A 55,114-nucleotide genomic window follows, 5' to 3' on the forward strand; every position below is an offset into this window, starting at 1 on the left:
CGGAGTCGATGAGGACTTCGATCGCGGTCGGACCGCGTACGACAACTACTACGGCGACCCCACGGTCCGCCCCAACCCCAACCTCGGAACCCTCGAGAAGGGTCCGTTCCAGGCGGTGCAGGTCGTCCCCGGCGACCTCGGCACCAAAGGCGGGCTGCTCACCGACGAGCACGCCCGCGTCATCTCCACCCAGGGCGCGCCGATCCCCGGCCTGTACGCGTCCGGCAACGCCACCGCGTCGGTCATGGGCCGCACCTACCCGGGTGCCGGCTCCACGATCGCTCCGGCGACCGTTTTCGGATACCTCGCCGCCAAGCACGCGGCGGCGCGCGCCTGATCTCACGAAAGGACGAGTCCCCCATGTCAACCACGCACACCCACCTCAACGGTGACACCAAGATCGCCGACTGGTTCAAGGACCCCTACGGAGGTCCCGTGATCCGGCAGATGCTCGCGGAGTCAGGTCAGAGCGAGAAGGCGATGGCTCCCGTCAAGCGCTTCTCCATGAACAAGCTCATCAAGATCAGCGGTGGGCGCTTCACTCAGGAGACGCTCGACATGCTGATCGCCAAGGCGGACGAGGCGGCCGCGGCGGGAGGTGCCCCCGCGGGGCAGGACGAGGAGCGCATCCCCGTGACCCCCGACGATGTCTCGGCACTCACGCACGCTGCCGAGGAGCAGCCGGAATGGAAGGAGCGGATCACCGAGGGTCGCTTCACCGGCCAGACGGTGATCGTCACCGGTGCAGGCTCCGGCATCGGCCGGGCCACCGCCTCCCGCGTCGCCCGCGAGGGAGGTCGGGTCATCGCGCTCGACATCTCCGCCGAGCGCCTCGAGAGCCTGTCCCAGGAGCTCGACGGGAGCGACGTCACCGTCGTCACCGCCGACGTCACCAAGGACGAGGACCTGGCGCGTGTGATCGAGGCGTCCGGAGGGAAGGTCGACGCGCTCGCGAACGTCGCGGGGATCATGGACAACATGACCCCGCTGCACGAGGTCTCGGACGAGGTCTGGGAGCGGGTCTTCGCGGTCAACGTCACGGGTCTCATGAAGCTCACCCGTGCGGTCCTGCCGATGATGCTCGCCGCGGGCAAGGGCTCGATCGTGAACGTCGCCTCGGAGGCGGGGCTGCGCGGCTCGGCCGCGGGCGTCGCGTACACGTCGTCGAAGCACGCCGTCGTGGGTATGACGAAGAGCTCGGCGTTCATGTACGGACCGAGCGGGATCCGCGTCAACGCGGTCGCTCCTGGCGGCGTGATCACGAACATCGAGGCGCGTTTCGACTCGGAGCTCGGCCAGGACAGGGTCATGGGGGCGCTGTCCGTCGCTCCGCCACCCACCACCGCCGACCAGCTCGCGGCGTCGATCACGTTCCTGCTGTCCGACGACGGCGTGAACCTCAACGGCGTCATCATGCCGTCGGACGGCGGCTGGTCCGCGGTCTGACGCTTGCCTTGCGTCGATGGCCCCAGGTCCTCTCCCTGGGGCCATCGACGTTCCCGGACGTACGCTGGGCACGACAGGCCGCGCGGCCTGGCGGCGAGTGCCCGACTGAGGAGGCGCGCGATGATCGTGGAGCACGGCGAGGTGAGCCCGCGGATCGATCCGACGGCATCGGTGGCCGCGTCGGCCGTGGTGAGCGGCGACGTCGTCCTCGGACCCGGGGCACGAGTGCTCCATGGCGCCGTGGTGAGCGGGGAGCAGGGGCCGGTCTCGATCGGTGCCGACAGCATCGTCATGGAGAACGCGGTCGTGAAGTCGCGCAGCGGGCACGCGTGCGTGATCGGCGACGCCGTGATGATCGGGCCGCATGCGCATGTGTCGGGCGCGACCGTCGGCGGCGGATCGTTCGTCGCCACGGGTGCCGCGATCTTCCCCGGTGCTCGCGTGGGCGAGGGATGTGAGATCAGGATCGGCGGCGTCGTCCAGGTGAACACCCTGCTCGAGGCCGGGACGACCGTTCCGATCCACTGGATCGCGGTCGGCCATCCCGCGCATCTGTACTCGCCCGACCATCACGAGGAGATCTGGCGGATCCAGCGCGAGCTCGACTTCCCAGGAACGGTCTACGGCGTGGAGCGTGCGACGCCGATGTGGCAGGTCATGCGCGAGCAGAGCGATCTCCATGCCTCGCCTGGCGAATGACGCGCAGCCACGCGCGAACGCATCGGGCCGATGCGCGCGAAGCGTGAAGGCCAGCGGAGGTGCCAGGGCATGCGAAGACCCCCGGGAGCCGAGGCTCCCGGGGGTCTTCTCGCCCGTCTCGACGCGCCGCCAGGGGGGTAGGCGGCGCGGATCGGGGCGAAGGCGCTCGGCGGATGCCGGGGGGGGTGGCTCCGACGGGCGCGGTGGTCGCGGTGGTCGCTTACGAGGCCTTCGCGACGGTGATCTTGCGGGGCTTCGCGTCCTCGGCCTTCGGGACGGTCACCGTGAGGATGCCGTCCGCGTAGGTGGCCTCGACCTTGTCGGGGCTGACGCGGTCGGGCAGGCGAACGGCGCGGTGGAACCGGCCGAAGCGACGCTCGATGCGCCGGTAGCCCTCGCCTTCGCTCTCGTCGTAGAAGCTGCGCTCGCCCGCGACGGTGAGCACGTTGTCCTCGAGCGAGAGCTCGACGTCCTCGGCCTTGACGCCGGGGAGTTCGATGTGGAGCGTGAACGCGTCGTCGGTCTCCTTGACGTCCAGGGCGGGGGAGAAGGCACCGGCGAGCGAGGCGTCCGCGTCACCGAAGAACTGTCGCAGCATGCGGTCCATGTCGTCCTGCCACATGGTCGTGGCGGTCGCCGGAGCCGCCTTGTGCATCACTTCTCGTGCCATGGTCCTCAACCTCCTGTGAGTGGTCCGGGTCCGCCGGGACCTTCCCGGCGGTGGCGGCGGACCCGGTCGGCCGGCCCCTGCTGGTGGCCCCCGCGGGTCCGTCGCTCACCTTCACTGTAAGACTTGAGCGCGTTTGACTCAAGTCAAAGTTGAGCGATATTCGCTCAAGGCGAGCAGGGGAGAAAAGTGCCTGGTAGATGAGGTGAGTGGAGCATCGTCCCTCTGCTTGCCGCGGTCCGCGCGGACAGTTTGAACCAATCTGGACAGCGACGCGCGAGCGTGTCGGGGCCCGTCACGGCGTGTCGCCGGGGTGTCGCCGCCGAGATTGGTTCGTACTGTCGGGCGCGCCGCGGGTGTGCGGCCCGGGCGACGGGGCTACTGGCTGATCGCGCCGTCGTACGGCATGCGGTGGCCCATCGGGCGGGTGATGTGGCCCAGCACCAGGACCACCACCGTGATGACGGCAGACAGGATGAGCCCGGCGGAGAAGTCCACCTTGAGCAGCATCGCGCCCGTCAACGCGCCCGCGCCGATGAGGACGATCGCTCCCGCCCTGCGCGCCCACGGCTGGCCGCCGCCCTTGCCGAGCACCGAGTCCGAGGCGAGGCCCGTGATCGTCGAGGTCACGACGACCGTCGTAACGTCCTTGACTGCGATGTGGCGCGCGGTCGCCGCCTGGCAGCCCATCGCGAGGCCGAGCGACGCGGTCGCCGCGTAGGCGGAGAGCGAGCCCTGCTCGATCGTCACCGTCGACGCCACGATCACGCCGGCCGTCAGCACCGCGGCGACGCCCCCGAACAGCGCCGTGTGCTTGCCGGTCCAGCCCTGGCGCGCCCCTCGCAGCACGCGGCCGCCGATCGCGGCACCCGCCATGAAGGCGGCGAGCGCGACCAGCGGGCCCTCGACCGGGAGGTCGTTGCCTCCCGCGAGACCCATGCCGAGGATGACCACGTTGCCGGTCATGTTGCCCGTGAACACGCGGTCCAGGCCGAGGTAGCCGACCGCGTCGATGATCCCCGTGGAGAACGTCAGGGCCAGCATCAGGCCGAGGTAGCTGTTGTCGGGGTTGGCGCGCATCCGGGTCAGCACGGTTCCTCCTGGTGGGGATCGGCGCGGGCCGTGTCGCCCGTCGGGGCTCGGGCCGCGCGTCGGCGGTAGTCTCAGTAGCGCCAGGGTAGGACATGACGTGCGGCCGGCGCTTTCGGCCCGCATGGACGATGCGGGACACGGCGGAGGGGGCCAGGTGGGCGAGTACGCAGGGATTCTGCGCTCGGGCGAAGGCGTGCCCGCCGGAGCTCGCTACCTGCCATCCGATCCCGAGGCCGTGCTCTGGGGCCGACTGCCGTGCCGGGACGATGCGCCGGTGCTCACGGTCGAGGCGGGGGCCGAGGTCGTCGTCGACACCCTCAGCCACGAGGGGCTGCTGCCGGATCAGGGTTCGGACGCGCTTGCGTTCTTCGCCTCTCACGGCGTGCCCGCGGACGAGGTGCTCGCCGAGGCGGCGGCGCTGTCCTCGTCGTCCCTGCGTGACGCCGCCGCGGACGGCCCGCACGTGGTGACGGGGCCCATCGCCGTCGAGGGCGCGCGTCCCGGCGATGTGCTCGGGATCACGCTGCTCGATGCGACGCCCCGCGTCCCCTACGGCGTGATCTCCAATCGCCACGGTCGTGGCGCGCTGCCAGGCGAGATGCCGGCGGGCGGGGTCGATGCGGTGTCCGTCTTCGCTCCGATCGCGCCCGATGCCTCGGGGGAGTGGAAGGGGTGGCTGCCCCGTCGCGAGGGAGGGCCGCGCGACGTGTCGTTCCCGCTCGCGCCGTTCCTCGGGATCATGGGCGTCGCGACCGACACCGCCGAGCGCGCCCACTCGGTCCCGCCAGGTGCGCATGGCGGCAACATCGACGTCAAGGAGCTCGTGGTCGGCTCGACCCTGTTCCTCCCGGTCCAGGTGCCGGGTGCGCTCGCGTACGTGGGAGATCCGCACTTCGCGCAGGGCGACGGCGAGGTCGCGCTCACGGCCCTCGAGGCGTCGCTCAGGGTGCGGATCCGGCTCGACCTGATCCCCGCGGCCGAGGCCGCGCGCGCGTTCGGCGACCTCGTCGGCCCGCTCGGCGAGACCGCGACGCACCTCATGCCGACCGGGATCGACGCCGACCTTGACGAGGCGGTCCGCAAGGCGACCCGCGCGGCCATCGCGATCCTCGCGGCCCGGTACGGCATGGAGGCGCACCTGGCCTACGCCTACCTGTCCGCCGCGACGGACCTGCGCATCTCCCAGGTGGTGGACCTCGTGTGCGGGGCGCACGCGATGATCCGGAAGTCCGACTTCGAGGCGCCCGGTGCGCCGGTGAGGAGCGAGTCATGACGCACATCCAGGTGGCCGCGGGGGCGATGGCCCCCGACGGCCTGATCGATGCGATCTTCGCCTACGAGGCGGTGCTCGCCGCCGACGACCTCGACGCGCTCGCGGCCTTCTTCGAGCCCGGAGACGAGACGCTGCGCGGCGACGCGGCGGGCCTGCTCGTGGGTCACGACGCGATCGCCTCGTTCCGCGCGAAGCGGGGAGGCGCCGGCGTGCGGCGCCTGGTCGATCTGCGGCTGACCCCGGCCGGAGACGACTGGCTCGCGGTCTCGGTGAATGCCCCGGTCTCCGGCGGCCGCGGCCTCGTGACGCAGCTGTGGCGCTTCGCGCCCGATGCCGTCGACGGTCCCGGTCGCGGGTGGCGCATCGCCGTCGCTCACGTGTCCTCGACTCCCGCGGCGATCGATACGAGGATCTGGCGCGTCGTCGGTGCTCCTCTGCTCGAAGGCCGGGCCGAGGGCCCGCTCGCGGGCCAGACGGTCGCGGTGAAGGACCTGTACTCGGTGCTCGGCCAGCGGGTGGGCGCGGGCGTGCGCGCCTACCTCGAGGAGTCCGAGCCCAAGGACGTCAACGCGCCGGCGGTGCAGGCGCTGCTCGACGCGGGCGCCGACGTGGTCGGCATCGCGCAGACCGACCAGTTCGCGTACTCGATCGCTGGTCTCAACCCCGACTACGGCACCCCGCCCAACGGGGCCGTGTCGGGCGCGGTGCCAGGTGGCTCCTCGTCGGGACCGGCCTCCGCGGTCGCCCTGGGGCAGGCGAGCATCGGCCTCGGCACCGACACGGCGGGATCGATCCGCATCCCGGCCTCGTATCAGGGGCTCTGGGGGCTCAGGACGACGCACGGTGCGATCAGCCTCGAGGAGGTCGTGCCGCTCGCGCCGCGCTACGACACCGCGGGCTGGCTCACGCGCGACGGCGAGACGATGCTCGCGGCAGCGCGTGCGTCCTTCTCGGGCGACCCTGGCGTCCAGGTGGACGACGTGGTGCTCGCCTCGCCGAGCGCGACGGTGCTGGCTCAGCCCGAGGTGCGGCAGATCTTCATCCAGCTCCTGCAGTGGCTCGAGGTGCATGTGGACCTCAAGCCCGTCGACCTGCCGGACGTGAGCCGCCTGTACGCGGCGTTCCGGGTCACGCAGTCGGCCGAGGCGTGGCGCTCGGACGGCGCGTGGGTCGAGAAGCACCCGGACGCGCTGGGCCAGGACATCTACGAGCGCTTCGAGTACGCCGCCTCGGTGGGCAAGGAGCAGGAGGCCGAGGCGCTGATCGACGTCGCCGAGATCGCCAAGGAGATCGACGAGGCGCTCGGGGACGCGATCCTGGTGCTGCCGACCTCGCCGTCCGCGGCGCCGAGCCTCGACGCCTCGATCGAGTACCTGCAGGGCGTGCGGGAGGCGACGCTGTCGATGACCGCGATCGCGGGGCTCACCGGGCGCCCGGCGCTGTCCGTGCCGTGGATGCGCACCTCGGAGGGGCCCGTGGGGCTGTGCCTCGTCGGGCCGAAGGGCTCCGACCTGTCGCTCATCGAGACGGCGCTGAAGTGGGAGCGCGAGCTGCTGAAGGACCAGCAGGGGTGAGGCTCGTGGCTTCGAAACCCCTGCGAAACGCGTGATGCGCCACACTGTGTAGGTCTCATCAACATTTCTGGAGGCGTCATGACCCTGCCGGGACCGCTCAATCCGCCGTCGCGCCTGCTCATGGGCCCGGGCCCGATCAACGCCGACCCGCGCGTGCTGCGCGCGATGTCCACGCCGCTGGTCGGCCAGTACGACCCCTTCATGACCCGGTCGATGAACGAGGTCATGGAGCTGTACCGCCGCGTGTTCGTCACCGGGAACCGGCAGACGCTGCTGATCGACTCGACCGCGCGCGGCGGCATCGAGGCCGCGCTCGTCTCCGTGCTCGAGCCTGGGGACAAGGTGCTCGTGCCCGTGATGGGGCGCTTCGGGCACCTCCTCGTCGAGATCGCGCAGCGCTGCGGCGCCGAGGTTCACACGGTCGAGGCACCGTGGGGTCAGGTCGCGCCCTATGAGCTCATCGCCGACGCGATGGCGAAGGTCCAGCCCAAGGTCCTCGCCGTCGTCCATGGCGACACCTCCACCACGGTCGTGCAGCCCTTCGACGGCCTCGGCGAGCTGTGCGACCGCTACGGGACGCTGCTGTACGCGGACGTCACCGCGTCGATCGGCGGGAACGAGTTCCTCACCGACGCGTGGGGGGTCGACATCGCGACGGGCGGCCTCCAGAAGTGCCTGGGCGGGCCGTCCGGCTCCGCGCCAGCGACCTTCTCCGCGCGCGCCGAGGGCATCATCAACGCCCGTAAGAGCATCGAGGCGGGGATCCGCGACGAGGGCGACGCCGTCGCCGCGCACCCGATCCGCTCCAACTACTTCGACATGTCGATGGTCTTCGACTACTGGTCCGAGCGCCGCCTCAACCACCACACCGAGGCCACGACGATGCTGTACGCCGCGCGCGAGTCGGCCCGCATCGTCCTGGAGGAGGGGCTGGGCGCCTTCCAGGCGAGGCATGCGCTGCACGGCCGCGCGATGATGGAGGGTGTCAGAGGGCTGGGGCTCGAGGTCTTCGGCGACGTCGAGCACAAGATGACCAACGTGGTCGGCGTCGTGATCCCCGAGGGCGTGCACGGCGAGGCCGTGCGCACACGGATGCTTGAGGACTTCGGGATCGAGATCGGCACGTCGTTCGGGCCGCTCGCGGGGAAGGTGTGGAGGATCGGCACGATGGGCTACAACGCCAGGCAGGACGCGGTGCTCACCACGCTCGCCGCGCTCGAGGCGGTGCTGCGGCGCGAGGGCTTCGGGCTCCCGGCCGGCGGCGGGGTCGACGAGGCGTATCGCGTCTACGCGGAGGCGGCGTGACCTCGCCGGCCGACATCGTCCCCGGTCCCGTGTCGCCCGAGGACGCTGACGGACCCGTCCCCTTCTCGGCGGCCGAGATCCTCGAGCGCTGCGACATCCTCGCGACTCACAGCTCGCGCATCGGCGCGATCGAGCGCTCGTACCTGACGGCCGAGCACGCCCGCACGAACTGGACGGTGGGCGAGTGGATGGCCGAGGCGGGGCTCGAGCCATGGCAGGACGCCGCGGGCAACCAGCGCGGCACGCTCGCAGGGCCCGAGGACGATGCGCCGGTCCTCATGCTCGCCTCGCACCTCGACACCGTGCCTGGCGCGGGCAGGTACGACGGCATCCTCGGCACGCTGATGGCGATCGCGGTCGTCGGTCGGCTGTCGGCGAAGGGCGTCGAGCTGCCGTTCGGCATCGAGGTGCTGGGCTTCGCGGACGAGGAGGGGACCCGCTTCGGGCGCACCCTGCTTGGCTCATGCGCCGTCGCCGGCGCGTGGCAGGACTCGTGGTGGGATCTGAAGGACGCCCAGGGCATCTCCCTGCGCACGGCCTTCGAGGCCTTCGGTCTGGACCCGTCGCGGATCGAGGAGGCGGCGCTGCCGCGCGAGCAGGTGCTCGGCTACCTCGAGGCGCACATCGAGCAGGGGCCCCTGCTCGAGGACGCGGGCCGCGCGCTCGGCGTCGTCACCGGCATCATGGGCGCTCGCCGCTTCGACCTCACGATGATCGGTGAGGCGGGACACGCGGGCGGGATGCCGTACGGCAGGCGCCGCGACGGGCTGCTCGGGGCCTCGGAGCTGGTCACGGCGATCGAGGAGCTGTCGCGCGACAACGGCGCCATCGGGACCGTCGGCCGCATGCAGGCCTTCCCTGGCGCTGCGAACGTCATCCCCGGGCGAGCGGAGTTCTCGCTCGACCTGCGCGCCGAGACCGACGCTCTCAGGGACCACGTCTGGGACCTCATCCAGGAGCGCGCCGAGAAGATCTGCGCCGCGCGGAACCTGTCCTTCGAGGCGGTCGAGAGGCATGACGCCACGGCCACCGTCGTGGGAACGCGCCTGGCCGACGCCATCCGCGCCGGGATCGCGGCGACGGGCGACGCGGAGCCGCTCGAGCTGCTGTCCAAGGCCGGCCACGACGCGATGGCCGTCGCGTCGCTCACGGACTACGCGATGCTGTTCGTGCGCTGCGGGGGCGGGATCTCGCATCACAGGGACGAGTCGGTGATCGAGGCGGACGTCGCGCTCGCGCTCGACGCGTTCGAGGCGGCCGTCCTGGACCTGGCCCGCGACTTCTGCTGACGGAGGGCATGAGAACGGCGCCTGGAGCCCCATCGCACCCGACGCCTGCGCGAAACCCTACGTGGGCGATTTGCCCCGGTCAACCGGTTCGGCGCCAATTCACCTGTCACCGGCCCTGATAGGCAGACGTACCGTAGCCGCCATGACTGAGCACCCCTTCCGCCAGGTCGATGTCTTCGGCAACGGACCCTACTCGGGCAACCCCGTCGCCGTGATCCTCGACGCCGACGACCTCACCACCGAGCAGATGGCGCGCATCGCGAACTGGACGAACCTGTCCGAGACGACCTTCGTGCTCTCGCCCACGGACCCGGCCGCCGACTATCGCGTCCGCATCTTCACCGTGGCGGAGGAGCTCCCGTTCGCGGGCCACCCGACGCTCGGCACGGCCCGCGCGTGGCTCGACGCTGGCGGCGTGCCTCAGGTTCCCGGCCGCGTCACCCAGGAGTGCGGAGTCGGCCTGGTGCCGCTCACGCACGAGGGGACGATGCTCGCCTTCGCGGCCCCGGACCGGCTCCGTTCGGGCCCGGTGGACGAGGACGATGTGGCGGTCGCGTGCGAGCGGCTGCGCCTGGACCGCGCCGACGTGGTCGCGGCCGAGTGGGTCGACAACGGGCCCGGCTGGCTCGGGCTGCTCCTCAAGGACGCGCAGAGCGTGCTCGACGTGCGACCCGACACCGCCGCGCGCGAGGACAAGGGCTTCTTCGGCATCGTCGGGCTGTACGGCGACACCGGGCAGGGTGGCGACGGGCCGGAGGGCGTCGCGGCCGAGGTCCGCGCCTTCGTCGGCGACCCCGGCGCGGGCCTGTTCGAGGACCCGGTGACGGGCAGCCTCAACGCCTCGGTGGCGCAATGGCTGACATCGGCGGGCATCCTCGCCGCGCCGTACGAGGCGCGTCAGGGCACCGTGCTCGGCCGCGACGGACGCATCACGGTGACCGCATCCGACGGCGAGCTGTGGATCGGCGGCGCGACGCAGGTGGCGGTGTCGGGGACGATCGAGGCGTAGCCCTCAGTCGTCGACGTCGGTCCCGCCGCCGAGGTCGGTGCAGTCGATCTCCTGCGCCCCGTGCGCGGCGAGATAGGGCCCCGCGCCGCGGTCGCCGTCGAGCGCCGCGAGCAGCGGTCCCCAGTGCCGCCTGCCGATGAGGACCGGATGCCCGGGCTCGCCGCCGAACGTCGCGCGCGCGAGCACCGCATCGTCCGTCGCTGCCTCCAGCACTCGGAGAGCGGCCGCGACCGTCTGCTCGGGGAGGTCGACGAGGGTCACGAGGATCGCCTCGGCCCCTCGCTCGGTCGCGTCCTCGACGACCTTGCGCAGCGACACGGACTGGCCCTCGGCCCAGTTCCACGCCACCACGGTCTCTGCCCAGTCGGGCACGAGCACCTCGGCCTCGTACGCCTGGGCGCCGACGACGACGATCACAGGGGCGCACCCGGCGTCGCGCAGGGTGCTCGCCGCGATCTCGACCCACGGCGTGCCGTCCTCAGCGCGGCGCAGCGCCTTGGGGCCGCCCGCGCGCGCACCCGCGCCCGCTGCCAGCACCGCTCCCGCGACCCGCATTGCCATACTGGTCACACTACGCGCGCGCGATTCGGAGCGCGTCGTGAGACCAGGGGAGATGCTGTGACGGTGAAGGCGACCCGCGAGGACCTTCTCGCGTGCCTGCGCGTGGAGCGCTGGGCCGACGAGATGGCCGCCCAGGAGTTCGACTCGATGCTCGAGATGGAGCGTGCGGCGGTGTCGATCGCGACGCCGCTGAGCGACGCCGAGATCGACGAGGCGCTCGCCGCGCACCCCCGCATCGGCGAGAGGAAGGCCGGGGACGATGCTGAGGCGAGGTTCTCCGCATCAGAGCAGGCCGCATCGTCCACGGACGATGCGGCGCTCGCCGCGCGCCTGACGGCGCTGAACGTCGCGTACGAGGAGGCGTTCGGGCGGGTCTTCCTCATCCGCGCCGCGGGCCGGTCGCGCGAGGAGATCGTCGCCGAGATCGAGCGAAGGATCGGCAACGACGACGCCGCGGAGCTCGCGGAGGTCGCCGACCAGCTGCGCGGCATCGCCCTCCTGAGGCTGCGCTCGACCTACGAGGAGGCACTCGCATGAGCCACGTGACGACGCATGTGCTGGACGCGGTGGCGGGAGTGCCCGCCGCCGGTATCGCGGTCACGCTCTCGCGACGGGGCGCCGAGGGGTGGGAGCCCGTCGCGCAGGGCCTCACCGATGCGGACGGACGCGTGCGCGACCTCGGGCCGGAAGCGCTCGAGCCCGGCGTGTACCAGGTGCGCTTCGAGACGGGCGTGTACTTCGCGCGACGCAACGTGGAGACCTTCTACCCGCAAGTCGAGATCGCGTTCTCGGTCGCGGGAGGCGAGCACCATCACGTGCCGCTGCTGCTCAGCCCGTTCGCGTACTCGACGTATCGGGGGAGCTGACGGGGCGAGGTTCCGTCGGCTGGTGAGCCGTGTCGGGGACGAAGGTCCCGGTCGCGGGAATGGAATCCCTCGACGAGTCGTTGTGACGCTCAGAGGGTTCGCCAGTCCCCGGGCGAACCCTCTTGCACGTCCCGGCCAGGGCATCGTCCCTGGACAGATCGCTGGAAGGAGCGCCCATGGTCAACGTCGAGGTCTGGTCCGATGTCGCGTGCCCGTGGTGCTACCTGGGCAAGCGCCGCATGGAGAAGGCGATCGAGGCCTTCGACGGCGATGTCACCGTCACCTGGAGGAGCTTCCAGCTCGATCCGACGATCCCGCACGGCGAGCACACCCCCCACGCCGAGGCGCTCTCCAAGAAGTTCAACGCGCCCGTCGAGCGGATCAAGGAGATGAACCAGCGGCTCATCGACCTGGGCGCCGACGAGGGTCTCGAGTACAACTTCGACCGCTACATCCAGGCGAACACCCGCGACGCGCACCGCGTGCTGCACATGGCGCAGGAGCGTGGGCTCGGGGGTGCGATGAAGGATCGGCTGCTCAAGGCGCAGTTCACCGACGGCGCGATCGTCGACGACCCCGACGTGCTCGCGGGGCTTTCTGAGGAGGTCGGGCTCGACGGCGCCGAGGCGCGGGCGATGCTCGCGACCGACCGGTACGACGCCGACGTGCAGGCCGACATCGACGAGGCCGCGGCGCTCGGGTCCAACGGGGTGCCGTTCTTCGTGTTCGACCGCGCGTTCGCGGTCTCGGGTGCGCAGTCCGTCGAGGTGTTCGCGACCGCGCTCGAGCGCGCTCGGGAGAAGGCCACCGCGGAGGCCTGACACGGCTCCCGCATCGTCCCTGCTCGGCGCGTAGGCTCGGCCTCATGCCTACTCCGCACATCTCCGCGCCCGACGGCGCCTTCGCCCCCGACGTCCTCCTGCCCGGCGACCCGCGCCGCGCCACGCGCATCGCCGAGACCTTCCTCGACGATGCCGAGCTGGTGACCGAGGTGCGCGGCATCCTCGGCTACACGGGCACCTACCAGGGGCGTCCCATGTCCGTGATGGCGACGGGGATGGGCATGCCGTCCGCGACGATCTACACGACCGAGCTGATCCGGAACTATGGCGTGAAGCGGCTCGTGCGCGTCGGCACGGTCGGCGGCATCCACATGGACCTGCAGCTCGGCGACGTGGTCGCGGCCTCCGCCGCCCACACCGACTCGGCCATGACGACCAAGCGGCTGCCTGGAGTCCACTACTCGCACGCGCCGTCGTTCTCGCTGCTGCGCGCGGCCGCGGACTATGCCGATGAGGCCGGGGCTCCGCTGCGCGTCGGACCCGTGCTGACCTCGGATGCGTTCTACCAGCCCGACGAGACGCTTGTCCCGCGCCTCGCGGCCTACGGCACGCTGGCTGTGGAGATGGAGGCCGCGGGGCTCTACGCCGTGGCCGCGGCCGAGGGCGTCGAGGCGCTCATGGTCGGCACCGTGTCAGATCACGTGGTCAAGGGCGAGTTCCTCGAGGCCGACGAGCGCGAGAAGACCTTCGCGGCGATGGTGTCCGTCGCGCTGGGAGCGCTGATGCGAGCCTAGAGCTCGAGGTCCGCGTAGCGGCTGAGCTGGTCGCGCACCGCGCCGACCAGGTCGACCGACTCCGGATCGAGCAGCCACTGTGGATCCAAGCCGTCGCGCATGCCCGCGATCTGGCCCGCGGCGACCGGGATGTCCGCGGCGGGCACGCGCAGCAGCCCGCGCTCCGCGAGGTCCTCGAGAGCCACCGTCGCGTGGTGGCGCACCTCGGCGTACCAGCGACGCATGTAGCCGTGGGCCGGATGCGTGGGGGAGAGCGACTCTGCTGCGATCATCCGGAACATGCGGGTCTCGGGGGCCTCGACGCTGCGCTCGACATCGCGCTCGGCCAGCGCGACAAGGCCGCGCAGGAACTGCTCGCCGTCGCCCGAGTCGAGGTCGAACTGCGCGCCCGCGCGCTGAACCGAGCGGTCGAGCACGGCCTCGAGAAGCGCGGCCTTGTCGGGGAAGTGGTGGAGGACGCCGGTGTGGGACAGTCCCGCGAGCTTCGCGACGTCGCGGATCGAGGTGCCGTTGAAGCCCCTGTCGGCGAAGGCCTGCACCGCCGCGTCGAGGATCTGGTCACGGCGCTCGGCTGACGCGACCGCCTGGCGGCTCTCGCGGCGGCGGACGTCGACGTCATCTGTCAGCGGCATGGTCTCCTCCGGTCGTGTTCACCCTAGTCCGTAGACGGCGATGCGCGGCCCTCCCGTGAGTGGAAGGGCCGCGCATCGTGTCGAGCGGATCAGGGGTCAGCGGACTCCGCGGATCGGGGCGATCAGCACCGCGCCGACCGCGCCCGCAACGGATGCCGCGAGGAAGAACACCGTGAAGTTCTGCGGGTTGTCGGCGGTCGCGCCGATGGCGAGCAGCGCCGGTGCGACGGCGGGAACCAGGATGTTCGGCAGCGAGGCCGCGAGGTTCATGATGCCGAGGTCCTTCGCGGCGTCCTCCTTCGAGGGCAGCACCTGGGTGATGAGCGCGAAGTCGACCGCGAGGTAGATGCCCTGGCCGATGCCCATCACGATCAGCGCGAGCAGGAAGTCGTTGAAGCTGGTCGCCCGGGCGATGAGCACGAGGCCCACGGTGAACAGCAGTGCGGACGCCCACACGAACGGCTTGCGACGGTTCACCTTGTCCGAGACCTTGCCGGCGATGTTGGCGAGCAGGAAGGACAGGCCGCCGGAGAGCAGGTTGGCGAGGAACACCTTGCCGCCCACCTCGAGCGGATCGATGTGCAGCCCCATGATCAGGTAGACCGCCATGTAGGCGTTGACGGCCGCGATCGCGCAGAAGACCGCGAAGCGGCTCGCGAAGGCCAGCGCGTAGTTGGTGTGCTTGACCGGGTTCACCCAGAAGGTCGAGGGCAGCGACGTGACGTCGAAGTCGGGGCGGCCCTCCTTCTTCAGGCGATCGTCCTTGAGGACGAAGGCGAACACGACCAGCGCGATGGCTCCGAGCACTGCCGGGACCATGATCATGAGCGTCGTCTGCGGCTCGAACAGCGAGGCGATCCAGAGGCCGACGACCGCGCCGGCGACGCCCGCGACGCCGAACAGCGCCGAGGCCGGGCCGCGCTTCTCGGGCGAGAACTGGTCGGGCACGCTCGAGCCGAGGGCCGTGTAGGAGGCGATCTGGCCGATCGTCATGAGGGTCCAGCCGGCACTTAGTATCGCGGTGCTGGTGGCGATCAGCACGAGCAGAGCGCCGAGGAGGAGGAAGGCAGCGCCCGCGAGGAGGTAGGGGCGGCGACGCCCGAGGGGGCCGGTGGTGCGGTCACTCAGGCGTCCCACGATCGGGAAGCAGAGGAGTGCCGCGACGCCGGCGGACATGCTTGCCACGGAGATGATCGTGGTGGAGTTGTCCGCGTCGATCGCGGTGGCTTGCAGGGGCATCGTCAGGATGCCGACCGACAGCAGCGATCCCATCAGGAGGACCGAAGCGAATCCGAGGGAGATCAGGAACCCGGTTCCGGGATTGCGGTATTCGGGCGTGGGGGGCGCCTCTTCGTTGCCAGGCGTCGTATCGACGTGCGACGTGGTCATCGTCAAGCACCTTTGCTCTTGGTGGGGTTCCTCGTCGAACCCCGGTGAGGCAGAACGTAGCAGCGCCACCGACCACTTGTAAAGTCAAGACATTCCATGTGGTAGAAATGACCTATCGCCGACGTCAAGGAGGACCCGCGATGACCGTCATCGAGTCGCTCACGCACGCTACGGGTGCTGATGCCCTTCGCCACGCGCAGTGGATCGCCCCCGCCGAGCCTGTCGCGCTCGAACCTGGCCGACGCCCCGCCTACCTGCTGCGCTCCACGTTCCCGTGGTCAGGCGGCGGCGCGGTCCGACTCGTCGCGACCGCGCACGGCATCTACGAGGCCTTCGTCAACGGCGTCCGCGTAGGCGACGAGGAGCTCGCTCCCGGGTTCTCCGAGTATCGAGCCCGGCTCGAGGTCCAAACCCATGACGTCACCTCGCTGCTGCACCCTGGCGACAACAGCATCGTCCTGCTGCTCTCCGACGGCTGGTTCCGTGGGCGCCACGGCTTCGAGCGCCGCGGCGACGGATGGGGCGAGCGCACCGCCGTGCTCGCCGCAGTCGTCTCGGACGGCGCCGAAGCGCCGCTCGTCGCCACCGGGCCCGACTGGGAGCAGCGCGTCAGCCACGTCACGCGCGCCGACCTCATGGACGGCCAGGCCGTCGACATGCGCACCTACGACCCCGCGTGGTTCACCGGTGGTGGGGAGGGATTCAGCCCGGTCACGCTCGCCGACGGCGACCTCGTCCTCGACCGTGCACGGCTCGCCGAGCCCGTCGCTGAGCCGGTACGTCGGATCGAGGAGCTCACGCCTGTCGCGGTCACGCGACCGCAGGCGGGGACCGTCGTCCTCGACCTCGGTCAGAACATCAACGGCTGGATGAGGCTCACGGATCTCGGCCCTGCCGGCACGCACCTGACCCTCACTCACGGCGAGACCCTCGAGGCCGACGGCCTCGTCACCGTCGAGCACCTCCGCGCCTTCAACTTCGCCACGAAGCAGCTGCTCGAGGCCGGTCAGATCGACGAGGTGATCAGCGCAGGCTGCGACGGCGACGTCTTCGAGCCGCGCCACACGACGCACGGATTCCGCTACGTCCAGATCGACGGCGTCCCCGAGGGCCTGGGCCTGTCGGGGGCCCGCGGCGTCGTCGTGCACAGCGACCTCGCGCGCACGGGCGATTTCTCCTGCTCGGACCCGCGCCTGGAGCAGCTCCACGAGGTGGTCAGGTGGAGCATGCGCGGCAACGTCTGCGCGGTCCCGACCGACTGCCCGCAGCGCGAACGCTCCGGGTTCACGGGCGACTGGCAGGTCTTCGTCGCGACGGGCGCGCTGCTCTCCGACGTCGAGGCGTTCTCGCGACGTTGGCTCCGGGACCTAGCCGCCGACCAGTGGGAGGACGGGCGCGTTCCGACCGTCGTCCCCAACCCCGCGGGCAACAAGCCGTCCGGCGTCTTCTTCGAGGACATGTCGGCAGGCTCCGCCGGTTGGGGCGACGCCGCTGTGCTCGTGCCGTGGGAGCTGTGGCGCTCCTACGGCGATCGGGCGGCGCTCGAGGAGCAACTTCCCGCGGCGCTCGCGTGGGTCCGATATGCGGCGGGCTGCGCCGCCGGCGGCCGCCACCCCGAGCGCGCCGCCTCGCGCCCCGAGCCGGCCGACCACGAGCGCTACCTGTGGGACGCCGGCTTCCACTTCGGCGAGTGGCTCGAGCCCGGCGTGCCGCCGAATCCCGACCCCAGCGTCGACCACGGCATTGTCGCGACCGCCTTCCTGCACCGTTCGGCGCACCTCGCGTCGCTCATGGCGACGCTCGTCGGCCAGGACGATGCGGCGGCCGAGTGCCGCGCGATCGCCGACGGTGCGCTTGCGGCATGGCGCGCCGAGTACCTGCGCCCCGACGGCACGCTCGCGGAGGAGACGCAGGCGCATTACGTGCGGGCGCTCGCGTTCGGGCTCGCGCCCGAGGAGCTGCGGCCCGCGACGGCCGCCCGACTCGCCGAGCTTGTTCGCGAGGCGGACGGCCACCTCGGGACGGGCTTTCTCGCCACCGGGCTGCTGCTCCAGGCGCTCGCGGACAACGGCCAGTCCGAGACCGCGTTCCGGCTCCTCACCAGCACGGGCCACCCGTCGTGGCTCGGGATGCTCGACGCTGGTGCGACGACCATGTGGGAGTGGTGGGACGGCGTCGACGCCCAGGGCGCCGCGCGCGGCTCCCTCAACCACTACTCCAAGGGCGCGGTCGCATCGTTCCTGCACACCCACGTCGCCGGGATCCGGCTTCCCGACGAGCCGAGCGAGAGCGAGGCGGCCTACCGTCGCATCCGCATCCAGCCGACCCCGGGGCCCGAGCTGACGCGCGCCTCGAGCACGCTCAAGACGCGGCAGGGGACCGTGGCGGTCTCCTGGACGCTCGACGACGGTGCGTTGCTGCTCAGCATCGATCTCCCCGAGGGCGTCGAGGCCGACGTGACGCTTCCCGACGGGTCAAGCCAGGTCATCGGAGGCGGCTCGCGCACGCTGAGCTGCGCGTACAGCCGCCGCTGACCCCTCTCCGCCCTGCACTCCGCACGGATTCGCGGGCGACACGCCAGCGTGTCGCCGAGATACGCCGGCGTGTCGCCGGGGTGTCGGACTCAGATCCGTGCGCAGTGCATGGGGGATGACGCAGAACGGGCCCGGCAACCGTGTGGTCGCCGGGCCCCTTCTGCGTGCTGACTACTTGCGGTTCGCCCGGTAGTAGGCGATGAGCGCCTGGGTCGAGGCGTCCTGCGCGGCGAGCGCCGCATCGTCCGTCTCGATCGCCGGGGCGATCTCCATCGCGAGCTTCTTGCCGAGCTCGACGCCCCACTGGTCGAAGGCGTTGATGCCCCACACGGCGGCCTGCGTGAACGTGATGTGCTCGTACAGCGCGATGAGCTGGCCGAGGACCTGCGGGGTGAGCGACGGCGCGAAGATCGACGTGGTCGGCTTGTTGCCGGCGAACGTGCGGGCCGCGACGAGCGCACCGGTGGTGCCCTCCGCCTCGACCTCCTCGGCGGTCTTGCCGAAGGCGAGCGCCTTGGTCTGCGCGAGGAAGTTCGCGAGGAACAGCGCGTGCACGTCCTGGCCGCCGTCGGTGAGCGGGTAGGCGGGGTTCACGACCGCGATGAAGTCCGCCGGGATGAGCTTCGTGCCCTGGTGGATCAGCTGGTAGAAGGCGTGCTGGCCGTTCGTGCCGGGCTCGCCCCAGAAGATCTCGCCGGTCTCGGTGGTGACGGGGGTGCCGTCCCAGCGCACGGACTTTCCGTTGGACTCCATCGTGAGCTGCTGCAGGTAGGCAGGGAAGCGGTGCAGCTGCTGCGCGTAGGGGAGCACGGCGTGCGACTGCGCGCCCAGGAAGTTCACGTACCAGACGTTGAGGAGGCCCATGAGGACGGGAACGTTCTGCGCGAGCGGGGTCTCCGCGACGTGCTTGTCGACGGCGTGGAAGCCCTCGAGCAGGTCTCCGAAGACGTCGGGGCCGAGCGAGATCGCGAGCGACAGGCCGATCGCGGAATCCACGGAGTAGCGGCCGCCGACCCAGTCCCAGAAGCCGAAGGCGTTCGCGGGGTCGATGCCGAAGGCCTCGACCTTGTCGAGCGCGGTGGAGACGGCGACGAAGTGGTGCGCGACGGCGTCCGACTTCTCCTCGTCGGTGCCGACCGCGACGCCGGCCTCGGCGAGAGCGGTCCACAGCCAGTCGCGGGCGAGGCGCGCGTTGGTGAGCGTCTCGAGCGTGGTGAAGGTCTTCGATGCGACGATGAACAGCGTGGTCTCGGGGTCGAGGCCCTTGACCTTCTGGCCCATGTCCGTGGGGTCGATGTTGGACACGAAGCGGGCGTCGATGCCGGCCGTCGCGTACGGCTCGAGGGTCTCGTAGACCATCACGGGGCCCAGGTCGGAGCCGCCGATGCCGATGTTGACGACGGTCTCGACCTTCTTGCCGGTGATGCCGAGCCACTCGCCCGAGCGGACGCGGTCCGCGAAGGCGGCCACGTTCGCGAGGACCTCGTGGACGTCGGCGTCCACGTCCTGGCCGTCGACCGTCAGGCCCGGCTCCATGCCGGCCGGGCGACGCAGCGCAGTGTGCAGCACGGCGCGGTCCTCGGTCGTGTTGATGTGCTCGCCCGCGAGCATCGCGGCATAGCGGTCGGCGACACCGGTCTCCTCGGCGAGCTTCACGAGGGAGCTCAGGATCTCGTCGGTCACGAGGTTCTTCGACAGGTCGACGTGCAGATCGGCCAGCGGGAGGCTCATGCGCTCCACGCGGCCGGCGTCCGCGGCGAACCAGCCGCGCAGGTCGGGGGTGAAGGCGGACTTGTGGGCCTCGAGCTCGGCCCACGCGGACGTGGAGGTGCAATCGATGGGTGCGTTCACGCCTTACAGGCTAGTGCCGCCTGGACGATGCGTCACCGGGACCGTGGGCTCGGTCCCGTCAGCGATCGAGGGCTTCCTCGGTATCGTCCGCTTCCTCTTCCCTGGACGATGCGGTGGCGGGCTTGGGCGCGACGGTCTGGATGACGATCGCCGCACCGACGAGCGTTGCTGCCAGCGGCATCGCGAAGCTCGTGATCACCTGGGCGAGGAAGGCGAACGGGTAGACCGCGAGCTGCGCGTTCACGCCAGCGAACTCGCTGAATCCGTAGACGATATTCGCGCCGAACGCGATGAACAGCGCTCCGACGGCGACCAGACCCGCGGCCCACCACAGGCAGCGCTTTGCGACCGGATGCATGAGTTCCCCCTCGTGTGTGTCCGTATTGTCACACTATCGCGGTGCCGGTGCTTCGGTCTATCGCGGTGCCGGTGCTTCGGTCAGGGTGTGCTGGAGAGCTCCGTGGCCCACTGCCGGGCCGTGACTGAGGCCAAGGCCTCGTGGATGACGGGCGCAAGTGCGGCGTCGATCTCGGTGAGCGCACGGCGCCCTTCCTCGGTGAGCCGTGCGAACACCACCCGCCGGTCGTCGCCGCAGGCCTCGCGGGCCACATGCCCCCTGACCTCGAGGCGATCGACGAGCCGCGTGGCGCGACTGTTCGTGGTGCGGGCTGCGTCCGCGAGCTCACTCATCCTCATTCGGCCATCGTGTGCCTCGCGCAGCAGTTGCAGGAGCGCGAGCTCCTCCGCGCACACGGAGTCGTGGACTGCGAGCGCGTCGGAGACGGCAGATGCGACGAGGCAGTGCAGGCGGTCGAGTGCGAGCCATGCGTTCACTGCGGATTCGTCGGAGGCGCCGGTCATCTCATCAACCTCAAGTATTTCTGATTTGAAATAGTTGCACGATGAAAATACTATCAGGGGGTGCCTGAACCGGCGCACTGCGGACGCAGAGCCTTACCTCTACCCCGGATGGACCTCCCTCATGACTGATGCACGCACCCCTCTTCACCTCGAGCGCACGGGCTCGCGCTCGTACGTCGCTCGCAACGAGCGCGGTGCCGAGGTGCGGCTCGGGGTTCCCGGCGAGGAAGGCACGTTCTCCCCGGGCGAGATGCTCCAGATGGCGCTCGCCGCGTGCGCAAGCATGTCGATGGACCACACGCTCTCCCGCCGGCTCGGCGAGGACTTCGACGCGTTCGTCGACATCGCGGGTGACTACGACGGCGACGAGAACCGCTTCACCTCGCTCAGCGCCACGCTGCGTACGGATCTGAGCGCGCTCGAGCCGGAGAAGGTCGAGTCGCTCATTCAGGTTGCCGAGCGCGCGGTTGACCGTCTGTGCACCATCGGTCGGACGGTCGACAACGGGGCCGCGCGAGTCACCACCGTCCGCCCGAGCTGACGCCGCCGGCGCTCTACCGCGTCGAACCGACGGCTGTGCGCTCCTCGCCGCCAACCGTGGGGGACCCCAGCTCCGGCACGACCTCGGCGATCCAGTCCGCGATGTAGGCGGCGACGTAGGCGAAGTGGTCGATCGAGATGTGCTCGGTGCCGCCTTCGGGGTCGTCGAAGATCTTCAGCTCCCGCTTGGGGCTGCCCACCGCCTGCTCATAGGAACGATGCGCCATCTCCACGGGGATCTGGCGGTCGTTGGCGCCGTGCGTGATGAGGAACGGCACCGAGATCTTCTCGACGACACCGTCGAGGTGCATGTGCCGGGTCTTGTCCATGAAGTCGTCGAGATCGGTCGCGTTCCAGACCCAGAACACGTGCTTCCAGTAGTGCGGCACGGGGTTCTCGCCCTCACGGTCGATGCGCCTGCGTTGGACGGCGGCCCAGTCATGGTTCGCGCCCCACGCGACGACGAACGTGAGGCGCTTCTCGAAAGCGGCCGCACGTGGCGCGTAATACCCGCCGAGCGACCACCCGACGATGCCCGCCCGGCCAGCGTCGACATCGTCCCTGGTCTCCAGATAGTCGACACACGCGGACGCCCACACCTCGGTGTCGTAGCGCGCCGTGAGGCCGCGCATCCTGAGCGCCTCGCCAGAGCCGGGGGTGTCGACCATGAGGGTCGAGATGCCACGACGCGCGAGCATCTGCGGGAACTGCGAGTAGTACATCATCTCCTTGGTCGAATCCAGGCCGTTCCACTGGATGACCACGGGTGGCTTCTCGCCGGGCGCCACGGCGGACGGATCCGCGTGCATGAGGTAGCCAGGCAGGCTCGCGTCGCCGTACGGGATCTCGACCGTCTCGAAGCGGGCGCCGGACAGTGCGACGTGCTTGAGCAGCAGGTCGATCGAACGCTGATAGGCCGCCTTGCGCCCCGCCCACTGAGGCGACTGGAGGCGCTCGGCCTGGGAGAGGTACAGGCTCGCGCGGTAGAGCTTCTCGCCGGCGTTGATGATCCGGCCCTTCGCCTCATCCTGCTCGGCGGAGGCGACCAGGCGGTCCGCGACCGCTGCCCACGAGGAGTACAGCAGTTCGGTGCCCACGTCGTCGCCGTTGCGGGATGCCTCAAGCACGGGCTTGCAGGCCCGGTCCACCTCGTCGATCAGGCCGCCGTTGTTGAGCGCGGCTACCGCGGCCATGCTCCACACGTAGTTGGTCGGGAAGTACATGAACATGGGGGACTCCAGCCGGATCGCGCCGTTGCGTACGCCTTCACCCTAGGAACGCCGCCGCCGTCGGCACAGAGGAATGTTCCGATGGCGGTCATCGACACGCGCGATACCGCGGCGGCCCGCGCGGGCCCCGAGGCGGAGACGCTGGCCTCCATCGGAGACATGAATAGCCGCTATCGCACACTCGGCCTTTGCTGACGACTCGACGTGGGCTTGACTGGGACCGGACGCAACGAAGCGTCGCGAGGGAGAGACATGACCGTCACATCCGCACGGCTCGATCCGAGCGCCCCCGAGGCCGCCATCGCCGCGATGGCAAGCGCCGTGTCCAACTGGGGGCGCTGGGGCCAGGACGATGCCGTCGGCACGCTGAATCTCGTCGACGAGGCGGCACGCCTGCGTGCGGCCTCGCTCGTCCACACCGGGCGCAGCATCTCCCTGTCCCTGCCCTTCGACATGAACGGCCCCCAGCGGGGCTGGCGTCGGCGCACGAACCCGGTCCACACGATGCTCGACACCGGCACCGACGCGGAGCGCGGCAGCCAGGGCTTCCCCCATGGCATCGGCGGCGCCGACGATGTGATCGCTATGCCGCTGCAGTGCTCGACCCAGTGGGACGGGCTGGGCCACATCTTCGACCACGGCGTCGCGTGGAACGGACGACGGGCGGGCGACGTCGTCACCTCCGACGGCGACCTCGTCACGGGCATCGAGCACGCCGCATCTCTCGTCGCCGGTCGCGCGGTCCTGCTCGACCTGGGGCGACACCTCAACCCCGCTGCCGGCGAGCTCGATGACGGCTACGCCATCACCGTCGACGACCTCGACTCCTGCATCGACGCCCAAGGTGAGACGAGCGCCGTCGGCGCGGGGGACATCGTCCTGGTCCGCACCGGCCAGCTCGCGCGCGCCAAGCGCGAGGGCTGGGGCGAGTACGCCGGCGGCCCTGCTCCTGGCATGTCGTTCACCACCGCCCCGTGGCTGCGCGAGCACGACATCGCCGCGATCGCGACCGACACCTGGGGATTCGAGGTCCGCCCCAACGAGTTCCACGACGCCTTCCAGCCCCTGCACCAGGTCGTGATCCCCCACATGGGGCTCACGATCGGCGAGATGTGGGACCTCGACGCCCTCGCCGAGGCCTGCGCAGCAGAGGCGCGCTACGAGTTCCTCCTCACCGCCGCGCCGCTGCGCATCACCGGCGCGGTCGGCTCTCCCGTGAACCCGATCGCACTGCTGTGAGCACTCCCTATCGTGGCCGCGCATGGCCGGTATCTCGCGCCACTGTTTCCGCCACCCGGTCCCGCCTTCGTAGAGTGAACCCGATCCGCAACGTCGCCGATCGACCTTCAGGGGTCCCCGGCGCGCTCGAGAACTCCTCAGGAGGTCAGGAACGATGAACGCCGTCAACTCCGTCACGATCGTCGGGGGCGGGATCACCGGGCTCGCCGCAGCGTCGCTGCTCGCGGAGGCCGGGATTCACGTCGAGGTGCTCGAGGCGTACCGCACCTCCGAACCCGTCGGCTCGGGGATCAGCCTGCAGGGCAACGCGCTGCGGATGCTGGACCGCGTGGGCGTCTGGGCGGAGGTGCAGCACGCGGCCTCGGTCTTCGATGGGCTCGTGTTGCGCGCGCCCGACGCGCACGGCACCGAGCTGTTCAGGGTCGACGCGCATCGCGCCGGCGGCGACGAGTACCCGGCCGCCGCTGGCATGTACCGGCCGGACCTCGCCCGCATCCTTCGCGAGCGCGCCGACAGTCTCGGCGTGGTCGTGCACGAGCTCGAGCGCGTCGTGGAGGTGCGTCAGGACGCCGAAGGCGTGACGGCGGTGACGCGGTCGGGGCTCACCCTCACGTCCGACCTCCTGATCGGCGCCGACGGTCTGCACTCGTCCGTGCGCTCTCTCATGGGGATCGAGGCCGTGCCCGAGATGCTCGACTTCGGCGTCTGGCGCACCTTCGTCCCGCTCGCCCCGGGCGTCACCTGCACGGAGCTCTTCTACGGAGGCGCCGCGTACTACGCGGGCTACTCGCCGACGGGCCCCGACACGATGTACGCCTACATCGTCGACGACTACCAGGACCGCTCCGGTCTCACACCCGAGCAGATGCTCGCCCAGATGCGCGAGCTGGCCGCGCAGTACCACGGCCCGTGGGACTCGATCGTGAACAACCTCACCGACGCCTCGCGCGTCAACTACACGCGGATGAGCTTCTTCTCCGTGCCGGGGGACTGGCACCGCGGCCGCATCGTCCTCATCGGCGACGCCGCCCACAGCTGCCCGCCCACCCTGGCACAGGGCGCGGCCCAGGGTCTCGAGGACGCCGTCGTGCTGTCGGGGCTGCTCGCGAGCAGGCCGGCGATCGACGCGTCGCTCTGGGACGAGTTCTACGCCCGCCGCCGGCACCGCGCTCAGGTCGTGATCGAGAGCTCGCTTCAGATCGCCGAGTGGCGCCGCGAGGCCGACCGCAACCGAGAGACCGCAGAGCTCATGACGGAGGTCAGCGAGCTGCTCGCCCAGCCGCTGTAAGACGTCTGGCGCCCGCAGCCCTGACGGGGCTGCGGGCGCCACACGCCGGGGGAGGAGCGGGGGCTAGGCGGAGCGGACGATGCGGCGGCGAGCCGCGGGGATCGCCACCTGGGAGTCGCGCGGCGGGGCGACGGTGTTCACGATCTCGCCGATCCCGTCGACGACGATGCGTACCGTGTCGCCCGCCTTCAGCGCGGGCGGGTCCACCCTGCCGGAGCGTCCCCACGTCTCGGCGAGGCAGCCGCGCGCCGTGGTGCCGGAGGCCAGCACGTCGCCCGGCGCGACGCGCGAGTCGCGCGACGCGTAGGCGATCATCTCGGGGAACGTCCACGCCATGTGCGTCAGGTTGTCGCCACCGAAGCGCTCGCCGTTGATGTCCACGGAGACCTCCACGTCGAGGAAGCCGCGTTCGTCGCGCCGCGCCGCCATCTCGTCCGCAGTCACGATCCACGGACCGAGCGTCGACGCGAAGTCCTTGCCCTTGCACGGGCCGAGCGAGACTTGCATCTCCCTGGCCTGGAGGTCGCGCGCGCTCCAGTCGTTGAAGATCGCGTAACCGAAGATCTGCTCCTCGGCTCGCTCCACGGTGAGGTTGCGCCCGTCGCACTCGCGTCGCGCGCCGATCACGACCGCGACCTCGAGCTCGAAGTCGAGCTCCGCGCACCGTGGCGGCACCACGGACTGGTTCGTCCCGATCATCGTGTGGGGGTTGGTGAAGTAGAACGTCGGGGCGTCGTACCAGGCGTCGGAGACCCGCGCGTCCGGATTCGAGAGCTTGACCATGCCCTCCACGTGCTCCTCGAACGTCACGAAGTCGCGGACGCTGCTCGGCACCACGGGAGGCAGCAGCCGCACCGTGTCGAGCGGGCGCCATCCGCCGCGTTCGTCGGCCTCGATCAGTTCGCGGCCCAACGCGAGCGCGGTGGGAAGACCCGCCACGATCAGTGCGTCGACGGGCCTGCCGTCGGGAAGCGGGATGACGTGCCCATCGTGGACGAAGCCTGCCTCGATCGTGCCGTCGAGGCGCTGCCAGCGTGCGACCTTCATCGTCGTCCCTCCATCGTCGTGACCACCGGCGCCGGTGCGCGCAGCAGAGTTCCGGCATTGCGCACCACGTCGTCCGCGAGCGCCGTCACCTCGTCCACGCCGCCCGAGTCCCAGCCGCGGTAGTTGGTGCCGAACACAAGGCGGCCCGGGTTCGCCACCGAGCGCAGCAGCGCGAGCGAATCGTGCGAGTTGACGTGGGTGTCGAACCACAGCCTCGAGAACTGGGCGTCGAACTCCTCCACCGTGATCGGAGAGCGGGGAAGGCTCGCGAACTTCCGGAGCCGACCGTGCTGGAAGGCGATGCTTCCGCCGCCGTGGCTGACGTACACGTCGAGGTCCGGGTGGCGCAGCAGCACCTTGCCGAACAGCAGCGAGGCGACGGCCAGCGTCTCCTCGTGCGGGTAGCCGAGCGTCACATGCCAGTCGAAGCGGTCCAGCCGCGGGTCGCCCGGAGGCCCGTCGACGCCGGGCACGGTCGAGTGGACGAAGAGCGGCACGTCGAGGTCCACGCACGCCTGATACAGGTCGTCCATGTCCGGGTGGTCGAGCGAGGCGCGCGCATCCGTGCCGACGTAGCCGCCGACCAGCCCGAGCTCACGCACGCCGTGCTCGAGCTCGCGGATCGCGGCACCCATGTCGGTGGTCGGGAGCGCCGCGAACCCCTTGAGCCGCGCGGGCTGCTGGGCGCACCACTCGGACATGAGGGTGTTCGCGGAGCGCAGGAACGGCACCTGCGCCCCGGCCGGGGTGTGGGTCAGCAGCCACAACGGCGACAGCGACAGCACCTGCAGGCCGATGCCGTCCTCATCGAGCGAGTCGACTCGCTGGAGCGAGGTCTCGGCGAGGCTCGACTTGGGCCCGATCGGCCAGCGGTACCCGCCCATGACGATCTCGTGGCGACCCTCGCCGACCTTGCGGATCTCCGGCCCGAGGTCTCCGGCGGTTCCGAGCAGCTCGTCGAAGAACAGGTGCGCGTGGACGTCGATCACCGCACGGCCTCCGCCGCGTACGGATGCACGGAGCTCTGCGGTGGCAGCGGCCGGAACTGGTGACCCCAGATCTCGGTCCGGTTGCCCCAGCGCTTGTCCAGCCTGCGCATCGTCCAGGCATCGTCGTCGTCGATCACGAGCGAGTCGGCGCCGAACTCCAGGTCGAAGCCGCTGGGGGTGCGCGTGTAGAACGACAGCTGCTCGTCGCCCGCGTGGCGCCCGAGGCTCGCGCTGATCTCGTATTCGCTCCGCTGCGCCAGATCGTAGGCGCGACCCACATCGTCGATGTCGGTGCTCTCGACCATGACGTGGTTGAGGCCGAGCGCGCCTGGGATGCCCCAGATCGCGAGGCTGTGGTGGCGCGGGTTGCAGCGCAAGAACGCCATCGGCCCGAGCCCGACGTCGACGACGTCGCTGCACTTGAACCCCAAGGTGTCCTCGTAGAAGCGGCTCGCCTCCTCCATGTCGGGGACGATGAGCACGGCGTGTCCGAGCCCCTGGTCGCCCGTGATGAACGACGAGGTGGCGCGCTGCCCCCGGAAGGTGCGGTCCATATGCCCCTGGCCGTAGAAGACCTCGTGACGCACGCCGAACGGGTCGGAGAACGACGCGAGCGCCGACACCCTCCGCTCGTCCGCGAGCTCGGGGGACTCGTCGACCACCTCGACGCCCTTGACCCGCAGGTCCTCGATGACGGCCGCGAAGTCGAGCCGGTTCCCCGTCTCCCATCCCAGGTAGAGCAGGCGGTCGTCCTCGCCGGGGACGATGCGCATGCGGTACATGCGGTCGTCCCACCGGATCTGCGCGGCCCCCGACTCGTCGAGGTCGCACTCGAGGCCGAAGACGTCGTTCGCGAAGGGGAGCCACTCGGCGACCTGCGGGGACTGGAAGCCTACGTAGCCCAGGCTGTGGATGCGCGTCACGGGGACCTCCTGACGTCGAGCGCCCGACGGCTCCGGTCGCCATCGAGATCGGCTCTGGCCGCGCGACGCTGCGCGGCGATAGACCCACCGTAGAAACTCGCGGCGCGGCGCGGAAACAGTTGTCCGCGATGGCCGCTATCACCGACTGCTAGGCTCCCCGCAACTGAAGGGGGACAGTGTGGTTGCCCGGCTCGAATCGATCGACCTGAATCTGCTCGTTGCGCTCAACGCGCTGCTCGAGGAACGCCACGTGACCAACGCGGGCGCGCGGCTGCACATCGGCCAGTCCGCGATGAGCGGCGTCCTCAGGCGCCTGCGCGGCTACTTCGGCGACGAGCTGCTCGTGCGGGTGGGCAACGAGCTTCAACTCACCCCGTTCGCCGAGAGCCTGCGACCCGCGGCTCGTGCCGCCTACGACTCGGCGAGCGTGCTGTTCTCCGCGGGTGTCGAGTTCGACCCGAGGACCTCCGAACGCGTGTTCTCCATCGCGCTGTCCGACTACTCGCTCACCCGTATCGGCCCGGTGCTGATGGGCCTGCTGCGGGAGGAGGCGCCTCACGTCGGGGTCTCCTTCGAGCCGACGCCGACCACCTTCGTGAAGGATCCCGATGGCGCCCTTCTGCAGAGCGACATCCTGGTGCTGCCCGTCGTCTACCTGCCGGCCTACACGAGCGCGTCCCTGCCTGTGTTCGAGGACGACTTCGTCGTCGTGATGGCGAGCGAGCACCCGCTCGCGCGACGCCCCCAGCTCACTGTCAAGGACCTGAGGAGCGCCCCTCAGGTCCACGCCCAACTCGGTCCGCGCAACCAGCTGCGACCGCTTGCTGGGGTAGACGCCCACCTCGCGCTCGCCGCGGCGCCGCCCCACGCGTCGGTGCACTCCTACCTCGCGATGCCCGACATGCTCCGACAGGGCTCGCATTGGGCGCTCGTGCCCCGATCACTTGCCGAGAGTGCATGCTCTTCCGACGAGTTCACGGTGGTCGAGACGCCGTTCGAGGGCGAAGGGTTCACCGAGCACGCCTTCTGGCACCCCTCTCGCCAGCGCGACAGCGGGCTCACGTGGCTCAGGGGGATCCTCGGGCGGGTCCGCGAGGAGTTGGCGACGGTCGAAGGCTACTGACCGCCGGCTGTCCCGTCGCTCGCACGCCCGGGGGCCCGGCGTGCAGGAATTGACGACGACCTCGACCAAGAGCCGCCCCATGTGTTACCAATATTGGCGACAACCGGTGCGCCGTGTCGACCACGACCACCGAAGTCAACAGGCTGGCACACAAGTCTCAACGGGGAGGTGGCCGTGACGACATTCATCCTCGTCCACGGGGCATGGCACGGTGGATGGTGCTGGGATCGCGTCTCGTCACGACTGCGCGAAGCCGGCCACGAGGTCCATGCCCCGACGCTCACAGGCCTGTCCGAGAGAAGCCACCTGCTCTCGCCGCTGGTAGGGCTGGAGACGCACATCGAGGACATCGTGCGGCTCATCGACGTCGTCGGGCCGTCGGACATCGTGCTGGTCGGCCACAGCTACGCCGGCCAGATCATCAGCGCCGTCGCGGATCGACGCCCCGACCGGATCTCGACCCGCGTCTATCTCGACGCATTCGTCGGACAGGACGGGACCTCGGCACGAGCGCTGCTCCCGGAGACGATCGCGCACCACTGGGCGGAGTCGGTGGAGGAGCGCGGCTTCGGGTGGCTCGTTCCCGTACGGGATCTGACCGTGCTCGGAGTCAAGGACCCGACCGATCGCGACTGGCTGTCGCCTCGCCTCACGCCCCATCCGTGGAAGACCTACACCGATCCGCTCCTGCTCGGCAGCGACCTGGATCGGGTGCCCGCGCAGTACATCGAGTGCGTGTCCTGGATGCGCGCCTTCCGCGGTCATGCCGATAGAGCGCGAGCGCTCGGTTGGCCCGTGCACGAGCTCGAGACGGGGCATGAGGCGATGGTGACCGCGCCGCAGGAGCTCGCTGAGCTCCTGGTCGCGATCGCGTCGCCCCGAGCGCCCGCTCAAGGTCATGTTCCCGCCACTCAGCCGAGCACGGTGGGCTGACATGGAGTTCCTGGTGCGGTCGGAGAACCGCCTCCCCGCCGACACTCCATCCGAGAGGCGCGAGGAGCTGAGGAGCGCCGAGCGCGCTCGCGCCGTCGAGCTGCGCGCGGAGGGCATGCTCAAGAGGCTGTGGCGGGTTCCGGGCCGCAACGCCACGATCGGGCTCTACGAGGCGGCCGACGCCACCGCTCTGCACGCGGCGCTCATGTCGCTGCCGATGGCGCCGTGGCTCGACGTGACCGTGGAGCCACTCGCGACCCACCCGCAGGAGCAGACGCTCTGAGCACGCGCACTTGTCGGAACGTCCGAGCACGTGCCGTGTGCACCGACTGACTTCTGTGACCGGCACTCCTGAGACGATGCCTAGCCGACAGGCAGCGCCGAGCCTCCGCTAGGGCTCCCTTGCACCTATCGCTCGATCGACTACGGCGCGCATCTCGCGACGGATGTCGTCTTCAGCCATGTCGAAGAGAGTCGAATCCGCGCCGACCGCCATGATTCCCGCTCCCATGACTGCCATCGTGACGCGATCCTCCAAGGAAGGATCAGGCCCCAGGAGGACGGACCGAAGCCGCGCGACGAGCGATGACATCTCTGGATGGCGATCGACGATCGCCTGTGTGCCTGGGTCCGCGCGGAGCAGCCCGACTCGCAGCCGGAACTCGAGCACCAGATCGATGATCCCGTCGAACATGTCGCTCACCTGGACCCGGCGGTCACCCTCGGCCTCGGCGGCCTCAACGCCCTCCGCCAGCCTTTCCATCGCAGGCTCCATGAGGGCGAGCAGCATCTCCTCCTTGGTGCGGAACTGCTGGTAGACAGTCGCCTTCGAGACTCCGACGTGGTCGGCGATCATCTGCAGGCTGGTGCCGCTGAATCCATGCTCAGCGAACAGCGCGAGCGCGGAGTCGAGAACCCGACCGCGCGTCTCGCCCCGTGGGGTGTACTTCCTCGCCACCGGCCGCCCTTCCCGCATCGTCGTGTGAATTATAGCCAATCGGCTTGCAAATCTTTTAGCCGTTCGGCTACATTGCATCGACATAGCCGTTTGGCTATATTCATGCACCCCTGCGACTGCGACAGCCGCAATCCATGGTCAAGGCCTCGGCACCACGGCGGCAGGGGCACGACCACAAGGATTGGAGTCGCGAATGCTCTTCGGATCGCCCATCAGCTGGGTCCTCACAGAACTCTTCGCAGTCATCGTCTTCTTCGCGTGCATGTACCACGCGACCAAACAGTCCAAGCCATTCATCAGGATCCTCGAGCTCTTCGGCTTCGTGGTGGGGGCTGCCCTGTTCGAGAACGTCGGCGTCTTCCAGGCCCACACCTACTACTACGACGTGCGCCGCGTTCTCATGGTGGGTGGCGTCCCGCTCGAGATCCTGTTCCTCGAGGCCGCGATCTGGTACGCGGCCTTCAACCTGGCACTGCGACTCGTGAAGCGACTCTGGGCCGTTCCTCTCGTGGTGGGACTCTTCGGCTCGATCCAGGACATGACGGTCGACCCGTCCGCCGTGTTCGACCGGTACGCGCTCTCAGCTGACGTCGCGGCGAAGGTGGAGGGCCTCTATCCCGGGGCCTTTGGCGACGGCGGACTGTCCGGCCAGTGGAACTGGAGCAACCCCGGGTACGACGGCGGGTTCTTCGACATCCCCTGGTACAACTTCAGCGGATGGATGTACCTCATGGTGTGGTTCACGGCGTGGGTCCTTGTCGGCCGCTGGCTCCACTCGAAGTTCGATAACAACGTCGTCGGGTTCACCTATCCGATCCTCGCGGGCGTGCTCAACGTCGTGCTGATCGCGACGCCTCTGACGCGGTTCCTGCTCTTCGGGTGGGGCAGCATCGAGACGGGCGAGGGATCGGCTGCGCCCCAGCTTGTCATGCTCTGCTTCAACTACGCTCTGGCGATCATCCTGCTGGCGGTGTTCTGGCGAAGCCGCACGAAGATCGACCTTCGGGGCAATGGCTGGGTGATCTTCGGAGTGCCGATTGCTCTGCACCTCTTCGACATCGTCTACGCCTTCGCGATGGGTACCACGGTCGCCTATGTGCCGGCGCTCGTCGTCAGCGCAATCCATGTCGCATTCCTGGCGCTCGTCCTCGTGAGGAACAAGTCGGCCGCGGAGCCGACCTACACCGCGATCGATCCGGCGCCGGCCGCCTCCTAGCGGCAGGAGGGAGGGTCGGGTCTTCCGCCCCGGCCCTCACCCCGGCGACCAGCACGATCGCAAGGGGAGGTCGATCAGCGCGAGGAGGCGAGCAGCGCTGCCGCCACCTCGCTCACGGGGCCCGCGAGCTGCTCGCGGGTGGCAGATCCGAGCGGCTCGAGTCCGTCGGCGCTGCGCAGGATCGCGATGCCGACCGAGGTGGCGAGCAGTACCTGCGCCCGGAACAGGCGCGCCTCCGGATCCGAGCCCTCTCCGACCTCGGCGAGCCGTTCGGCGAAGCCGCTGAGCACCGAGACCCGCATGCGCTCCGCTTCCGGGTCGCCCGAGGAGCGCAGCAGTAGCAGCAGCGCGTGCGTCGCGCTGCCGGAGCCGACTCCCGCGGAGAGCCTGCTGATGGCGTCGGAGATGCGTGAGATCTGGCCCGCTGAGCCCTCGCCCTCGTCGACGGCCGACGCCGCGCGGCCCACCACGGCCGCAGCCTCGCGCACACAGTGCTCGAACAGTCCTTCCTTGGACCCGAAGTAGCGCGCGATGAGCGCGACGTTCACGCCCGCATCGTTCGCGATCTGTCGCGTGGCGGTGGTGTCGTAGCCGTCGGTCGCGAACCTGCGCATTGCTGCATCCAGAAGAAGCTGCCTGGTAGCGGCGGCGTCGCGGCGCCGCGGGCGACCCTGCTCCGGCTTCGTTTCCTGTGACGTATCGCTCATGCAAGTAATCATACGTTGACATGTGTGATCGTGGGGGTCTACATTGTATGTAATCGCTCGTTTACTTAAGAGGAGATACCATGAGCGTCCCCACGCAGACCACGGAGGCCCCCGAGTCCTCCCCCCGCCGCGCTCGGCGCGCACGTCGCGCCTCGAAGCCGGCCCTCATCGTCACCCTGCTCGCCCTCGCGGGCACAGGCTTCGCCGTCCTCCAGTCCTCCGTCGCCCCCGCGCTGTCCGCCATCGCGACCGACATGGGCACCGACACGAGCACCGCCAGCTGGATGCTCACCGCCTTCCTGCTGTCGGCCTCGGTCCTCACCCCGATCCTCGGGCGGCTCGGCGACATGATCGGCAAGCGACGAGTCCTGCTGATCGTGCTCGCGCTGCTCGCCGCCGGCATCGCCGTCTCGGCCCTCGCCACCTCGCTGCCGGTCCTCATCATCGGCCGCGCCCTCCAAGGCGCCGCAGGCGCGATCCTGCCCCTGTCGATCGGCATCGTCCGCGATGAGCTCCCCGAGGAGCGCGTCGGCGTGACCGTCGGAGGCCTCTCCGCGGTCTCGGGCATCGGCGCCGGCATCGGCATCGTGACTGCCGGGCCCATCGTTGAGCACCTGAGCTGGCACTGGCTCTTCTGGATCCCGCTCGTCGTTGTCGTCCTCGCCCTGATCGGCACCGCGATCTGGATCCCCGAGTCCCCCGTGATGAAGCCCGGTCGGCTCGACTTCGGCGGCACCGCGCTCCTGGCGATCTCGCTCGTGAGCCTCCTGCTCGCCATCAGCAAGGGAAGCGCCTGGGGCTGGACCTCGGCCATGACACTCGGCCTCGCCGGACTCGGCGCCGTCGTCATGGTGGTCTTCGTGCTCGTCGAGCTTCACACCAAGGAACCCTTGATCGACATGAGGCTGCTCGCCCGCCGCGGCGTGTGGACCACCAATGTCGTCGGTCTCGCCGTCGGCTTCGGGATGTTCGGCTCGTTCCTCCTGGTGCCCGCTCTGCTCGAGCTTCCCGCCGAGACCGGCTACGGCTTCGGCAAGACCATCACCGAGGCGGGACTGTTCCTGCTGCCCACCACCGTGATGATGCTGCTGTTCGGCCCGCTCTCGGGCACGCTCGCCAAGCGCTTCGGACCCAGGCTCCCGCTCCTGATCGGAGCGGTCGTCACGGCCGCCGCGTTCGCGCTCCCCGCGCTCGGCCACGGCGCGATGTGGCAGATCATCACCTCGAATCTGCTCACCGGCATCGGCTTCGCCCTCGCGCTCGCCGCGATGTCCAACGCGATCATCGACTCCGTCCCGCCCGAGCAGACCGGCGAGGCCACCTCCGTCAACTCGATCGTCCGCACGATCGGTGGCTCGATCGGCACCGCCGTGATCGCCGCCATCGTCTCGAGCAACACCACCGAGCTGGGAATCCCCACCGACCACGCCTTCACCCTCGGCTTCTGGATCTGCGCCGGAGTCGCGGTGCTCGGAATCCTCGCCGCGCTGCTCCTGCCTAAGAAGATGCGCCTCGTCGACCACGACCCCGCCGAGATTCTCGCGGCCTGACAGCCCGTCCGGGCCGTCGGCCGCACCCCCACGACCGACGGCCCGGCAGCCCCGAAGCGGCGCTGACGCCGCACCATCACCACCATGAAAGGAGCTGGACCATGTTCAGCATCGACCCGATCCAGTACCGCACGACCGATCACGGCGACTTCGCCGCCGAGTGGGCCCCCCACACCGACATCTCCGAGTGGTGGTACGCCACCGGCTACCTGCACGACGATGACGACAACCTCTACTCGTACCAGTACACGCTCGCCAAGCGCCGCCTTCCCGGCCAGGAGTTCTGGGTGCTCATGCTCGCGCTCACCGACATCCAGACCGGAGCGCACCACTACGGCCAGGAGATGTCCCCGGTGGCCGACCCCGTCCTCATCACCGACACCACCGCCCAGTGGGGCTCCAAGGCCGGCGCCGTGAAGGGGCCGCACTCGATGAAGGTCTTCGGCAGCGACGACGACTGGTCGTTCGACCTGACGCTCGACTACGGCAAGGGCGCCTACTGGCACTGCGAGGACGGCGTCCTCCGCATGGCACTGCCTGAGGACAACGAGACCACCATCTACTACTCGTACCCGAACATGCCCACGACCGGCACCATCACGATCGATGGCAAGGAGCTCAAGGTCGTCGGCAAGTCGTGGTTCGACAAGCAGGGCGGACCGTACTCGGAGTTCCGCCGCGAGACCCACTGGGAGTGGTTCTCGCTGCGGTTCGACGACGACGAGGAGATGATGCTCTTCTCGTTCCCGCAGAGCGACTACAAGGACGGCACCTACATCCCCGCCGAGGGCGCCGCGCAGCGCCTGAACGACTACACGATCACCCCCACCAAGTTCGTCACCGCGAACGGCATGCAGTTCTCCGCCGCATGGACGCTTGAGGTCCCCGGCCTCAAGGACCAGAAGTACGTCATCACTCCGATGACCGACGGCCAGCTCAACATCGCCTACTACGAGCAGCTCTGCGAGGTCCGCAACCTCGCAGGCGAGCGTGTGGGCCTGTGCTTCGTCGAGCTCCTGCCCGGCGTCATGAACGAGCGCCCGACCAGCGACCAGATGCGCCCCTAGCACTGAGAGCGCGAAAGCCCCGGTCGAGCAGACCGGGGCTTTCGTCTACGCCTGGGCGTGAGGTCAGGCGTGGGTGCGGACGTACTCCTGGACCGCCTTGGCCGCCTCCGCGCCGTACGTGGCCGACGGGCCACCGCCCATGAGGATCGCCACGCCGATGGCCTCGTGGACCTGCTCAGGAGTGGCGCCCGAGTCGAGTGCACCCTCCACATGGCAGGTGATGCAGCCGACGCACCTCGACGCGATGCTGATCGCGAGCGCCATCAGCGCCTTGCTGGCCCTCGGCAGAGCACCGCCGGCGAGTGTGGCACGGTGAAGCTCGAAGGCGGCATCGGCGGTCGCCGGCAGCTCGCCCCGGAGATCCCAGATCCCGGCCATGACGTCGGTGCAGTGCTCCTGGTGTGCCATTGCGGAGGCTCCAATCGACGAGTCCCACACTCGGGAAGCGGGACTTACTCGTCAAGTGTGAGACAGGTGAACCGGTTCTCCAAGGGACCTTTGTCCGCGCCTCTGCCCTCCGGGAGCCCGACGCGGACGCACGAAAGCCCGGACCGACATCTGTCGGTCCGGGCTTTCGCTGAGAGAGTGTCAGGGAAGACGATCAGGCGGGAACGCCTGCGAACGACTCAACGGCCTTCGCGGCCTCGGCGCCGTACACGGCCGAGGGGCCGCCGCCCATGAGGATCGCGACGCCGATGGTCTCGTAGACCTGCTCGGGCGTGGCGCCCGAGTCGAGGGCGTCCTTCACGTGGCAGGTGATGCAGCCACCGCAGCGGACGGCGATGCCGATGGCCAGCGCCAGCAGCTCCTTGGTCGCCTTGGGAAGCGCGCCGTCGGCGAGCGCCTCGTGGTGCAGCTTGAAGAAGGCGTTGACGGTCCCGGGGATCTCCTTGCCGAGTGCGCCGATTCCGCCCATCACGTCGTTGTAGTGGTCCTGGTGGCTCATTCTGTACTCCTTGGTCGGTCGCACCGACTCTCCGGTAGAGCGGCTGCGTGCTACCAGTGTCTTGAATGACTGGGCGCCGTTCCAGGGACGTACGTCACAGATTCGTGATCTGTCACCTGATGTCACCGCTTACATCTGCGTGGACCGTGCCGATAGGGCCCCTGAGCACGGATCGCTCCTCAGCGCGCCACGGATCGGCCACCCCTTGAGCACTTGAAGGAGTGTGCATGTCTGTCGACGCAGTCTCGACGATGCAGGCCCGCATCGCCCAGATCACCAGCCTCGTGGCGCCCGACCAGGCGACCGTGGCCAGCGATTCGACCGACGGCAGCGCTGACACCGACTTCGCCTCGGAGTACGAGAGCGCGCTCGGCGCCTTCTCCGGAAGCGGCTCGTCCGCCTCTTCGAGCCTCTCCTCGAGCCTCACCGCGATGCTCGGCGGCGGCAGCTTCACGACCGGGGTGACCGCCGCATCGTCCTCGCTGCTCGGGATGTTCTCGAACGCCGTCTCCTCTGCCGCCACCGCGGCGACCTCGGCCGCGACCACCGCGGCCTCGACCGCCTCGAGCGCCATCGACGCTCTCAGCGGCGTCGCGGACAAGGTCTCATCCTCGTCGCAGACGACCGGTCAGGACCTGGTCGACGCCGCGCGCGAGTACCTGGGCGTCAAGTACGTGTGGGGCGGCGAGTCGCTGTCCGAGGGCGGTCTCGACTGCTCGGGCCTCGTCCTTCGTTCCCTGGCCGACATCGGCGTGGACGGGATCCCGCGCGTGGCCCGCGACCAGGGGAAGATCGGCACCGAGATCGACTCCTTGGACGACGCCAAGGCCGGCGATCTGCTCGTCTTCGACAACGGCTCGCACATCGGCATCTACATCGGCGACGGCAAGATGATCGACGCCCCTCACCGCGGCAGCTATGTGCAGGAGCGCAACGTCTACGAGACTCCGACCTCGATCCGCCGGGTGCTGTAGCTAGCGGCCGGGCGTGGGCTTCGCGTCCGTCGGGCCCAGCTCGTCATCGAGGCGGTCGCGCCAATCCGCGCTCGCGAGCCCCGCACGGTCCAGCAGGTCCCGCCAGTCGGACTCCGCGTGCTCGAGCGCGTCGTCGAGCATCGTCCTGCTGCCCTTCGCGACCAGCAGGACCGCGGCCTGAACGCGCTCGGCGTCCGTGTGGACGTCGAGGTTCAGCCGCTCGAGGGCGCTCAGGATCTGCGGCGCCGAGGCGCCGAAGTCCTCGGAGATGCGCTCGGACACGCGTTCGGAGACCACAGGCATGGCGGAGATTCTCGCACGGCGCGCGAGCGGAGCCTCCCGGATCTAGCCTGAGCGGGTGAGCGGTGACGAGGGCGACGAGAGCGCGGGCCTCGAGCCCGATCAGGCAGAGCCGGAGGGGGAGTCGGCCCCCACGATGCCGACCAGGAGCGAGCTCCGCGCCACGTCGGCGCTCGCCAAGGCGTGGTGGTCGCTCGCGCTCATCCCGGTCGCGGGTGTCGTCGCGTTCCTGGTGGGTGAGGGGATACCAGCGCTGTTGGGCTATGACGTCGTCGCGACCGAGGCTCCGTGGTGGGTGATGGTCCTCGCGCTCCTCGGCGCGGCCGTCGTGATGTGCCTGCCGCTGCTGGTCACGCGGCGTCTCACGCGACGTGCGAGCGGGCAGCCGGGCTCGCGAACCCCTCTGGTCGTAGGCACGGTGATCGTGGGAGCCTTCTTGGTACTGAACATCGTGAGTGGGGCGATTGTTCTGCTTTTCGACTGATACCGGGGGGACCATGTCGAGGATTCGAGCAGTCGGGGGCTTCGAGCTCCCCATGACCGCGGCCGACGCGATCGGCTTCTTCACGCCGGAGGGCGAGCGGCGCTGGGTTCCCGGGTGGGATCCGCAGTACCCCGCGGGGGAGCCGTCCGAGGAACCTGGGACGGTGTTCGTCACGCACCACGGCGGCGCCGAGACGGTGTGGACGGTCGTGGCGATCGACCACGCGCGGTGCCGGGCCTCGTACGTGCGGCATCGCCTCGATGAATGGGCCGGCACCGTGAGCGTCCGGTGCGAGGAGCTGTCCGGAGACGACGGGGACGACGGTGAGTGCAGGGTCACCGTGGCCTATGACACGACGCTGCTGCCCGGCGGCGACCCCGGCTACCTGGCGCAGTTCCGGTCGGACGCCTACGAGGAGATGATGAGCGAGTGGGCCGCAGGAGTCACAGCGGCGGCGCGATAGCCTCGCGGCCCTGCACGTAGACCGCCGCGATCGCGGGCTGGCGCAGCCCCACGAGCAGCGTGAACAGCTCCTCGAGGGTGGCCTGATCCTCGTCGTCCGAGCGGATTCCGGTGGTGAGCATCCCTTCGAGCGGCTCCCAGAGGTTCTTGTCGATGAGCAGGAAGTCCGCGTCCTTGCCCGCGTCGAGGTTGCCGAACGCGTGCTCCATGTCCAGCGCCCTGGCGCCCGCGAGCGTCGCGGCGAACAGCAGCTCCGCGGGGTGCAGCGCCGTGCCGGCGTCGCCCTCCTCGGAGATGTGGACCTTGTAGGCGTCGCCCGCGACCCGCGAGATGAGCCACTCGTCTCCGGCGCCGATGTCGGACCCCAGCCCGATGTTCACCCCTGCCGCGACGGTCGCCCGCCACGGCATCGTCCCCGAGCCCAGGAACAGCTGGGACGTGGGGCAGTGCGCGATCGACGTCCCCGTCTCCGCCATGCGTGCGAGCTCCGACGGCTGGCAGTGCACGGCGTGGGCCAGCGTCGAGCGTCGCCCCAGCAGCGTCCTGCCCCCGACCTTCGATCCCTCGAGGAAGCGGCCGTCGTACGTGTCGAGGTAGGTCTCGGTGCCGTACGCGCCCAGCACGGCCGCGATCTCGCCGTCGCCCTTGCGGTTGTTCTCGTTGAGGTGCGAGTGGAAGTAGACCCCCTTGCCGCGAGCCTCGTCGTAGAGCTCGCCCATCGCCGCGAGCGTCTCCCGGGTGACTGACAGCGAGAACCGGGGGACGATGCCGACCTGCACGCGGGCGGTGCGGGGGTCACCGGTGTCGACGGCATGCCAGCGGTCGATCTCGTCGGCCACCAGGTCGATGGCCTCCTTCTCGCCCGTCAGGAGGGACGACGCGGCGGCCGGGCCGACCGTCTGGACGCCGCGCCCGGAGACGATGCGCAGGCCCGCCTTGAGGGTCTCCTCGTACAGGGCGTCCTGGGCGACGGGGAAGGCGGAGCCGAAGACCATCGCGGCCGTGGTGCCCGCGGCGATGCGGCGGCGCGTGAAGTAGCGCGCGGCGCGGTGCGCGAACTCGGGGTCGGCGAACTGACCCTCGGTGGGGAAGATGCAGTGGTCGAGCCACTCGAGCAGCTGGCCGCCCCCGTGCGCCGCGGTCGCATACGACTGCGGGTAGTGGATGTGCCCGTCGACGAAGCCGGGGAGGAGGTAGTCGGCGCGTGTCACGGGAGTGGTCGCGTAGTCCTCCGGGAGGCTCGCGTACGGGCCGACCCAGGCGACCCGACCATCGGCGTCGACGACGAGGGCGCCGTCGGGCAGCGACACGAGGTGGCTCGCGACGTCGTCCTGCGCGGGAGCGCCGGCGATGTGGAAGACGTGTGCACGGTAGACGCGGGTCACGAGAGCCACGCTAGGCGATGTTGGTTTCATCGACATTACGGGATCGCAGAATCGCGCGACCTGTTGATTTCCTGGGGATGAACGGGGGACGCGCGGGCATGCGCGGAGGGCGCGATCGGCGCGTCCCGGCGTGTCGTCGGCGTGTCCTGCGCGTGTCGTCTCAGGGCGCTGTGTATGGGCCGAGCACGGCTCCCTGTGGAATGTCAGAGGTGCATGCGAGAATTTCTTGCGACACACCATCTAGTGGGTGTTGATGCGTCAACGCCCCATATATAGTGGTGCCCACCTCGCAGGGGGGTACAGCGTCGAAAGGAACCGCTCATGACGATCTCGGTCTACTCCAAGCCGCAGTGCGTGCAGTGCACCGCCACCAAGAAGGCCCTTGAGCGCGCCGAGATCGAGTTCGAGATCTTCGACGTCACCATGGATGAGGACGCCTACAAGACGGTGACCGAGCTCGGTTACCTGCAGGCGCCCGTCGTCATCGCCGGCGACGAGCACTGGTCCGGCTTCCAGCCCGACCGCATCGCCGCGCTCGCTCAGAAGATCGCGTCCTAAGCGACGCCGTCATGGCCTCGCTGGTCTACTTCTCCTCGACCTCGGAGAACACCAAGCGGTTCGTCGACAAGCTCGGCGTCCCCGCCGAGAGGATCCCGCTGAGGCCCAAGGATGAACCGCTCAAGGTGGACGAGCCCTACGTGCTCGTCGTGCCGACCTACGGCGGCGGCAACGAGGGAGGGGCCGTCCCCAAGCAGGTCATCAAGTTCCTGAACGACGAGCACAACCGCTCGCTGATCCGGGGCGTGATCAGCGCCGGCAACACCAACTTCGGCACCGCGTACTGCATCGCGGGCGACATCGTCGCCGCGAAGTGCCACGTGCCACACCTGTACAAGTTCGAACTCTTCGGAACTCCGGATGACGTCACCGCCGTCCGCGAGGGATTGGATGACCTGTGGAAGCAACAGTGATCGACAAGCCGCGCACCGGCATGGACTACCACTCGCTCAACGCGATGCTGAACCTCTACGACACCGAGGGGAAGATCCAGTTCGACAAGGACCGCGAGGCGGCCCGCGAGTACTTCCTCCAGCACGTCAACCAGAACACGGTCTTCTTCCACTCGCTCAAGGAGCGCCTGGACTACCTGGTGGAGAAGAAGTACTACGAGCCCGAGATCCTCGCGCAGTACGACTTCGCGTTCATCCAGCAGCTCACGGACCACGCGTACTCGTACAAGTTCCGCTTCCCGACCTTCCTGGGCGCCTTCAAGTACTACACCTCGTACACGCTCAAGACGTTCGACGGCAAGCGCTACCTCGAGCGCTACGAGGACCGCGTCGTCATGGTCGCGCTGACCCTCGCCGCGGGCGACACCGAGCTCGCGACCAAGCTGGTCGACGAGATCGTCACGGGCCGCTTCCAGCCCGCGACCCCCACGTTCCTCAACGCGGGCAAGGCCCAGCGCGGCGAGTTCGTCTCGTGCTTCCTGCTGCGCATCGAGGACAACATGGAGTCGATCGGTCGCTCCATCAACTCCGCGCTGCAGCTGTCCAAGCGCGGCGGCGGCGTTGCGCTGTCGCTGTCCAACATCCGTGAGGCCGGCGCCCCGATCAAGCACATCGAGAACCAGAGCTCGGGCATCATCCCCGTGATGAAGCTCCTCGAGGACTCCTTCACCTACGCGAACCAGCTCGGCGCGCGCCAGGGCGCGGGCGCGGTGTACCTGTCGGCGCACCACCCCGACATCATGAAGTTCATGGACACCAAGCGCGAGAACGCGGACGAGAAGATCCGCATCAAGACGCTCTCGCTCGGCATCGTCGTCCCGGACATCACCTTCGAGCTCGCGAAGAACAACGAGGAGATGTACCTCTTCTCCCCGTACGACGTCGAGCGCGTCTACGGCGTCCCCTTCGGCGACATCTCGATCACCGAGAAGTACCACGAGATGGTCGACGACTCGCGGATCCGCAAGACCAAGATCGCCGCGCGCCTGTTCTTCCAGACCGTCGCGGAGCTGCAGTTCGAGTCGGGCTACCCCTACATCGTGTTCGAGGACACGGTGAACAAGGCCAACCCGGTCCAGGGCCGCATCAACATGTCCAACCTGTGCTCCGAGATCCTCCAGGTGAACACGCCCTCCAAGTTCAACGAGGACCTCACCTACGCGGAGACCGGCAAGGACATCTCCTGCAACCTGGGCTCCATGAACATCGCGACGGCGATGGACGGGGGCAACCTCGCGCAGACCGTCGAGATCGCCGTGCGCGGCCTCACCGCGGTGTCCACGCAGTCGGCCATCGACTCGGTGCCGTCGATCCGCTACGGCAACGACCGCTCCCACGCGATCGGCCTCGGCCAGATGAACCTCCACGGCTACCTGGGCCGTGAGCGGATCCACTACGGGTCCGAGGAGGGCGTCGACTTCACCAACATGTACTTCTACGCGGTGCTGTTCCACGCCATCGCGGCGTCGAACAAGATCGCCAAGGAGCAGGGCACGGCGTTCGAGAACTTCGAGAACTCGAAGTACGCGACCGGCGAGTTCTTCGACAAGTACACCGAGCAGGAGTGGGCGCCGGCGACCGCACGGGTGGCCGAGCTGTTCGCCGACGCCGGCATCGTCCTGCCCACCCAGGACGACTGGCGCGAGCTGAAGGCGTCCGTGCAGGAGCACGGCATCTTCAACCAGAACCTGCAGGCCGTCCCGCCGACCGGCTCGATCTCGTACATCAACAACTCGACGTCCTCGATCCACCCGATCGCGTCGCGCATCGAGATCCGCAAGGAGGGCAAGCTCGGTCGCGTCTACTACCCGGCGCCCTTCATGGACAACGACAACCTGGAGTACTTCCAGGACGCGTACGAGATCGGTCCCGAGAAGATCATCGACACCTACGCGGCCGCCACGCAGCACGTGGACCAGGGTCTGTCGCTTACGCTGTTCTTCCCCGACACGGCGACCACCCGCGACATCAACCGCGCGCAGATCTACGCGTGGCGCAAGGGCATCAAGACGATCTACTACATCCGCATCCGCCAGATGGCGCTCGAGGGCACCGAGGTCGAGGGCTGCGTCAGCTGCATGCTGTGACGCCCTGACGAGCTGAGACTGAAGGAACTGACATGAGTGAGAAGCTGACCCTCGTCAGCCACGTGGACGCGATCAACTGGAACCGCATCCCGGACGAGAAGGACGTCGAGGTGTGGAACCGCCTCACCGGTAACTTCTGGTTGCCCGAGAAGGTCCCGATCTCGGGCGACGTGCAGTCGTGGGCGACGCTCACCGAGGAGGAGAAGACCCTCACGATGCGTGTCTTCACGGGGCTCACGCTCCTGGACACCATCCAGGGCACCGTCGGTGCCGTGTCGCTCATCCCCGACGCGATCACGCCGCACGAGGAGGCCGTCTACACGAACATCGCGTTCATGGAGTCGGTGCACGCCAAGAGCTACTCGTCGATCTTCTCGACGCTGTGCTCGACGCCCGAGATCGACGCCGCGTTCCGCTGGTCCACCGAGAACCAGAACCTGCAGCGCAAGGCCAAGATCGTCATGGACTACTACCGTGGCGACGACCCGCTGAAGCGCAAGGTCGCCTCGACCCTGCTCGAGTCGTTCCTCTTCTACTCGGGCTTCTACCTGCCCATGTACTGGTCCTCGCGAGCCAAGCTCACGAACACGGCCGACCTGATCCGCCTCATCATCCGCGACGAGGCCGTGCACGGGTACTACATCGGCTACAAGTACCAGAAGGGCCTCGAGAAGGAGACGCCCGAGCGCCGCGAGGAGCTCAAGGCGTACACCTTTGACCTCCTGTACGACCTCTACGACAACGAGGTCCAGTACACGCAGGACCTCTACGACGGCGTCGGCCTGACCGAGGACGTCAAGAAGTTCCTGCACTACAACGCCAACAAGGCCCTCATGAACCTGGGCTACGAGGCGCTGTTCCCGTCCACGGTGACGGACGTCAACCCGGCCATCCTGTCGGCGCTGTCGCCCAACGCGGACGAGAACCACGACTTCTTCTCGGGCTCCGGCTCGTCCTACGTGATCGGCAAGCACGAGGAGACCACGGACGACGACTGGGAGTTCTGACTCCCGCGTCCATCAGCAGTCGAGGCCCCTGCACCGTTCGGTGCGGGGGCCTCGGCGTCTCCGGGGCGGTCGGCGGTGGCCTGGACGATGCGGTCGCCGGGACGATGCAGTCGCCCGGACGATGCGACGCTCACCAGACGTCGGTGGCGAGCCTGCTCGTCTCGAGGGTGCACAGCGAGCCCGTCGCACCGAGGGCGGTGAGCCCCACCGCGTGGGTGCGGTGGCCGCCCGGGAGGAGCAGGATGTCGTCGACCGGAGCGTCCGCTCCGCCGTAGACGAGCACATCGGGCCGGATCGCGGCGACCACGTCGGCGAGGTCGGTCAGCGCGGTCGCGTGGCTGATCATGAGCTCGGCGTGGCCGCCTTGCGCCACCTGCGCGGCCTCGTCCTCGGAGAGCGCGGTGCCGAGCCAGACGACGCTGCGGCCGTCGAGCACAGTGCGCAGTCCGGGCGGCGCGAGACGGATCGCGCCTCCGGCGATCAGGCAGCCCTCGTCATCCGTCGCGAAGCCCGCGACTGCCGCATCGTCCCTGGTGGCGAGGGCGTAGAGGCGTTGGCCGTGTTCGGCCAGCAGGCCGTCGAGGTGATCGATGACGATCCCATCGCTGAGCGCACTCGCGGCGATCGCCGCCGTCATGCCGCGTTCCGCGAATCGCTCGAGCCCCGCCTCGACGGCGAAGAGCGAGTCGACGTCCGCGAGGAGCCCCACGTCCATGCGACGCCCCTCCCCTCGGGCCGCGGCAGGATCAGGCGCTGGTCCGCGCGATCAACGTGCCGGTGACACCTGAAACGCTACCCTCGCCGTTCACGACTGTCCCGCGCAGCCAGGTGGTCCGCGCGACGCCGCGCAGCGCGTGCCCGTCGAAGGCCGTCACGGGGTTCTTGTGGTGCAGCTCGCCCGCGTGGATCACGCGCTCGTCGTCGGGAGCGAAGGCCACGAGGTCCGCGTCCTTGCCGACGGCGATCCCGCCCTTGGCGTCGAGCCCTGCCCAGGCCGCAGTGGACGCGGACATCCAGCCCAGCACGTCGGCCAGCGCATACCCGCGGGACGACGCGCCCGTCCAGATCGCGCTCAGGCTCACCTCGAGCCCCGCGATGCCTCCCCACGCCTGCGCGAAGTCGCCGTGGCCCGCGAGCTTGAGGTCGGCGGTCGCGGGGGAGTGGTCGGAGGCGATGATGTCGATCGTGCCGTCGGCGAGCGCCTCCCACAGGGCCTCGCGGTTGGCCTCGTCGCGGATGGGCGGGCAGCACTTGTACTGCGTGCCGCCGTCGGGGATGTGGGCTGCGTCGAAGGTCAGATAGTGCGGGCAGGTCTCGACCGTCAGAGGCAGCCCCTCGGCCTTCGCCGCGCGGATCGAGGGCAGGGCCGCGGCGGAGGACAGGTGCAGGATGTGCGCGCGGCAGCCTGTGGCCCGCACCCCGTCGATCACGGACTGGATCGCCGTCGTCTCGGCAGCATCGGGCCTGGTAGAGGCGAAGGCGACGGCATCGGTGCCAGGTGAGGAAGCATCGTCCAGGTGGCCCGGGTCCTCGGCGTGGACGATGAGCCGCCCGCCGAAGGAGGCGATCTCCTCCATGGCCTCGAGCAGCTGCGCAGGCGACAGGTGCGGGTACTCGTCCACGCCAGACGGCGCGAGGAAGCACTTGAAGCCGAACACCCCGGCCTCGTGCAGCTCACGCAGGTGCCCGAGCGAGGTCGGGATCGCGCCGCCCCAGAAGCCGACATCCACGCGCGCCTTCGAGGCAGCGACCGAGCGCTTCAGCTCCAGCGCCTCGAGCGTCGTCGTGGGCGGGATCGAGTTGAGCGGCATGTCGATGATCGTCGTCACGCCGCCGGCCGCCGCTGCCGCGGTCGCCGACGCGAAGCCCTCCCACTCGGTGCGCCCGGGCTCGTTGACGTGCACGTGCGTGTCGACGACGCCGGGGACGAGGACCTCGTCGTCGCCGAGGATCCGCTCGGCGTCGGACTGCCAGGGCTGCTCGAGCGTTCCGATCCCGACCACGACGCCGTCGCAGATCGCGACGGAAGCGGGGCGCTCCTCGCCGTCGATCAGCGCGCGAGGGGCTCGGATCACCAGGTCGACGTCAAGCATGGGACTCCTTGAGGGGACGGCGCGCCTGCCTAGACTGGCTGGCAGTTCCCAGCCTCAGGAGGCACGTGTGTTCGAGATCGCCCGCGAGATGCTCGCCGAGCTGGACGCGGGCAGGCCGCTCGGGGTGGTGGTCGTGACGGCGGTGCACGGCTCGGCCCCGCGCGCGGTCGGCTCCGCGATGGCGGTCACCTACGACGGCCGCGCGATCGGCTCGATCTCCGGCGGCTGCGTCGAGGGCGAGGCCTACGAGCTCGCGCTTCGCGTGCTCAAGGAGCACGGCCTCGTGGACGTGGACCTGGGCGGCGAGGGCGACCTGTACGCGGCCGGGCTCTCGTGCGGCGGATCGCTCGGCGTGGTCGCCTTCCGGCTGTCCGCGGACGACGAGGGCGTGGTGCACGCGCTGCGGGCCTCGCTCGACCCTTCCGCGCGCGTCCAGGTGCGGATCCCGCGCCACCCGTCTCGGGCGGAAGAGTCGTTCTCCCTGGTAAGAGAGCCTGCGCCGCGCATGGTCATCGTCGGCGCCGTCGACTTCTCGGGCGCGCTCGCCTCGGCCGCGCAGGCCCTCGGCTATCGCGTCACGGTCGTGGACGCGCGGCCCGTCTTCGCGACCCAGGCCCGCTTCCCGCAGGCCGATGAGGTCGTCGCGCAGTGGCCCCAGAAGTACCTCGAGGGAGTCGAGCTCGGCCAGGACGATGCGGTGTGCGTCCTCACGCACGAGGAGCGCTTCGACATCCCGACCCTGGGCGTCGCCTTGCGGTCCCGCGCAGGCTACGTCGGCGCGATGGGGTCGCGGAGGACCCACGAGCGGCGCGTCGAGCTGCTGCGTGGGACGGGCGTCTCCGAGGAGGGGATCGCGCGGCTGCGCTCGCCGATCGGGCTCGATCTGGGAGGCTCGAGCCCTGCCGAGACCGCCGTGGCGATCGTCGCGGAGATCCTGCGGGATCGGACCGGGGCGAGCGGGGCGCCGCTGAGCGAGCGCGGTGGACCTATCCACTGACACGCTCCGCGGCCGCGGCGAGGCGCCACACGCGGTCCCGGCTCATGGGGATCTCGTACGGTCGTGCTCCGATCGCTCGCCTGATCGCGTTCGCCAGGGCGGGGGCGACGGGGTTGTACGGCGACTCCGACATCGATTTCGCGCCGAACGGTCCGAGCTCGTCCGACGTCTCGGCGAAGTAGACCTCGGTGTCGGGCACGTCGGCGCTCTGCGGCACGCGATAGGTGCGGAAGGCGGGGTTCGCGGGTGATCCCTCGTCCCCGACGAGGATCTCCTCGTACAGCGCCGAGCCGATGCCCTGCGCGACGCCTCCCTCGATCTGGCCGCGGCACTGCGCGGGGTTGAGCACCACGCCCGCGTCGGCGGCCTGGATCGACTGGAGGATCCGCACCGACCCGGTCTCGAGATCGACCGCGACGCGGAACGCCTGCACGTTGAAGGCCAGCGACCGGATCATGCCGTCGGTCGAGCCCTCGCCGGTCAGACCCTCGGGCGGGATCGCCTCGCCTGAGTCCAGCCGGGCCTTGAGCGCGATCGCCGCCGCGTGGACCGCCTTGCCTGCGACGGTGATGCCGGTGGATCCGAAGGCCCCGGTGTCGTAGGTGGTCGCGTCGGTGTCGGAGGTCCGCAGCTCGATCAGCGACACGGGCACCCCGAGCGCCTCGGCTGCGATCTGCCCCAGCACGGTGTGGGTCCCGTTGCCGAACTCGGCGGTGCCGGCGGCGATCAGGAACGTCCCGTCGGGTCTCGCCGTGACGGACGCGGTCGCGCGGTGCCCGCGCGGAGGGATGGTGGCGATCATGCTGAGCGCCATCCCCTCGCCGGTCGCCCATCCGTCGGGGGCCTCGACGCCGTTGCCCCGCACGAGCGCCGCCTCGGCCAGGTCGAGGCACTGGTCCAGGCCGTACGAGCCGAAGATGAGCCCGTCCTGGTGCCCGCGCTCGGTCACGCCGAGCTCGTCCCCGTCCTTGACCGCGTTGAGACGCCGCATCTGGAACGGGTCGATGCCCAGTTGGAGCGCGAGCTCGTCGAGGGCCGACTCGACCGCGAAGATCACCTGCCCCAGGCCGTAGCCGCGGAACGCCCCCGCGGGCGTGGTGTTCGTGTAGACCACCTCGGCATCGAGCCGCTTGGCGGGGGAGCGGTAGGCCTCGAGCGACTCGGCGCAGCCGTGGAACATCACGCCGATCGCGTGGTTGCCGTACGCGCCGGTGTTGCTCAGCACCTGGATGTCCATCGCGGTGAGCACGCCGTCGGCGGACGCCCCGAGCGTCGCGGTGACGCGGAACGGGTGCCTCGTGGCGGTGCTGGTGAACTCCTCGGTGCGCGTCATCTCGTACGCGACGGGGCGGCCGGTCTTGAGCACCGCGAGCGAGACGATGTCCTCGGTGAAGATCTCCTGCTTGCCGCCGAATCCTCCGCCGACGCGCGCGGTGAAGACCCGCACCGACTCGGGTGCGCGGTCGAGGATCAGCGCGAGCTCGTCGCGCACGAGGAACGGCACCTGCGAGCTCGTGCGGAGGGTGAGCCGGCCGAGGTCGTCGATCCAGCCGATCGAGCCGTGCGTCTCGAGCTGCGCGTGCGTGACGCGAGCGTTCGACCACGTTCCCGTGGCGACGGCGGCCGCCTCCGCGAGGCCCGCGTCGACCTCCCCGTAGCCGCCCTTCCAGGACGCGATCAGGTTGCGCGAGGCGTCGCGCACGCCGTCCTCGGGAGTGCGGTCGGGATGGATGACGGGCGCGGTGCCGGAGCGCGCCTCCTCGGGGTCGAACACGGCGGGCAGGACCTCGTACTCGACGCGAAGGGCCTCGATGGCCGCGTCCGCGATCGCGAGCGAGTCCGCGACGACCGCGGCGACGCGCTGACCCTGGAAGCGCACCACATCGTCCAGGATGCGGGTGTCGCGAGGGTCGTCCCCCCGGTTCTCGTGGCGCGCGGTGGAGAAGCGGGTGGCGGGCGCGTCCTCGTGGGTGAGGACGGCGTGCACCCCGTCCATCGCGAGGGCCGCCGAGGCGTCGATCGAGACGATGCGCGCGTGCGCGTGCGGCGAGCCGAGCACCTTGAGGCGCAGGGTGCCGGGGATCCAGGCGTCGAACGTGTACGGCTCCTTGCCCTGGACCACGCGGGCGGCCGCCGGGGGGCGGGCGGAGGTCCCGACGACGCGGTCGTCGGTCTCCCGGGACGATGCGGGAGCCGCCTGGACGGACGGGGGAGCGGACGACGCGGTCTCCTCACGCGCACCCCCGCACCGCCCGTCGCACTCGCCGCCGCAGCCGCCGCGGACCGCGTGCTTGACCGCCTCGCGGATGGGCCGGTACCCCGTGCATCGGCACAGCGAGCCCTTGAGCCTCCGGTCGAGGTCGGGCAGGTCGTCCTCCTTGAGCGACGCCGCGGTGACCACCAATCCTGGCGTGCAGAACCCGCACTGGAAGGCGAAGCGGTCGGCGAACTCCTCCTGGACGGGCGCGAGCGCATCGTCCGGCGCGAGGCCCGCTGCCGTGGTGATCGTCCGGCCCTCGGCGCGGACCGCGGGGTAGAGGCATGAGTGGACGGGCTTGCCGTCGACGAGCACCGCGCATGCGCCGCAGTCGCCCGCGTCGCAGCCCTTCTTGACGGCGGTCGCTCCGCGCGAGCGCAGGTACGTCCGGAGGCACTGCCCGGGCTTGGGGTCTCCCTCGACGGGGACGCCGTCCACGTCCATCCTCATGCGGTGCACTCCGTCCTACGGTCGTCGCCAGGGTCGGCGCCCATGAGATCGGCGAGCACGCGGGCGGCGAGCACGCCCGTGACGTGGCGGCGCCAGTCCTCTGTGCCGAGCGCGTCGGTGTAGAAGTCGCCCTCGGAGCGCACCGACTCGACGAGGCGAGCCTCGCTCGGCGGCACCGGGAACGAGTACACGCACGGGGTGAGCGTCGCGGCGGTGACGACGATCGTGACCGCGTCGTCCTCGTCGCGGCGGCCGGTGACGACGGCGCCCGAGCGGCCGAGCTCCGCGAGGGCGATCTTGCGCAGCGCGGTCCGTCCTCGGAGCGCCGCCGCGGGGATGTCGATCGCACGGACGACGTCGCCAGCGCGCAGCGTGTTCGTGCCGTTGCCGGTGGGGAGGGAGGCGACGGGCTCCCGTCGGACGGAGCCGTCGGCGGCCCAGATCTCGGCGACGCCGTCGAGCGTCGCGCACGCGGCGAGCATCGCGGCCGCCGCGAACGACCTGCACACGTTGCCGACCACGGTCGCCTCGTTCCAGATCTTGAAGCTCGCGAGCAGCGCGTTCGCCGCCTCGTCGAAGAGCGGCTGCGCTCGCCAGCCGGGCACAGGGGGCTCCTCGAGGAGCCGGGCGATCGTGCAGGTCGCGCCGATGCGCAGCCCGGCGTCGGTGACCTCGATCGGCTCCCACGGCATCGTCATGAGGTCGACCAGCCCGGTGACGTCGCGGTTCGGCTCGGAGAACACCCAGGTACCACCCGCGACGAGGGTCTCACCGGGGGCGAGCGCGAGGTCGGCGCGAGTGGTCGCCCTGCGGTAGCCGGTGACGGCCGTGAGGTCCATCGCATCCCCTCTCGTGGCGGGTCGGGCTCGGTGCCTGACGTCGCGTCCTGGCGAGACGCCCTCGCATGTTCACCAGATGAACAGCCAGTGAAGCACGGCCCGATGTCACGATTGTGTCTCGGCGGCCGGATTTAACAGTCTCGAAACAGAAAAGGTCGTGTTGATGAAATCTAAAGTCCCTAGTTTGGCCGTGTGCCGCAACCGTGATGTGCCCACGGACGCGTAGAGGGGTCACGAGCTTCGCCTACACTCGCTCGCGGCACGCGCCGTATTCGTGATTACGAGGCGCGATACACACAGGGAGAGAGAACACATGTCCTTCAGCTTCAAGCGCACCGCGTCCGTCGCCACGGTCGCCGTCGCAGCGCTCACGCTCGCGGCCTGCTCGTCGTCGGGTGACGCCGAGTCGTCGTCGTCCGCCTCGGGCGACGCCACCGCCGAGGCCACCGAGGAGGCCATGGAGGCCGCCGACTACGGTGACATCTCGGTCCAGCTGTCCTGGATCAAGAACGAGGAGTTCTCCGGCGAGTTCTTCGCGGACTCCAACGGCTACTACACCGAGGCCGGCTTCTCGTCGGTCGAGCTCGTCCCCGGGCCGTCCACCGGCGCCGCCGAGCTGCTGTCCGGCACTGCCAACTTCGCGCTCTCCGACGCGGTCTCGATCGGTTCGGCCGTCGCGAGCGAGGGCGCTCCGCTGAAGATCGTCGGCGCGACCTACCAGAAGAACCCGTTCACCATCCTGTCGCTCGCCGACGGCGCGGACATCCAGACGCCCGAGGACATGGTCGGCAAGAAGATCGGCGTCCAGGACTCCAACACCGCGCTGTTCGAGGCGCTGCTCGCCGCCAACGGCCTGACCACCGACGACGTCACCGTCGTCCCGGTCCAGTACGACCCCGCCGTGCTCGTCAACGGTGAGGTCGACGGCTTCGTCGCCTACCTGACCAACGAGTCGCTCGTGGTCCAGGCCGAGGGCATCGACGTCACCAACCTCCCGTTCGCCGACAACGGCCTGCCGTTCGTCGCCGAGACCATCACCGTGACGCAGGACCTCATCGACTCCGACCCGGAGATGATCAAGGCCTTCCTCGTCGCCGAGATCAAGGGCTGGTCCGACGCGGTGAACGACCCCGAGGAGGGCTCGCGCCTCGCCGTCGAGGAGTACGGCTCCGACCTGGGCCTCGACGCCACGGTGTCCGCCGAGGGTGCCGTCGTCCAGGCTGAGGACCTCGTGGTCTCCGACGAGACCGTCGCGAACGGCCTGTTCACCATCTCGGACGAGCTCCAGACGGAGACCCTCGCCTCGCTCGCCGGCGCGGGCATCGACATCTCCGCCGAGGACCTGTTCGACATGAGCCTGCTCGACGAGGTCTACGCGGAGAACCCCGACCTCGTGGCCTACGCGGGCTGATACTGCAAGGATCGATCACGTGACCGACGACGTGACCACGACCGGTGCCCGGGGCGAGACCGCCCCGGGCACCGGCCTGCAGATATCCGATCTCACCAAGGTCTTCCACTCGCGTGGCAAGACCGTCACCGCGCTCCAGGACGCGACCCTTCACACAGAGCAGGGCTCGTTCCTGGCGCTGCTGGGGCCCTCCGGGTGCGGCAAGTCCACCATCCTGCGCATCCTCGCGGGACTCGAGCAGCCCACGAGCGGCTCCACGCGGGTCGACGGGCGCACGCCCGCGGACCTGCGCGCCTACAACGAGCTGGGCATCGCGTTCCAGGACTCCGCGCTGCTGCCGTGGCGCTCGGTCTACGCGAACATCAAGCTCCCCTTCGAGGTCTCCGGCAAGCCAGTCGACCACGACTACATCGCCGAGCTCATCGAGCTCGTCGGTCTCAAGGGATTCGAGAAGGCGAAGCCCGCGCAGCTCTCGGGAGGCATGCGCCAGCGCGTGTCGATCGCGCGTGCTCTCGTGCTCAAGCCCTCGGTGCTGCTTCTCGACGAGCCGTTCGGCGCGCTCGACGACATGACCCGTCAGCGACTCAACGTCGAGCTCATGCGGATCCTCGCCGCGAAGCCCGCGACGACGCTGCTCGTCACGCACGGCATCTCGGAGGCGATCTTCCTCGCCGACCAGGTCGCGGTCATGAGCCCGCGCCCTGGCCGCATCAAGGAGGTCATGGAGATCGATCTTCCTCGGCCCCGCACCCCCGAGATCCAGCGCAGCCCCGAGTTCCACGCCTACGTCGACCGGGCCTCCGAGCTCCTGTTCGGTGCCGGCGGCGTCGCTCTGGAGGACGACTGATGGAGGAGCGTCGGGTCCCGGCCTGGGCCACCGCATCGTTCAGCGCGGTGGTCCTCGTGGGCCTGTGGTGGTTCTTCGCGCTCACCGTCGTCGGACCGGGAGGCACCCAGGCCATCCCGACCCCGTGGCAGGTGATCCAGGGCTACGCGGAGGACGGCTTCGCCTTCTACTGGACGCACTTCTCGGTCACGCTCGCCGAGGCCGCGAGGGGCTACCTGTGGGGCAACGGGATCGCGCTCGCGCTCGCCGGCCTCGTCATGGTGATCCCCCGGCTCGAGGCCGTCGTGTCCCAGATCGCGGTCATCACGTACTGCGTCCCGATCGTCGCGATCGGGCCGCTCGCTGTGATCATCTTCGAGGTCCCGTCCAAGGGAGAGCCCTCGGGCACCGCGACCTTCATGGCGGGGCTCAGCGTCTTCTTCACGACCGTCGTCGGCTCCCTCCTGGGGCTGCACGCGGCGGACAAGGCGAGCCTCGACCTCGTCTCCGTGTACGGCGGAGGCACCTGGACCCAGCTGCGCAAGGTCCGCTTCATCGCGGCGCTTCCCGCCGTCCTCACCGCTCTCCAGATCGCGGTCCCCGCGGCCTTCCTCGGAGCCGTGCTCGGTGAGTACTTCGGCAAGGTCGAGACGGGCATCGGCGTCGCGATGGTCGTCGCGCAGCAGGCCCTCAACTCGCCTCGCGTGTGGGGCCTCGCGCTGGCCTCGGGAGCCGTCGCGCTGCTCCTGTACCTGGGCGTCGGACTGCTGACACGACTCGCGACGCCGTGGTCGAAGGGGGCCGCAGCATGACCGCCACCGCCACCGCGCCTTCCGGCAGCGACCTCGCGGCCTCGGTCCAGCGCCAGGCGCGCAGGGCCACCTTCAAGGCGCTCGGCACGTCCCTGCTGACCTTCCTCCTGACCCTGGTGGGCGTGGCAATCCTGTGGCAGGTCGTGCTGTGGGTGTCGGACCTGTCGCCGTACGTGGCGAAGGGGCCCGCGGACGTCTGGAACTTCTTCTTCGTCGAGGAGGACGCGGCCGCGAACCGTGCCGAGATCGCCGGCAACCTCGCCGTCACGCTCGGCGACGCCGTCGTCGGCTTCGTCGCAGGTCTGCTCATCGCCCTGCTCGGCGCGATCGGGTTCCGACTCTCCAAGGGCTTCGAGCACGCGATGATGCCGATCGCGCTGCTGCTGCGCTCCGTCCCCCTGGTCGCGTTCGCGCCGATCATCATCATGATCTTCGGCCGCGAGTTCCTCACGGTCGCGGTGATGGGCGGCATCGTCGTGCTGTTCCCGGCGCTCGTGAACATCGCGTTCGGGCTCCAGCAGGCCTCGCAGCAGACGCTCGAGGTGGTGCAGGTCTACGGTGGCGGGCCGCTCAAGCAGCTCACCACGGTGGCGCTTCCCTCGTCGTTGCCGGCGTTCTTCGCGGCCGTGCGCGTCTCGGTCCCCGGTGCGATCACCGGTGCGCTGCTCGCCGAGTGGCTCGCCACCGGCACGGGCATCGGCGGCGTGATCAACGGCTACTCGACGTCGGCGAAGTTCGACGAGCTGTGGGCCTCGGTCGTCGTCGTGACGCTCGTGTCGCTCGTGCTCTACAACCTGGTCGCGATCCTCGAGAACACCGTGCTGACCCGCATGGGCATGCACCCCACCAAACGTCTGTGAGGCAGGTCGTGTCCCCCGACCAGGACGCCGCAGGAGCCGAGCAGCGGCTAGGCGCACGCGTGCGCGAGCTGCGGCGCGAGCGCGGTCTCACGCTCGTGCAGCTCGCTGAGGCGACGGGCCTCTCCCACCCCTTCCTGAGCCAGGTGGAGCGAGGCCTCGCGAACTTCTCGCTGCCGTCCCTCAGGAGGATCGCCGTCGCGCTCGAGACCAGTCCGGTGGAGCTCATGGCGGCGGCCGAGGCGTCGGATGGAGCGGAGGCGCCGCCGCGCGTCGAGGTGCGGCTGGCCTCGGACGGGGACGATGTGGTGTCGGACTTCGCGCAGGACCGAGCCGTCGCGCTCGCGCGCGGTGCCCGCCCGTTCCTGCCCATGTCGATCGAATGCGTCCGTACCGTTCCCGGTGAGGTCTTCACGCACGCGGAGGACGAGTGGGTGATCGTCCTCTCCGGCGAGCTCCACCTCGAGCTCGACGGCGAGGAGCA

General features: G+C 69.7%; 57 protein-coding genes (2 of these 57 only partly in view). 35 read left to right on the forward strand and 22 right to left on the reverse strand.

Annotated elements, in window-relative coordinates; all coding sequences use genetic code 11:
- From AOP78_RS03200 to AOP78_RS03210, 3 genes are all read left to right on the forward strand, one after another.
- Positions 1-337, forward strand: partial view of an FAD-binding protein gene (locus AOP78_RS03200; protein WP_062201475.1) — the end only. Its footprint begins 1,310 nt before the window's first position; 337 of the gene's 1,647 nt are visible here — the last part of the coding sequence; its start codon lies beyond the left edge, outside the window; it ends in the stop codon at positions 335-337.
- Positions 338-360: 23 nt separating this feature from the next.
- On the forward strand, positions 361-1,446 hold the full coding sequence (locus AOP78_RS03205; protein ID WP_062201478.1) for an SDR family NAD(P)-dependent oxidoreductase: 1,086 nt from the start codon (positions 361-363) through the stop codon (positions 1,444-1,446).
- A 120-nt stretch (positions 1,447-1,566) separates the two neighbouring features.
- Positions 1,567-2,145, forward strand: coding sequence for a gamma carbonic anhydrase family protein (locus AOP78_RS03210; RefSeq protein WP_062201480.1), 579 nt, complete (start codon positions 1,567-1,569; stop codon positions 2,143-2,145).
- Between the two features lie 220 nt (positions 2,146-2,365).
- On the opposite strand, the gene AOP78_RS03215 is transcribed toward AOP78_RS03210, so the two are convergent.
- Entirely contained in the window at positions 2,366-2,815 is a 450-nt protein-coding gene (locus tag AOP78_RS03215) for an Hsp20/alpha crystallin family protein (RefSeq protein WP_083979741.1), read from the reverse strand.
- A gap of 375 nt (positions 2,816-3,190) precedes the next feature.
- Positions 3,191-3,904 carry a YoaK family protein gene (locus tag AOP78_RS03220; RefSeq protein ID WP_236685273.1) on the reverse strand — a complete coding sequence of 238 codons (714 nt, stop codon included), beginning with the start codon at positions 3,902-3,904 and terminating at the stop codon, positions 3,191-3,193.
- Positions 3,905-4,001: 97 nt separating this feature from the next.
- Between AOP78_RS03220 and AOP78_RS03225 the strand changes: the two genes are divergently transcribed.
- The 5 genes from AOP78_RS03225 (at position 4,002) to AOP78_RS03245 (ending at position 10,354) form a co-directional block, all read left to right on the forward strand.
- Positions 4,002-5,177, forward strand: coding sequence for an acetamidase/formamidase family protein (locus AOP78_RS03225; protein WP_236685274.1), 1,176 nt, complete (start codon positions 4,002-4,004; stop codon positions 5,175-5,177).
- Positions 5,174-6,751, forward strand: coding sequence for an AtzH-like domain-containing protein (locus tag AOP78_RS03230; protein WP_062201487.1), 1,578 nt, complete (start codon positions 5,174-5,176; stop codon positions 6,749-6,751). The genes AOP78_RS03225 and AOP78_RS03230 overlap by 4 nt, the downstream gene beginning before the upstream one ends.
- Positions 6,752-6,829: 78 nt before the next feature.
- Positions 6,830-8,056, forward strand: coding sequence for a pyridoxal-phosphate-dependent aminotransferase family protein (locus AOP78_RS03235; RefSeq protein ID WP_062201489.1), 1,227 nt, complete (start codon positions 6,830-6,832; stop codon positions 8,054-8,056).
- On the forward strand, positions 8,053-9,345 hold the full coding sequence (locus AOP78_RS03240; RefSeq protein ID WP_236685275.1) for an allantoate amidohydrolase: 1,293 nt from the start codon (positions 8,053-8,055) through the stop codon (positions 9,343-9,345). The genes AOP78_RS03235 and AOP78_RS03240 overlap by 4 nt, the downstream gene beginning before the upstream one ends.
- Positions 9,346-9,487: 142 nt before the next feature.
- Positions 9,488-10,354, forward strand: a complete 867-nt coding sequence (locus AOP78_RS03245) for a PhzF family phenazine biosynthesis protein (RefSeq protein WP_062201491.1) — start codon at positions 9,488-9,490, stop codon at positions 10,352-10,354.
- Between the two features lie 3 nt (positions 10,355-10,357).
- Here AOP78_RS03245 and AOP78_RS03250 read toward each other — a convergent pair whose 3' ends face one another.
- Positions 10,358-10,915, reverse strand: a complete 558-nt coding sequence (locus AOP78_RS03250) for a nucleotidyltransferase family protein (protein WP_236685276.1) — start codon at positions 10,913-10,915, stop codon at positions 10,358-10,360.
- A 63-nt stretch (positions 10,916-10,978) separates the two neighbouring features.
- On the opposite strand from AOP78_RS03250, the gene AOP78_RS03255 reads away from it, so the two are divergent.
- The 4 genes from AOP78_RS03255 (at position 10,979) to deoD (ending at position 13,357) form a co-directional block, all read left to right on the forward strand.
- Complete coding sequence (locus tag AOP78_RS03255) at positions 10,979-11,452, forward strand: 2-oxo-4-hydroxy-4-carboxy-5-ureidoimidazoline decarboxylase (protein ID WP_236685277.1); 474 nt, start codon at positions 10,979-10,981, stop codon at positions 11,450-11,452.
- Positions 11,449-11,781 carry a hydroxyisourate hydrolase gene (gene uraH, locus AOP78_RS03260; protein ID WP_062201497.1) on the forward strand — a complete coding sequence of 111 codons (333 nt, stop codon included), beginning with the start codon at positions 11,449-11,451 and terminating at the stop codon, positions 11,779-11,781. Before AOP78_RS03255 ends, uraH begins: the two co-directional genes overlap by 4 nt.
- A 176-nt stretch (positions 11,782-11,957) precedes the next feature.
- Positions 11,958-12,602, forward strand: a complete 645-nt coding sequence (locus AOP78_RS03265) for a DsbA family oxidoreductase (protein WP_062201500.1) — start codon at positions 11,958-11,960, stop codon at positions 12,600-12,602.
- Between the two features lie 44 nt (positions 12,603-12,646).
- On the forward strand, positions 12,647-13,357 hold the full coding sequence (gene deoD / locus AOP78_RS03270; RefSeq protein WP_062201501.1) for a purine-nucleoside phosphorylase: 711 nt from the start codon (positions 12,647-12,649) through the stop codon (positions 13,355-13,357).
- Here deoD and AOP78_RS03275 read toward each other — a convergent pair.
- Complete coding sequence (locus AOP78_RS03275; protein WP_062201503.1) at positions 13,354-13,989, reverse strand: TetR/AcrR family transcriptional regulator; 636 nt, start codon at positions 13,987-13,989, stop codon at positions 13,354-13,356. The genes deoD and AOP78_RS03275 overlap by 4 nt on opposite strands.
- Positions 13,990-14,085: 96 nt before the next feature.
- Positions 14,086-15,378 (reverse strand): MFS transporter, encoded by a 1,293-nt coding sequence (locus AOP78_RS03280; RefSeq protein WP_062201505.1) that lies wholly within the window; start codon positions 15,376-15,378, stop codon positions 14,086-14,088.
- A 140-nt stretch (positions 15,379-15,518) separates the two neighbouring features.
- Here AOP78_RS03280 and AOP78_RS03285 point away from each other — a divergent pair, with 140 nt between their 5' ends.
- Complete coding sequence (locus AOP78_RS03285) at positions 15,519-17,912, forward strand: alpha-L-rhamnosidase (protein ID WP_062201506.1); 2,394 nt, start codon at positions 15,519-15,521, stop codon at positions 17,910-17,912.
- A 171-nt stretch (positions 17,913-18,083) separates the two neighbouring features.
- Here AOP78_RS03285 and pgi read toward each other — a convergent pair whose 3' ends face one another.
- The 3 genes from pgi to AOP78_RS03300 form a co-directional block, all read right to left on the reverse strand.
- Entirely contained in the window at positions 18,084-19,763 is a 1,680-nt protein-coding gene (gene pgi / locus AOP78_RS03290) for a glucose-6-phosphate isomerase (protein ID WP_062201508.1), read from the reverse strand.
- Between the two features lie 58 nt (positions 19,764-19,821).
- Positions 19,822-20,121, reverse strand: coding sequence for a hypothetical protein (locus tag AOP78_RS03295; RefSeq protein ID WP_062201509.1), 300 nt, complete (start codon positions 20,119-20,121; stop codon positions 19,822-19,824).
- 80 nt (positions 20,122-20,201) lie between these two features.
- Positions 20,202-20,624, reverse strand: coding sequence for a MarR family winged helix-turn-helix transcriptional regulator (locus AOP78_RS03300; RefSeq protein WP_062201511.1), 423 nt, complete (start codon positions 20,622-20,624; stop codon positions 20,202-20,204).
- A 121-nt stretch (positions 20,625-20,745) separates the two neighbouring features.
- Here AOP78_RS03300 and AOP78_RS03305 point away from each other — a divergent pair, with 121 nt between their 5' ends.
- Positions 20,746-21,165, forward strand: a complete 420-nt coding sequence (locus AOP78_RS03305; protein ID WP_062201514.1) for an OsmC family protein — start codon at positions 20,746-20,748, stop codon at positions 21,163-21,165.
- 13 nt (positions 21,166-21,178) lie between these two features.
- Here the strand turns inward: AOP78_RS03305 and AOP78_RS03310 are convergent, their stop codons facing one another.
- Positions 21,179-22,393, reverse strand: coding sequence for an alpha/beta hydrolase family protein (locus AOP78_RS03310; protein ID WP_062201516.1), 1,215 nt, complete (start codon positions 22,391-22,393; stop codon positions 21,179-21,181).
- 252 nt (positions 22,394-22,645) lie between these two features.
- Here AOP78_RS03310 and AOP78_RS03315 point away from each other — a divergent pair, with 252 nt between their 5' ends.
- Positions 22,646-23,632 carry a cyclase family protein gene (locus AOP78_RS03315; protein ID WP_062201518.1) on the forward strand — a complete coding sequence of 329 codons (987 nt, stop codon included), beginning with the start codon at positions 22,646-22,648 and terminating at the stop codon, positions 23,630-23,632.
- A gap of 154 nt (positions 23,633-23,786) precedes the next feature.
- On the forward strand, positions 23,787-24,920 hold the full coding sequence (locus AOP78_RS03320) for an FAD-dependent monooxygenase (RefSeq protein ID WP_062201520.1): 1,134 nt from the start codon (positions 23,787-23,789) through the stop codon (positions 24,918-24,920).
- Positions 24,921-24,983: 63 nt separating this feature from the next.
- Here AOP78_RS03320 and AOP78_RS03325 read toward each other — a convergent pair whose 3' ends face one another.
- Genes AOP78_RS03325 through AOP78_RS03335 form a run of 3 tightly spaced genes read right to left on the reverse strand, consistent with a single transcriptional unit; the run spans position 24,984 to position 27,879 of the window.
- Positions 24,984-25,967, reverse strand: coding sequence for a fumarylacetoacetate hydrolase family protein (locus AOP78_RS03325; RefSeq protein ID WP_062201523.1), 984 nt, complete (start codon positions 25,965-25,967; stop codon positions 24,984-24,986).
- Positions 25,964-26,956, reverse strand: a complete 993-nt coding sequence (locus tag AOP78_RS03330) for an amidohydrolase family protein (protein ID WP_062201525.1) — start codon at positions 26,954-26,956, stop codon at positions 25,964-25,966. Before AOP78_RS03330 ends, AOP78_RS03325 begins: the two co-directional genes overlap by 4 nt.
- Positions 26,953-27,879, reverse strand: coding sequence for a VOC family protein (locus tag AOP78_RS03335; RefSeq protein ID WP_062201527.1), 927 nt, complete (start codon positions 27,877-27,879; stop codon positions 26,953-26,955). Before AOP78_RS03335 ends, AOP78_RS03330 begins: the two co-directional genes overlap by 4 nt.
- 178 nt (positions 27,880-28,057) lie before the next feature.
- Between AOP78_RS03335 and AOP78_RS15400 the strand changes: the two genes are divergently transcribed.
- From AOP78_RS15400 to AOP78_RS03350, 3 genes are all read left to right on the forward strand, one after another.
- Complete coding sequence (locus tag AOP78_RS15400) at positions 28,058-29,002, forward strand: LysR family transcriptional regulator (RefSeq protein ID WP_062201529.1); 945 nt, start codon at positions 28,058-28,060, stop codon at positions 29,000-29,002.
- A gap of 174 nt (positions 29,003-29,176) precedes the next feature.
- A complete protein-coding gene (locus AOP78_RS03345) occupies positions 29,177-29,935 on the forward strand; it encodes an alpha/beta fold hydrolase (protein WP_062201532.1) in 759 nt (252 codons plus the stop codon).
- Between the two features lies 1 nt (position 29,936).
- Positions 29,937-30,218, forward strand: a complete 282-nt coding sequence (locus tag AOP78_RS03350; protein WP_062201534.1) for a muconolactone Delta-isomerase family protein — start codon at positions 29,937-29,939, stop codon at positions 30,216-30,218.
- A 108-nt stretch (positions 30,219-30,326) separates the two neighbouring features.
- On the opposite strand, the gene AOP78_RS03355 is transcribed toward AOP78_RS03350, so the two are convergent.
- A complete protein-coding gene (locus tag AOP78_RS03355; RefSeq protein ID WP_083979743.1) occupies positions 30,327-30,977 on the reverse strand; it encodes a TetR/AcrR family transcriptional regulator in 651 nt (216 codons plus the stop codon).
- Between the two features lie 109 nt (positions 30,978-31,086).
- Here AOP78_RS03355 and AOP78_RS03360 point away from each other — a divergent pair, with 109 nt between their 5' ends.
- Entirely contained in the window at positions 31,087-32,109 is a 1,023-nt protein-coding gene (locus AOP78_RS03360) for a hypothetical protein (protein WP_062201538.1), read from the forward strand.
- 74 nt (positions 32,110-32,183) lie between these two features.
- On the opposite strand, the gene AOP78_RS03365 is transcribed toward AOP78_RS03360, so the two are convergent.
- On the reverse strand, positions 32,184-32,828 hold the full coding sequence (locus tag AOP78_RS03365) for a TetR/AcrR family transcriptional regulator (protein WP_369401073.1): 645 nt from the start codon (positions 32,826-32,828) through the stop codon (positions 32,184-32,186).
- 68 nt (positions 32,829-32,896) lie between these two features.
- Here AOP78_RS03365 and AOP78_RS03370 point away from each other — a divergent pair, with 68 nt between their 5' ends.
- Entirely contained in the window at positions 32,897-34,366 is a 1,470-nt protein-coding gene (locus AOP78_RS03370) for an MFS transporter (protein WP_062201542.1), read from the forward strand.
- A 101-nt stretch (positions 34,367-34,467) separates the two neighbouring features.
- The gene (locus AOP78_RS03375) at positions 34,468-35,433 is read left to right on the forward strand and encodes a lipocalin-like domain-containing protein (RefSeq protein WP_062201544.1); all 966 of its coding nucleotides are present in this window, start codon (positions 34,468-34,470) and stop codon (positions 35,431-35,433) included.
- 63 nt (positions 35,434-35,496) lie between these two features.
- On the opposite strand, the gene AOP78_RS03380 is transcribed toward AOP78_RS03375, so the two are convergent.
- On the reverse strand, positions 35,497-35,841 hold the full coding sequence (locus AOP78_RS03380) for a carboxymuconolactone decarboxylase family protein (protein ID WP_062201546.1): 345 nt from the start codon (positions 35,839-35,841) through the stop codon (positions 35,497-35,499).
- A 193-nt stretch (positions 35,842-36,034) separates the two neighbouring features.
- Positions 36,035-36,379, reverse strand: coding sequence for a carboxymuconolactone decarboxylase family protein (locus AOP78_RS03385; protein ID WP_066730229.1), 345 nt, complete (start codon positions 36,377-36,379; stop codon positions 36,035-36,037).
- Positions 36,380-36,606: 227 nt separating this feature from the next.
- Here AOP78_RS03385 and AOP78_RS03390 point away from each other — a divergent pair, with 227 nt between their 5' ends.
- A complete protein-coding gene (locus AOP78_RS03390; RefSeq protein WP_062201549.1) occupies positions 36,607-37,353 on the forward strand; it encodes a C40 family peptidase in 747 nt (248 codons plus the stop codon).
- On the opposite strand, the gene AOP78_RS03395 is transcribed toward AOP78_RS03390, so the two are convergent.
- Positions 37,354-37,656, reverse strand: a complete 303-nt coding sequence (locus AOP78_RS03395; RefSeq protein WP_062201551.1) for a hypothetical protein — start codon at positions 37,654-37,656, stop codon at positions 37,354-37,356. It abuts the gene before it with no gap.
- A gap of 55 nt (positions 37,657-37,711) precedes the next feature.
- Here AOP78_RS03395 and AOP78_RS03400 point away from each other — a divergent pair, with 55 nt between their 5' ends.
- Together AOP78_RS03400 and AOP78_RS03405 are read left to right on the forward strand one after the other, a co-directional pair.
- A complete protein-coding gene (locus tag AOP78_RS03400) occupies positions 37,712-38,137 on the forward strand; it encodes a heme-copper oxidase family protein (RefSeq protein WP_062201553.1) in 426 nt (141 codons plus the stop codon).
- A 52-nt stretch (positions 38,138-38,189) separates the two neighbouring features.
- Positions 38,190-38,600: a hypothetical protein gene (locus AOP78_RS03405; RefSeq protein ID WP_062201555.1), complete on the forward strand. Its 411-nt coding sequence runs from the start codon at positions 38,190-38,192 to the stop codon at positions 38,598-38,600.
- Here the strand turns inward: AOP78_RS03405 and AOP78_RS03410 are convergent.
- Positions 38,581-39,984 (reverse strand): amidohydrolase family protein, encoded by a 1,404-nt coding sequence (locus AOP78_RS03410; protein ID WP_062201712.1) that lies wholly within the window; start codon positions 39,982-39,984, stop codon positions 38,581-38,583. The genes AOP78_RS03405 and AOP78_RS03410 overlap by 20 nt on opposite strands.
- 321 nt (positions 39,985-40,305) lie before the next feature.
- On the opposite strand from AOP78_RS03410, the gene nrdH reads away from it, so the two are divergent.
- The 4 genes from nrdH to nrdF are packed head-to-tail and all read left to right on the forward strand — an operon-like array spanning position 40,306 to position 44,088.
- The gene (gene nrdH, locus AOP78_RS03415; protein ID WP_062201557.1) at positions 40,306-40,542 is read left to right on the forward strand and encodes a glutaredoxin-like protein NrdH; all 237 of its coding nucleotides are present in this window, start codon (positions 40,306-40,308) and stop codon (positions 40,540-40,542) included.
- Positions 40,543-40,553: 11 nt separating this feature from the next.
- Positions 40,554-40,955, forward strand: a complete 402-nt coding sequence (nrdI, locus tag AOP78_RS03420; RefSeq protein WP_062201558.1) for a class Ib ribonucleoside-diphosphate reductase assembly flavoprotein NrdI — start codon at positions 40,554-40,556, stop codon at positions 40,953-40,955.
- Positions 40,956-40,975: 20 nt separating this feature from the next.
- On the forward strand, positions 40,976-43,081 hold the full coding sequence (gene nrdE / locus AOP78_RS03425) for a class 1b ribonucleoside-diphosphate reductase subunit alpha (protein ID WP_152659389.1): 2,106 nt from the start codon (positions 40,976-40,978) through the stop codon (positions 43,079-43,081).
- Between the two features lie 32 nt (positions 43,082-43,113).
- The gene (gene nrdF / locus AOP78_RS03430; protein WP_062201562.1) at positions 43,114-44,088 is read left to right on the forward strand and encodes a class 1b ribonucleoside-diphosphate reductase subunit beta; all 975 of its coding nucleotides are present in this window, start codon (positions 43,114-43,116) and stop codon (positions 44,086-44,088) included.
- 130 nt (positions 44,089-44,218) lie between these two features.
- On the opposite strand, the gene AOP78_RS03435 is transcribed toward nrdF, so the two are convergent.
- Both AOP78_RS03435 and allB read right to left on the reverse strand, forming a co-directional pair.
- Positions 44,219-44,803: a hypothetical protein gene (locus AOP78_RS03435; protein WP_062201565.1), complete on the reverse strand. Its 585-nt coding sequence runs from the start codon at positions 44,801-44,803 to the stop codon at positions 44,219-44,221.
- Positions 44,804-44,834: 31 nt separating this feature from the next.
- Positions 44,835-46,181, reverse strand: a complete 1,347-nt coding sequence (gene allB / locus AOP78_RS03440) for an allantoinase AllB (protein WP_062201567.1) — start codon at positions 46,179-46,181, stop codon at positions 44,835-44,837.
- A 67-nt stretch (positions 46,182-46,248) separates the two neighbouring features.
- Between allB and AOP78_RS03445 the strand changes: the two genes are divergently transcribed.
- Positions 46,249-47,178 (forward strand): XdhC family protein, encoded by a 930-nt coding sequence (locus AOP78_RS03445; RefSeq protein WP_066730231.1) that lies wholly within the window; start codon positions 46,249-46,251, stop codon positions 47,176-47,178.
- Here AOP78_RS03445 and AOP78_RS03450 read toward each other — a convergent pair.
- Together AOP78_RS03450 and AOP78_RS03455 are read right to left on the reverse strand one after the other, a co-directional pair.
- Positions 47,168-49,885 (reverse strand): molybdopterin-dependent oxidoreductase, encoded by a 2,718-nt coding sequence (locus AOP78_RS03450; protein WP_062201714.1) that lies wholly within the window; start codon positions 49,883-49,885, stop codon positions 47,168-47,170. The genes AOP78_RS03445 and AOP78_RS03450 overlap by 11 nt on opposite strands.
- On the reverse strand, positions 49,882-50,724 hold the full coding sequence (locus AOP78_RS03455; RefSeq protein ID WP_062201568.1) for an FAD binding domain-containing protein: 843 nt from the start codon (positions 50,722-50,724) through the stop codon (positions 49,882-49,884). The genes AOP78_RS03450 and AOP78_RS03455 overlap by 4 nt, the downstream gene beginning before the upstream one ends.
- A gap of 313 nt (positions 50,725-51,037) precedes the next feature.
- Here AOP78_RS03455 and AOP78_RS03460 point away from each other — a divergent pair, with 313 nt between their 5' ends.
- The 5 genes in view from AOP78_RS03460 to AOP78_RS03480 are tightly spaced (at most 19 nt apart) and all read left to right on the forward strand, a layout consistent with a single transcriptional unit that may run on beyond the window.
- Positions 51,038-52,135 (forward strand): ABC transporter substrate-binding protein, encoded by a 1,098-nt coding sequence (locus AOP78_RS03460; RefSeq protein ID WP_062201571.1) that lies wholly within the window; start codon positions 51,038-51,040, stop codon positions 52,133-52,135.
- A gap of 19 nt (positions 52,136-52,154) precedes the next feature.
- Positions 52,155-52,982, forward strand: coding sequence for an ABC transporter ATP-binding protein (locus tag AOP78_RS03465; RefSeq protein ID WP_236685279.1), 828 nt, complete (start codon positions 52,155-52,157; stop codon positions 52,980-52,982).
- Positions 52,982-53,773, forward strand: a complete 792-nt coding sequence (locus AOP78_RS03470; protein WP_062201573.1) for an ABC transporter permease — start codon at positions 52,982-52,984, stop codon at positions 53,771-53,773. Before AOP78_RS03465 ends, AOP78_RS03470 begins: the two co-directional genes overlap by 1 nt.
- Positions 53,770-54,633: an ABC transporter permease gene (locus AOP78_RS03475; RefSeq protein WP_062201575.1), complete on the forward strand. Its 864-nt coding sequence runs from the start codon at positions 53,770-53,772 to the stop codon at positions 54,631-54,633. The genes AOP78_RS03470 and AOP78_RS03475 overlap by 4 nt, the downstream gene beginning before the upstream one ends.
- Positions 54,630-55,114: the 5' portion of a helix-turn-helix domain-containing protein gene (locus AOP78_RS03480; protein WP_160297587.1), read on the forward strand. It continues 112 nt past the right edge of the window; 485 of the gene's 597 nt are visible here — the first part of the coding sequence; the start codon lies at positions 54,630-54,632; the stop codon falls past the right edge of the window. Before AOP78_RS03475 ends, AOP78_RS03480 begins: the two co-directional genes overlap by 4 nt.

Origin of the sequence: Demequina salsinemoris (assembly GCF_000974805.1) — a bacterium.
Classification (GTDB): Bacteria; Actinomycetota; Actinomycetes; order Actinomycetales; family Demequinaceae; genus Demequina; species Demequina salsinemoris.

Bases quoted from the DNA above. Each gene is read 5' to 3' on its own strand.
- AOP78_RS03370 (WP_062201542.1), top strand. From the start codon at position 32,897: ATGAGCGTCCCCACGCAGACCACGGAGGCCCCCGAGTCCTCCCCCCGC.
- AOP78_RS03360 (WP_062201538.1), top strand. From the start codon at position 31,087: ATGCTCTTCGGATCGCCCATCAGCTGGGTCCTCACAGAACTCTTCGCA.
- AOP78_RS03320 (WP_062201520.1), top strand. From the start codon at position 23,787: ATGAACGCCGTCAACTCCGTCACGATCGTCGGGGGCGGGATCACCGGG.
- nrdI (WP_062201558.1), top strand. From the start codon at position 40,554: ATGGCCTCGCTGGTCTACTTCTCCTCGACCTCGGAGAACACCAAGCGG.
- nrdH (WP_062201557.1), top strand. From the start codon at position 40,306: ATGACGATCTCGGTCTACTCCAAGCCGCAGTGCGTGCAGTGCACCGCC.
- deoD (WP_062201501.1), top strand. From the start codon at position 12,647: ATGCCTACTCCGCACATCTCCGCGCCCGACGGCGCCTTCGCCCCCGAC.
- AOP78_RS03460 (WP_062201571.1), top strand. From the start codon at position 51,038: ATGTCCTTCAGCTTCAAGCGCACCGCGTCCGTCGCCACGGTCGCCGTC.
- AOP78_RS03205 (WP_062201478.1), top strand. From the start codon at position 361: ATGTCAACCACGCACACCCACCTCAACGGTGACACCAAGATCGCCGAC.
- AOP78_RS03250 (WP_236685276.1), bottom strand. From the start codon at position 10,915: ATGGCAATGCGGGTCGCGGGAGCGGTGCTGGCAGCGGGCGCGGGTGCG.
- AOP78_RS03235 (WP_062201489.1), top strand. From the start codon at position 6,830: ATGACCCTGCCGGGACCGCTCAATCCGCCGTCGCGCCTGCTCATGGGC.
- AOP78_RS03305 (WP_062201514.1), top strand. From the start codon at position 20,746: ATGACTGATGCACGCACCCCTCTTCACCTCGAGCGCACGGGCTCGCGC.
- nrdF (WP_062201562.1), top strand. From the start codon at position 43,114: ATGAGTGAGAAGCTGACCCTCGTCAGCCACGTGGACGCGATCAACTGG.
- uraH (WP_062201497.1), top strand. From the start codon at position 11,449: ATGAGCCACGTGACGACGCATGTGCTGGACGCGGTGGCGGGAGTGCCC.
- AOP78_RS03285 (WP_062201506.1), top strand. From the start codon at position 15,519: ATGACCGTCATCGAGTCGCTCACGCACGCTACGGGTGCTGATGCCCTT.
- AOP78_RS03455 (WP_062201568.1), bottom strand. From the start codon at position 50,724: ATGGACCTCACGGCCGTCACCGGCTACCGCAGGGCGACCACTCGCGCC.
- AOP78_RS03475 (WP_062201575.1), top strand. From the start codon at position 53,770: ATGACCGCCACCGCCACCGCGCCTTCCGGCAGCGACCTCGCGGCCTCG.
- AOP78_RS03280 (WP_062201505.1), bottom strand. From the start codon at position 15,378: ATGACCACGTCGCACGTCGATACGACGCCTGGCAACGAAGAGGCGCCC.
- AOP78_RS03380 (WP_062201546.1), bottom strand. From the start codon at position 35,841: ATGGCACACCAGGAGCACTGCACCGACGTCATGGCCGGGATCTGGGAT.
- AOP78_RS03365 (WP_369401073.1), bottom strand. From the start codon at position 32,828: ATGATTACTTGCATGAGCGATACGTCACAGGAAACGAAGCCGGAGCAG.
- AOP78_RS03435 (WP_062201565.1), bottom strand. From the start codon at position 44,803: ATGGACGTGGGGCTCCTCGCGGACGTCGACTCGCTCTTCGCCGTCGAG.
- AOP78_RS03210 (WP_062201480.1), top strand. From the start codon at position 1,567: ATGATCGTGGAGCACGGCGAGGTGAGCCCGCGGATCGATCCGACGGCA.
- AOP78_RS03265 (WP_062201500.1), top strand. From the start codon at position 11,958: ATGGTCAACGTCGAGGTCTGGTCCGATGTCGCGTGCCCGTGGTGCTAC.
- AOP78_RS03230 (WP_062201487.1), top strand. From the start codon at position 5,174: ATGACGCACATCCAGGTGGCCGCGGGGGCGATGGCCCCCGACGGCCTG.
- AOP78_RS03375 (WP_062201544.1), top strand. From the start codon at position 34,468: ATGTTCAGCATCGACCCGATCCAGTACCGCACGACCGATCACGGCGAC.
- AOP78_RS03355 (WP_083979743.1), bottom strand. From the start codon at position 30,977: ATGTCGATGCAATGTAGCCGAACGGCTAAAAGATTTGCAAGCCGATTG.
- AOP78_RS03275 (WP_062201503.1), bottom strand. From the start codon at position 13,989: ATGCCGCTGACAGATGACGTCGACGTCCGCCGCCGCGAGAGCCGCCAG.
- AOP78_RS03390 (WP_062201549.1), top strand. From the start codon at position 36,607: ATGTCTGTCGACGCAGTCTCGACGATGCAGGCCCGCATCGCCCAGATC.
- AOP78_RS03315 (WP_062201518.1), top strand. From the start codon at position 22,646: ATGACCGTCACATCCGCACGGCTCGATCCGAGCGCCCCCGAGGCCGCC.
- AOP78_RS03450 (WP_062201714.1), bottom strand. From the start codon at position 49,885: ATGAGGATGGACGTGGACGGCGTCCCCGTCGAGGGAGACCCCAAGCCC.
- AOP78_RS03295 (WP_062201509.1), bottom strand. From the start codon at position 20,121: ATGCATCCGGTCGCAAAGCGCTGCCTGTGGTGGGCCGCGGGTCTGGTC.
- AOP78_RS03385 (WP_066730229.1), bottom strand. From the start codon at position 36,379: ATGAGCCACCAGGACCACTACAACGACGTGATGGGCGGAATCGGCGCA.
- AOP78_RS03300 (WP_062201511.1), bottom strand. From the start codon at position 20,624: ATGACCGGCGCCTCCGACGAATCCGCAGTGAACGCATGGCTCGCACTC.
- allB (WP_062201567.1), bottom strand. From the start codon at position 46,181: ATGCTTGACGTCGACCTGGTGATCCGAGCCCCTCGCGCGCTGATCGAC.
- AOP78_RS03470 (WP_062201573.1), top strand. From the start codon at position 52,982: ATGGAGGAGCGTCGGGTCCCGGCCTGGGCCACCGCATCGTTCAGCGCG.
- nrdE (WP_152659389.1), top strand. From the start codon at position 40,976: ATGGACTACCACTCGCTCAACGCGATGCTGAACCTCTACGACACCGAG.
- AOP78_RS03215 (WP_083979741.1), bottom strand. From the start codon at position 2,815: ATGGCACGAGAAGTGATGCACAAGGCGGCTCCGGCGACCGCCACGACC.
- AOP78_RS03405 (WP_062201555.1), top strand. From the start codon at position 38,190: ATGACCGCGGCCGACGCGATCGGCTTCTTCACGCCGGAGGGCGAGCGG.
- AOP78_RS03350 (WP_062201534.1), top strand. From the start codon at position 29,937: ATGGAGTTCCTGGTGCGGTCGGAGAACCGCCTCCCCGCCGACACTCCA.
- AOP78_RS03395 (WP_062201551.1), bottom strand. From the start codon at position 37,656: ATGCCTGTGGTCTCCGAACGCGTGTCCGAGCGCATCTCCGAGGACTTC.
- AOP78_RS03245 (WP_062201491.1), top strand. From the start codon at position 9,488: ATGACTGAGCACCCCTTCCGCCAGGTCGATGTCTTCGGCAACGGACCC.
- AOP78_RS03325 (WP_062201523.1), bottom strand. From the start codon at position 25,967: ATGAAGGTCGCACGCTGGCAGCGCCTCGACGGCACGATCGAGGCAGGC.
- AOP78_RS03310 (WP_062201516.1), bottom strand. From the start codon at position 22,393: ATGTTCATGTACTTCCCGACCAACTACGTGTGGAGCATGGCCGCGGTA.